Here is a 57,671-nt window from a genome sequence, read left to right as displayed (position 1 = left end):
AAAATATTTGATACCGCCAACAAGACCTTTGTAGCTAATGTTATCAGGATTTATTTTTATTTCCGTTGAAGGAATACCAAACAGAATGTCAACACCGTCTTTTGAAAACTGAGAAATTGCAAGATTACCACTCCAGACAAAACCAGTCTTGTTATCGTATGCAACGCGTAGCCAATTTGCTGCTCGTTCGCCAAGTTGAGTGACAGCGCCCGTCAGTTCTATAATTTTTAAACTTTTGTTATGTGAAACACTGTCGACAACTTTTGATGTCAAAGTTGGAAGCTCACGGATTTTGGTTTGGTCAACATAGACTTTAATCATTTCATTTTTTTGATGATTAAAAACCGAATTCGCATACAAGCCATTATCAACATAAGCGTAAGCGACGTCGCTTTGTGCGTTGACAAATCCAATCGTAAATAAAAAACTAAATATTAAATAACGTAACATAAATTAATTATTCAAAAAAAACCTGTAATTAGCAGGCTTTATATTGTTAAGTAAGTGGCTCTCCGACAGGTATTGCACAGTCATGATGTGGCTCTCCATGTGCCGGATTAAGTGCGGGTTTTGGTCCAATCGCTTGTGGTGTAGCTGGTTGTTGCGGTGCAACAGGCGTTATCTGCTGTACCGTTGGCGCTGGATTCATACCAACTGCAGGCGCCGGCGATGGTGCCGAGTTTAGCGGTTGTCCAACAGGAATGTCGCAACGGTGGTTAGGCATGCCATGTTCAGGATTTAGTCCAGCAGTTGTTGGTGCTGGAGTTGCAATTTGAACTTGATTTGGCTGCGCAACTTCAGTTTTAGCTTCTGTATTCGTGCTATCAATTTTTGCAACTTCAGTTGATTTGTTATCTGGTGTTGGAGAGATTTTATCATTCTTCCCACAAGAAATAACAGAAACGCAGATTATTGCTAGACTAAAAATTTGAGATTTCATAACTTATATTTTCTCAAAGATACAAAAGAATTAGTTTTTCACTAATAGTCGGAAACCTTCACCATGAACATTGATAATTTCTAAACCTTCGTCATCTTTAAGAAGTTTTCTCAGTTTAGCAATATATACGTCCATACTTCTTGCGGTAAAGTAATTTTCTTTTTTCCAGATTTTTCTAAGAGCTAAATCTCTAGGCATGAAGTCGTTACGATGTAAGCAAAGTAGCTTAAGAAGTTCATTCTCTTTTGGAGAAAGCTTGTATTCTTTTTCGCCAACACGCAGTTGTCTTAACATAGAATCGAAGAAAATATCACTAACCTTGAATTGCTCCTGATCTTCGTTTTCTAAAACTGCGCTTCTTTGCAGAATTGCTTTAATCTTATAAAGAAGAAGTTCTGTATCAAATGGTTTTGTGATATAATCGTCAGCACCAATTTGATAACCCTTCAAGATATCTTCTCTCATGTTACGAGCAGTTAAGAAGATAATCGGTGTATTTTTATCAATTTTTTTAACGTCCTCAGCAAGGCTAAAACCATCTTTTTTCGGCATCATTACGTCGAAAATACAGATGTCGAATTCTTTCTCTGTGAATTCCTTAAGACCCATTTCTCCGTCTGTCGCCAAAGTCACCTCGAAGTTGTTGATGCTAAGATAATCTTTAAGAACCGCACCAAAACTTTGATCGTCTTCTACTAATAATATTCTGTTGCTCATAGCCTTAATATTTTAATTGGTTAATCGGAATTGCTTCCTATTTTATTTAATTGTTTGATTTGTATTTTAACTCATAGGCAGTTTAACAACAAATGTGCTACCTTTTCCTTTTTGAGATTCTACCTGTATTTGTCCGTGGTGGATTTCTATGATTTTTTTAACATAAGAAAGTCCAAGTCCTTGACCTTTAACGTTATGGATGTTGCCAGTCTCTTCGCGGAAGAATTTTTCAAAAATCTTCGCTTTGTTCTCTGCGTCCATTCCCATGCCTTTGTCAGAAATTTCAATGACATACCAATTACCATCATTTCTGGTTTTAATAGTGATTTCTGGCGTGTCTGGCGAATATTTGTTAGCATTATCTAATAAGTTAACCAAAGCATTCGAAAAATGGAATTCATCTATTTTAAAATTATATTTCTCCGCTGTAAAGTTGGTTGTTAATATACCTTGACGTTCTTCAACAATTAATTTGAAAGACTCAGTAATCTTCTTAATCAACTCACGGACGTTGGTTTCTTTTAAAAATAGTTGCATCTCGTTACGTTCTAATTTTGACATATTAAGAACATTTTCGACTTGCTTTTTCATCCTTAGATTCTCTTGTTTTATTAGGCTCGAATAGTATTTGACCTTTTCTGGATCAGTTGCTATTTTATCGTTTGATAAAGAATCTGTCGCCACCGAAATCGTTGCCAAAGGCGTTTTGAATTCGTGTGACATATTGTTGATAAAGTCTGTTTTGACATCAGCAATTTTTTTCTGACGCATCATATAGTTGATCGAAATAATATAAATCCCCAAAATCGTCAACAATGATACAAAAGTCCCCACCAACATTGGTAAGTTGTGTCTCACCAACGAGTAATCTTTTCTCGGAAACACCAAAGCCAACGTGTATAATGTTTGGTCTTTACTGTTTGTAAAAAGAGGATACGTATAGTTGGTTTTATCTTTTTGATCCAAATAAGTGTTGTTGCTAATCGATGTTAACTTGTTGGTTTTATCGATCACGCCGAAACCTATTTTGGTGTCAATACCTTTTAATTTTAATTCTTTTGTTAAAACAGAATCAATCGTTTTATTGTCAACACGTTGTTCAATTGGAAGGTTGCTGGCATTTAGTTTTGCAAATTCTTTCAGTTGTAATGTGCTGTTGTCTAGGTCTTTACCGATTTGTGAAGTCAGTAGTTCTGGACTTTGTTTTTTAATCTTGTACAAACCTTCATCCTTGTATAATTTGGTGATATTAAGAGAGTCACCTTGCTTAGAAATTGGGATTTGTTGTTTTTCGATGATGCTTTTTTGAAACAAAATCGAGGTTCTGTTTGCAGAATCTTTAGTCTGCTGAATATAAGTCTGCGTCGGCTGATTGTTGCTTACAATTTCTGATTTTAAGTTTGTAAAATCTTTGTTGTAATATTTGTCAACTTCCAGTTCTTGTATTTTTTCCGAAGAAGTTTCTAAGGCAGAATAGACTTTATTAGAAAAATCTTGCTCCAGCGCGCCATATAATTCTTTAATCCAATATAACTGCAATGAGACGAACACAATGAGTGATATCGTCATAAAAACAGAGATAATCGGAATGAATTTATTGTTCATTGAATTGTTTTTGAAAAGTTAAAATTAAACGATTCTATATGCAGATAACAAATATTGTGCTAAAAAAATATATTTTGTTTCTTAAATCTTATTTTTTTAACATTTTTTCGTGAATCGTAAATGGTTTCGCTTAGAATGAGTTGAAATTCAAGCTAGTCCAAAGGGATTTCTTCATCCAAAAAGTATTGTACAATTGCTTTTCGCATCAAGATGCTTTGTTCATTTGGTTTTAGTTCTGGAAGATTATCCGTTTCATCATATTGCGGCCAACCATCAATATAATGTGAAAATTTGTAATAACCAAAAGGTTCCAAAAGTCTGCAAACCGCGATGTGGATGAGGTTAACCTTGTCGTCTTTGGTATATTTTTGTTTTCCACTGCCAAGCTCTTGCACGCCAATTAAGAAAAGCATGCTTTCGATGGGTGGATTTTTTTCGGTATCAAAATTATTTTCGAAAAAAGATTCTATCTTTTTCCAGATTTCTGCTTCATTCATATTAATTCTTATTTTCAATTTTTAAAAGGAAAGCATATTCCAAAGCGATTTCTTTTAAGCTTTCGAATCTGCCACTTGCGCCACCATGACCAGATGTCATATCGGTTTTAAAGATTAATATATTATCATCGGTTTTTAAATCTCTAAGTTTTGCTGTCCATTTTGCGGGTTCCCAATATTGAACTTGGGAATCGTGGAAGCCTGTCGTTATCAGTATATTTGGATAATCTTGCGCTACAATATTATCATACGGCGAATATGATTTCATGTACTGATAATATTCTTCCTCATTTGGATTTCCCCATTCGTCGTATTCTCCTGTCGTTAAAGGAATACTATCGTCCAACATTGTAGTAACAACGTCCACAAACGGAACTTGCGCCACAACACCTGTGAAAAGTTTGGGTTCCATATTAATAACGGCGCCCATCAAAAGTCCCCCAGCACTTCCGCCCATTGCATAAAGATGTTTTGGAGAAGTGTAATTGATTTCTGTTAAATATTTTCCAGCATCGATAAAGTCGGTAAAGGTATTTTTCTTTTGAAGCATTTTTCCGTCTTCGTACCATTCGCGACCAAGATATTCTCCTCCTCTGATGTGAGCGATTGCATAAATAAAACCTCGATCCAAAAGTGATAATCTAACATTCGAAAAAGTCGCATCAATCGTCACACCATAACTTCCATAACCATAAAGTAATAAAGGAGTGTCCGATTTCTTCGCAGTGTTTTTATGATAAACTAAAGAAATAGGAATTTTTTTACCATCGCGAGCTGTTGCCCAAATTCTTTCAGAGATATAATTGTCAGCGTCAAATTTTCCTCCTAAAACTTCTTGTTGTTTTAACAATGTTGAAGTTTGGGTTTCCATATCATATTCAAAAGTCGAATTTGGTTTGGTTAAAGACGTGTATCCGTAACGCAAAATTTTGGTATCAAATTCTAAATTGATGCCGATGTAGGCGGTATAAGTTGGATCTGAAAATTCTAAATAATGCGCATTTCCAGAGTCGTTGTTGATGATTTTAATTTGTAAAAGACCTTCAGTTCTTTCTTCAATGACAAAATAATTTTTAAAAATTTCAAAACCTTCCAACAACACCTCTTCACGATGCGGAATATGGTCTGTCCAGTTTTCTTTGCTTGGTTGCGAAACAGGTGTTGTTACGATTTTAAAATTAGTGGCATCATCAGTATTTGTAATAATATAGAACAAATCACCATAATGCTCGACAGAATATTCGAGGTCCTCAGTTCTCGGTTGGATAATTGTCCATTCGGCATTAACGTTATCTGCTGGGATAAAGCGTTGTTCGTCCTCGTTGGTGCTAGATGTTGCAATGAAAATATATTCCAAAGATTTAGTTTTGAACAAGCCAACATCAAAAGTGTCATCTTCTTCATGATAAACCAAAACATTTTCCGGCTCTCCTAATCTATGACTATAGACTTTATCAGCGCGCAGACTTTCATCTTTAGTAATATAGAATACATGCTCGTTGTCATTCGCCCAAACAATTTTTCCTGTATTATTTTCAATTTTATCAGTGTAAAGTTCTTTAGTTTCTAAATTTTTAAAATTGATTTGGTAAATTCTTCTTCCAATTTTATCGTAAGAAAATGCTAGGGTTTTGTTGTCAGGACTAACAGTCAAACTTCCAATTTCAAAATATTCTAAACCATCAGCTAATTGGTTAGCATCAAGTAAAATTTCTTCTTCTGCTTCTAGGGTTTCTTTTTTTCTTGTGAAAATAGGATAGTCTTTTCCGTCTTCATAACGCACGATATACCAATAGCCGTTAAAAAAATAGGGCAGTGATGCATCATCTTTTTTGTAGCGCGCTTTCATTTCTTCAAACAGTTCGGATTGCAAAGTTTCAGTATCCTGCATTACAAAATCCGCGAATTTGTTTTCATCTTCCAAATACTGCAAAACGTCAGGGCTTTCACGTTGGTTCATCCAGTAATATTGGTCGTTTCGCACGTCTTTGTGCTTTTCGATAATATGGTCGATTTTCTTTGCTTGAGGCGCTTTCATATAGAAAAACTAAAGTTCTAAATTAATAAAAAAACCACCTTCCATGTAGGACAAGTGGTTGTAAATTTATAGATGCGTTTGATTTTATTTGTTCAAACTTCTAACGTATTTTTCAATTGCCATTGTCATCGATGGCGATTCTTTTGTTGGAGCCATAACGTCAACTCTTAAGCCGTGTTCTTCTGCAGCAGCTTGAGTTGTTGGTCCAAATACAGCGATTTTTTTATCACCTTGCTCGTAGTTAGGGAAGTTTTGTTTCAAAGATTTGATCCCTTGTGGACTAAAGAACACCAACATATCATATTCGTTAATGTCAATATCTGTCAGGTCGCTACAAACGGTACGGTACATAATCGCACGTGTCCAATCTACACCAGCATTATCTAGCGTTCTTGGAATGTCATCGTTAAGAACGTCCGATGAAGGTAATAGATATTTCTCGGTATTGTGCTTTTTAAGAAGCGGTGTAAGATCCGAAAAGGTTTTTTCACCAAAACTAATTTTACGCTTTCTGTACACAATATGTTTTTGCATAAAGTTGGCAATCGCTTCGGACTGACAAATGTAACGCATTGTGTCTGGCACCGTAAAACGCATTTCTTGAGCTAAACGGAAGTAATTGTCAATAGCATTTTTACTCGTAAAAATTACACCTGCGTATTGAGAAAGGTCAATTTTTTGGGTTCTAAGATCTTTGGCATCCACACCTTCGATATGGATAAAAGGACGAAAATCAATTTTTATTTTCTCTTTTTTCGCAAGTTCCAAATATGGAGAAGACTCTTTGGGAGCTGGTTGCGAAACCAATATAGACTTAATTTTCATGTGTTTTTGAATGTCTTTTATTAATTAGCTAAAAAGAAATTTCCAAAGCACAAACAAGGGTGCTATTTGGAGGGTGCAAATATACAAAATTTTATAATACCATTCGTTTGGCATTGTTTGAGGTTTGTTAAACCAATAAAGAAATAGTTTTAAAATAAATAAGAATAATACCGAAATCATCGTAATGTAAAGGTATTTTAACTCATCTATTGGGAAGTAGAAAAAAGTAAAAGATGCAATAATTAACAAAATGCTACTCAAAAAATAGTACTTGTTTGCCAGTAGATAAAGGTTAATTAGCAGCTTGTTGTAGCCCAAACTTGTGAAGAAAAAGTAGGTCATTATTGTTTTAATTAAAAAAAATAAAACAATACTAATGAAGACAAAACCAAATTTGTTGAGAGTAAATCCACCGATTTGTAAATCTGTAATAAATTTTGGAACAACAGGTACAAATTGCGAAAAAGCGACTGTTGACATCACGCAAAATACAATGGACGTCAATATCCATGACAATACAACGTTGCTGCTCTCGTCTTTTTTTAGTAGTAAAAATTCTTTGATGGAAGCATCGCGATGAAGAAAAATAAAACTAAAAATGAAGATGAAAATACAACCTAAGATGCAAAAAATTACCCAATCATGTTGTTCGTAAAGTCTTACCACTTCAAAATTTTTGCAAAAATACGGAAATAATTAAAGCCAAATATCGATTGTCGAATTTTGATTGGTGAGATTATTGTATGCTTCGAAAATACTATCTTTGCACATTGATTTTTTTTAATGAAGAAACTGGTCATTATACCAACTTATAACGAGAAGGAAAATATAGCACGAATTATCGCTGCTGTTATGGCATTGGACGGAGATTTTGAGGTTTTGGTAGTAGACGATTCTTCACCAGATGGCACGGCGGATATTGTTAAATCTTTACAAGGACAATATCCCGAAAAGCTTCATCTTACAATCAGAAAAATTAAAGATGGACTAGGGAAAGCCTATATTCATGGATTTCGTTGGGCATTAGATAATGGCTACGATTATATCTTTGAAATGGATGCCGATTTTTCACATAATCCAAATGATCTTCCTAAATTATATGAAGCTTGTTTGGATGCTGATATGACAATTGGTTCGCGTTATAGTAAAGGCGTTAATGTTGTTAATTGGCCGATGTCTAGAGTATTGTTGTCCTATTTTGCTTCGAAGTATGTGCGTTTTATTTTAGGAATTCCTGTGCACGATACAACGGCGGGTTTTGTATGTTTTTCAAGAAAAGTTTTAGAAGGTATTGGACTTGATAATGTTAAACTTAAAGGTTATGGTTTTCAAGTTGAAATGAAATTCCGTGCTTTTAAAAAAGGATACAAAATAAAAGAAGTTCCAATTATTTTTACAGACAGAACAGAAGGCGAAAGCAAAATGAATGGCGGCATCATCAAAGAAGCGGTATTTGGCGTTTTGGATTTAAAACTGAAAAGTACTTTCGGTAAGTTATAGACTTATGAAAAAATGGTCTTTTTTAATATTATTTGTTTTGATGGCTTGTTCCAAATTAATGGATAAGCCCAAAAACTTAATTCCCGAAGATCAAATGGCAGAAATTATGGCAGATTTTGCAATCAATGATCAAAGCTATATTTTCAATCAAAAAGATAATAGAGAAGGAGCAACTAAGTTTCTTCTCAAAAAATATAAAATAACATCTAAAGATTTTAGTGAAAGTTATACCTATTATGTAGCAACAGATCAATTGGATGCTATTGTAGAAGAGTCGAAAGAGTATTTGTTTAAAAAAGAACCAAAACTCGAAGACTATATCAAAAAGAAAGAGCAAGCTAACTTGCCACCAGAAAAGACGAACTAGAAGAAATATAATGTCGAAGTTTTTTGAAATTGAAAAAACATCCCAAAGCAAAGCTAGAGCTGGGGTTTTACATACAGATCATGGCGATATTCAAACGCCAATTTTTATGCCGGTTGGCACCGTTGCAAGTGTTAAAACTGTGCACCAACGCGAGTTGAAAGACGATATCAACGCACAAATTATTTTAGGAAATACTTACCACTTGATGTTGCGTCCAGGTATGGATATTATGCAACAAGCAGGAGGTCTTCATAAATTTATGAATTGGGATCGTCCAATCTTAACAGATAGCGGTGGTTATCAAGTTTTTTCACTTTCTAAAAGTCGAAAAATGACGGAAGAAGGTGTTAAGTTTAAATCGCATATCGACGGAAGTTACCATTTTATTTCTCCTGAAAAATCAATGGAAATCCAACGTCAGATTGGCGCTGATATTTTTATGGCTTTTGATGAGTGTACGCCTTATCCTTGCGAATATAACCAAGCAAAATTGTCTATGGAATTGACACATCGTTGGTTAAAAAGATGTGTGGATTGGACTAAAGAAAATGAAGAATTGTTCGGGCACAAGCAACGTTTATTCCCGATTGTACAAGGTTCAACTTATTCGGACTTAAGAAAAATTTCTGCAGAAGTTATTTCTGAAGCTGGTGCCGAAGGTAATGCTATTGGTGGTCTTTCTGTTGGAGAACCTGAGGAGGAAATGTACAGAATTACCAATGAGGTAACTGATATTCTTCCAAAGGATAAACCTCGTTATTTGATGGGTGTTGGTACACCTTGGAATATCCTAGAAAGTATTGGGCTTGGCGTTGATATGATGGATTGTGTTATGCCGACAAGAAATGCGCGTAATGCGATGCTATTCACTTGGCAAGGTGTTATCAATATGAAAAACGAAAAGTGGAAAAACGATTTCTCAGCTTTGGATGAGTTTGGGACAAGTTTTGTGGATCGCGATTATAGCAAAGCCTATGTTCGTCACTTATTTGTTGCGAAAGAATATTTAGCAAAACAAATTGCATCGATCCATAATTTGGCGTTTTATCTAGATTTGGTGAAGGTTGCGAGAGAGCATATTGTTGCTGGTGATTTTTACGAATGGAAAAATTCTATTATTCCTCAACTTAAACAAAGACTTTAATTCTTCGTAGGTTATATGAAAATTATCGACGCATATATTATCAAAAAATATCTTGGCACCCTCTTTTTTATGTTGGCGCTTTTGTCGATAATTGTATTAATCATCGATGTCCAGAGTAAAACACCTCGTATTGAAAACAATGGTTTTTCGGTGACTTATTTCTTGGTGAATTTCTATCCGTTTTGGATCCTTAATTTGATTATCACTTTTATGTCGATTTTGGTTTTTATCTCGGTCATTTTCTTTACATCGAGGTTGGCTAATAATACCGAAATTGTTGCAATTATCAGTAGTGGCGCTAGTTTTCATCGTTTTGCAAAACCTTATTTAATTGCATCTTTAATTATTGCGGGCTTTGCTCTAGCGACCAATCATTTTATTTTGCCTTGGGCTAATATTAAAAAGAATAAATTAGAACCTTACACCTACAACCAAGTTAACAAAGACGAGTTGTTGGGTAACACCACAATTGCAACCAATCTTAACCCTTTCGAGTATATTTTTATTAATAATTATAACCGCGAACAGAAGAAAGGTTTCGGTTATCTTTATCAAAAATTTGACAAGGATAAAAAGTTAACATACCAGATTATCGCGAATGACGTTACTTGGGACGCGAAGTCAAAATCCTTTTTGCTAACAAGTTATATGGAGCGTTGGCCGCAAAAAGACGACTCCGAAAAGCTAGCTGATGGTGATCAAAAAAAGCAAGATTTCGGATTGCCACCAGAAGAGCTTTTCCCGGACAAATTAGTTGGTCAGAATAAAATTACACCTGATCTTATCAAGCTTATCGAACGAGAAAAAATAAAAGGAAATAACAACGTTAATACCTTTTATAATGAATTGCATCAACGCACCTCGATGCCTGTTTCTATTATAATTTTAACCTTTTTGGCTTTGTCGTTGTCCTCGCAAAAAAAGCGTGGCGGACTTGGGATTAATCTTGCTATTGGTATCGCATTAGCCTTCGTGTTTGTGTTTTCTTTCCAAGCCTTAAGCGTTGTTTCTGAAAACAAAAGTATGTCACCCCTTCTTGCAATGTGGCTCCCGAATATAATATTTGGTCCCATCGCATTTTATCTTTATTGGAAGAGGGCCAATCAATAAAGTAGCTCAACTTGTTTGTGAAAAACGCGTTGTAGACCATCGTTTTCAAAATCAACCCAAAGATAACCATCGGCATCGGCGTGTTTTATTATGCCATTTTGTCTTATGTCATCTTTTACGAATACCGAAATTTCGTTTTTTCTAAATAAATGACGGTTGAAATTATTTAGAATTTCCGCATCATCAGTTGTTTTTAAAATTTCATTTTTAAAATAATCATGAAAAGCTTCAGTAAAGTTTTTAATATTGAAAGCTTGACCAGTCGTGGTTAAAATGGAGCCTGCCTTTGGGAGGTTGTCGTAGTTTTCTTGCAAAATATTAATACCAATCCCGATTATAAAATAACTTTCGTGTGCTACTTTTTTCTTTTCGATTAAGATGCCGCAGATTTTTTTTTGGTTTAAAATTAAATCATTCGGCCATTTGATATTGACAGCACTTTTGGTCATTTTGGCTATAAAATCCCGTGTAATAAGCGCGGTACGATAATTGAAGCTGACATCGTCAAGATTTATGTTCTTCGTTTTTATAGCAAAGGTGTAGGCGAGGTTTTTGTCAATTTGGATATTCCATACATTTCCATATTGTCCACGGCCTTTAGTTTGGTTAAAACTGTACAGCGCCAAGTGTTCTGGAGTGTTAATTAATAGGTCAAGAATTTCTTCGTTTGTAGAAGTTACTTCAGATTTGTAAATTAGATCGGTCATTTAAGAAAACTTTAAGACATCCAAAGCTAAGAAGACAAAGCTTAAATAGATTAAAATCAATAAATTTGCAGATATATAATTTTTGAATGAGTAAAAATACAGAAAAACAACTATTAGTAGAGAAAATAATAGAAGCAATACAAGATACAAAAGGTGAGGACGTTTTAGTTTTTGATCTTTCGAATATTGAAAATGCAGTTGCAGAGACATTTATCATCTGTAGTGGTAATTCTAATACACAAGTGTCGTCGATCGCTGGTAATATCGAAAAGAAAGTGAGAAACGAACTTAAAGATCGTCCATGGCATGTAGAAGGTAACGAAAATGCCATGTGGGTGTTGTTGGATTATGTATCGGTCGTTGTCCATGTTTTCCAAAAACAAGTTAGAGAATATTATGATATCGAGACGCTTTGGGGAGATGCGAAAGTCACACGTATCGAAGACACACACCCCAACTTCTAACATATTATTTCCAAATATTTCAAAGTAAAAAATAATGAATAATAATAAAGGTTTTAATTGGTTTATTCCCATTATTATTTTGGTTATGGTACTGTTTTTAGTACCAGGATTTCTAGGAGATTCTAATACCAAAAATATCGGTGAGAATGACTTCTATAAGCTTGTCCAGTCTGGTAAGGTTGGAGAGGTTATGGTGTATAGAGATACACCAAAAGCAGAAATTTATCTTAACAAAGCTGCTAAAGCAGAACAAAAATCTGTCGCTAAAAAAGACGAAAATCCATTGTCGATGTTGGCAATGAAGCCAGGTCCCGATTACACCTTGACCTATGGTGATCTTCGTTATTTCCAAGAAAGATTTAACCAAATCAACTCGGAGGCACCAGCTGACAAAAAAGCAACCATGGAATTTGGGACTAGCAAAAGCCCGTTCTCTGAGTTGTTGTTTACAGCTCTGTTCTGGATCGGAATTATGGCATTGTTCTACTTTTTCTTGTTCAGAAAAATGGGCGGTGGTGGCGGTCCTGGCGGACAGATATTCTCGATCGGGAAGTCAAGAGCTAAACTTTTTGATGATAAAGAAAAAATTAATGTAACCTTCAAAGATGTTGCTGGTCTAGAAGGCGCAAAAGAAGAGGTTCAGGAGGTTGTAGATTTCCTTAAAAACTCAGAAAAATACACAAAATTAGGAGGTAAAATTCCTAAAGGTGTGCTTTTGGTTGGTCCTCCTGGTACTGGTAAAACTTTATTAGCAAAAGCTGTTGCTGGTGAGGCTAAAGTACCGTTTTTCTCTCTGTCTGGTTCAGACTTTGTAGAGATGTTTGTAGGTGTTGGGGCATCTAGAGTTCGTGATTTATTTGCTCAGGCTAAAGCAAAATCACCTGCTATTATTTTCATTGATGAGATTGATGCGATTGGTAGAGCAAGAGGTGGTAAAAACTTTAGCGGTGGTAACGACGAGCGCGAAAATACACTTAACCAGTTATTAACCGAGATGGATGGTTTTGGTACAGATACTAATGTTATCATTATGGCTGCAACCAACCGTGCTGATATTTTGGATAAAGCCTTGTTAAGAGCAGGACGTTTTGATAGATCAATTTATGTTGACCTTCCAGAACTTCATGAGAGAAGACAAATTTTCGATGTTCATTTAAAGAAAATTAAATTAGATCCAGAAGTTGATAGAGATTTCTTAGCAAAACAAACACCAGGATTTAGTGGTGCTGACATTGCAAATCTTTGTAACGAAGCTGCGCTAATTGCTGCTAGAAATAGCCATGAGGTTGTTACTAAACAAGATTTCTTAGATGCAGTTGATAGAATTATCGGCGGTCTTGAAAAGAAAAATAAAGCAATTAAACCTTCTGAAAAGAAAAGAATTGCTTTCCACGAAGCTGGTCATGCAACGGTGTCTTGGTTGACAGAACACGCTGCGCCTTTGTTAAAAGTTACGATTGTGCCAAGAGGACGTTCTTTAGGAGCAGCTTGGTATCTTCCAGAAGAAAGACAGATTACAACAACTGAACAAATGTTGGACGAAATGTGTTCTTTATTAGGTGGACGTGCCGCAGAGCAAGTTGCTTTGGGAGATTACTCTACTGGTGCGCAAAATGACTTAGAAAGAGCTTACAAACAAGCTAATGCAATGGTTACCATCTATGGATTGAGCGAGAAAGTTGGTCACGTATCTTACTATGATAGCTCTGGTCAAAATGATTATGCGTTTTCAAAACCATATTCTGAGAAAACTGCGGAGATTATCGATGACGAAATCCAAAGATTTGTACAAAGTCAGTATGAAAGAGCAATCCAAATTCTTACAAATAACCAAGATAAATTAACTGCTTTAGCTAACAAATTATTAGAGAAAGAAGTTATATTCCGAGAAGATCTAGAGGAGATTTTCGGAAAAAGAGCTTGGGATCCAGAGTTGACAGAGAAGCCAGTTTCTAACGCAGAAGTTCTTCCTACATCAGCAACGGACGCTAATGTTGAACAACAGAACGAAACGCCGCAAGCGGAACCCCCTTTAGAACATTAATATTGTTAATTTTCTAAAAAATAATATAAAAAATCCTGATTCTGCATCTCTTATATGTGGTAGTCGGGATTTTTGCTATATTTTTGATTTTTAAATTTTTAATATTACAGATATTTTATATTTTTGTAATTGTATCAAAATCTCTCATCCAAATTGAGTTTATTCAAAAAAATTGTAAATAAGATACTTAACCAACAAGAGGAGGAAGACGATCCTAATGTGACGAAGTTGGGCGACGAATTGCGTGACGCAGATTTGGACTACAAATTTGCCCAATTGTTTACGCATTCTGGTGGCTATTTTAACTATTGTGGCGATGACGCAGAGGCGTTACAGACGCTTAATCAGATTCTGAAAATAGAAGGCATTAACTCCGTTTTTTGTTGGGATAAGCAATTGCAGGATTTTCTTAATGTTACTAAAACTAAATACACTTCGCAATTAGAGGAAGAAAATGATGCTGCTTTTATCACGGCAGAATATCTTATCGCTTTTGATGGTAGAGTTATGTTATCGCATAACAATATTATGCATTATCATTCTTCTAGATTACCCGAAAAAATTATTATTATCGCAAATGTTTCACAAATTGTAACCAATCTTGGTGAAGCAATGATGAAGGTAAAACGTGCTGGTAATCTTAAAAATTTAACTTCAATTAGCGGAAGTCAATCAAAACTTGACACACCTAACAAAGACAGTTCAAAACTTTTCTTACTTTTGCTGGAAGATTAATTTTTAAACTCAAACTTTGGATAAAAATCTCATTCAGCGACTTATTTCGGGAGCGATTTACGGTTTAGTCATTATACTTTGTTGTACCCCTTTGGGTGGATCATGGCTTAGTTTTATTATTCCTGCTATCAAACAACAATATCTTTTTTACGGATTAATGACGTTCTTTATGCTTGTTGGCGTTTGGGAATGTATCCGAATTATGAAATTTGATAACGGCATTTACAAATGGCTGGTTTTGCCATTGGTAGCTTTTATTTATTATCAATTTTCAAAACGCTTTTTCTACCACGGATTTTTCTTTAATTTTAATTTGTCCGAAATACTTGCATTAGGTTTAATTGTAATTGCTTGTATTACACTTTTCAAATTTCCGAAAGAACTTTATTTTGAAAGTGGTAAATTTATTTTTACTGTTATATATACAGCTTTACCATTTAGTTTTGCGTTAGGCTTACCGAGTTTTAGCACATTAGATCCAGTTAACAAACCTTTTACTCTAGAAGTGATGATGTTGTTTATTCTTATTTGGAGTAGCGACAGTTTCGCTTATTTTACAGGAAAGTTTTTTGGCAAACATAAGATGGCGCCAACCATTAGCCCGAAAAAAACTTGGGAAGGTTTTGCAGGGGGTGTATTTTTCACCTTGATTCTTGGTTTCTTTGTTGAAAAATATTACCCAGAACTTCGAGGTAACTGGATGATGGTCGGATTTTTAGTGTCGGTTTTCGCGCCTTTAGGCGATTTGGTAGAAAGCCAATTAAAACGTTCTTTTGGTGTTAAAGACAGCGGAAACATCATTCCAGGACATGGTGGTGTGTTAGATAGATTAGACAGTTTCATAATTTGTGCGCCTGTTGTATATTTGTATTTTATTTTAGAAAAATTTGTATAGAATCTTAAAGGTTCGAAAATATAGACTATGAAGCTTCATAAAGAATCCAAAGGCACCTTAACGGTTGCGATTTTAGCCATTTTAATAATTGGAGGTATTTCTATTTACTTTCTAAAAATGTGGTCATTGTTAATCATCGTTCCATTATTGGTGATTTTAGGATTGGTATTTTGGTTTTTCCGTGTTCCGAACCGTCATATTTTGGAACATGTTGAGAATGTAATTGCACCAGTTGACGGTAAGGTTGTAATGATTAAAGAAGTAGTTGAAGATGAATTTTTAAAAGAAAAATGCATTCAGGTTTCTATCTTTATGTCGCCACTTAACGTTCATATTTGTCGTTATCCAGTTTCTGGAGATGTTGTTTATAAAAAATATCATCCAGGAAAGTATTTGGTGGCGTGGCACGAAAAATCTTCAACAGAAAATGAAAGAACTACAGTTGCCGTAAAAAGTGAAACCAATCATAATGTGGTGTTCCGTCAGATTGCAGGTTACGTTGCGAGACGTATTGTTTTCTATTGTAATATCGAGGACAAAGCGAAAGCTGGTCACGAGTTTGGATTTATTAAATTCGGCTCCAGAATGGACGTTTTCTTACCACTTGACACCGAAATCCTTTGCAAAATCGGAGACAAAACTAAAGGTGGTCTAGATGTCATCGCGAGATTAAGAGATTAATTTTACAATCAATAATATTAAAGAGACTTTTTTTGAAAGTCTCTTTTTTTTACCATTCAGTTTCCGAAAATTACCATTCAACATATTTTTTTTCGGTTTAAAATATTTGCGTTTTACTTTTGAAGCATAAATCAAAATCTATTATGAAAAACGCACTATTATTTACTTTTGTTCTCGTTTTATTTTCTCAGTTTTCAAAAGCTCAAATGGATGATAAATTTTATCAACCAAGTAAAATTTTGAAACCAATAGAATTTAAAAATTTTGAAAATATTTCTCTACCAGTTGAATCGGACACAATAACTGCCATTGTCTTAAGACCTGAAACTAAAAGTCTTAAAAAGACGATTTTGTTTTTTCATGGAGCAGGTGGCAATGTGACGAGTTATCAATTTATGGTAAAGCCTTTGGTGGAAGTCGGTTATCAAGTTGTGATGGTAGATTTGCGTGGTTATGGAAAATCTACTGGGACACCAACGCATCTTAATGTCGCTGCTGATGCACAAAAATTTTTTGATGCAATGCTTGTTCGTCCCGATATCAAAAACAATAAAATCTATATTTACGGTGCATCTTTAGGAACACAAGTGGCTACAAAAATTGCAAAAGACAATCAAAATAAAATATCAGGATTGATTATCGACGGAGGCATGTCATCTTTCACGGATATCGCAGCTCATTTTGCACCGCAATACAAAGATGTTATCGAAAAAATGTTGATTTCTCCGTATTCTGTAAAAGAAGACATTAAAGCATTAAAAGGTCTTCCAAAGCTTTTTATTTATGGTTCCGAAGACAAAACGGTTCCGTTTGAGCAAGGTAAAACTAATTTTGCTAATGCCGCCGAACCAAAACAATTTTTGGAATACAAAGGCGATCATCTTCTTGGCATCAAGGTTATCAAAGATGATATTATCAAAGCCATTTCTAATCTATAAAACCAAAAGAGAACCAATTAATTGGTTCTCTTTTTTTTCTTTTTGGAAGATTTCTTTTTCGGCATTTTTGACTTCACAAATTTTTCTCGATTTTCCAAAAACTCGATTATATCCATCCTTATTGTACGAAATTTTTTTCGCTTCCTTAATTGTTTTTAGAGCTTCCTCATAATCCTCATTGTTTAAAAGGCAAGAAACATAATATTTCGGAATCGTTACATTCCCGACATCACACGCAAGAGCTTCCTGAAAATAGGTTTTCGCCTGCTCATAATTTTTCAACTGCTCGCTATATATTCGTCCCATCAGGCAAAGAGCATCCGAATCTTCCGGATCGTAGGACAAAGCGTAATTCAAGGCTCCCAAGCAATCCGCCAAATTGTACGGATAGCAATCCAAAGCTTCAAAATAATATTTGTTTTTAGTTAAGCTCATTTTTTTTTACATTATTAAGTTTGTTTTTTAGGAGCTGTTTCCCGCTTTCCGCACTCGCTTTTGCAAACCTTTCAAAATCCATTGCATTTGCAAAGAGCTCAAACAATTGCTACAATCGGGGCTAAAAAAGTCTCCTTTCTTATAAAGTTTCGACTTTAAAAAGTCAATTTTGTTAACGTCCCTTCGAGTAAAAATCTGAAAGATTTTGTATCAAGAAGTCCATCAAAAAAAGTTCTCGATACGCTCGCTAATCGAACTGACGACCGTCTTTCTATTTGACGGGGTTTTGTCATAGCCCCGATTGATTCTGACTTATATATTTTTATAGTTGAATCATCGAAACTCGTTCCTCGTTTTGAAGCGGCATCCTTTTTTTGCTTGGGCTTGAAAAAAGCGTTGGCAAAAAAAGATACAGCGGAAAGCGGGAAACAGCTTCAAAAAATAACTGAACTGCTGTTCGACAAAGTCAAATAGCTTCTAATAAAAAATATTATCTGCTATTCGACGTAGTCAAACAGCTCCTAATAAAAATGATTTCGGGAAAAACTTAAGTTTGGCTTTTGCGCAAAGAAAAACCCGAAATCGCAAGATTTCGGGTTTTGATATTTCATTATACTGTTCTTCTAAGAATCTACCAAACCACGAAGCCTCGCCTTTATAAAAGGCAATCCTAATGTTGAAGGTTGATTGAATCTGAACATTTTTGCTTCGTTTTTTTGTTGGTTAAACTTGATTTTCAGGTGCAAATATAGAATAATTTTTTAAAGCGCAAATTTTATTGAATTTATTTTTGATCGGGAAGATTCTTCCAATATTGTAAACTTTTTTGCACATTGAAGTGATTGGCTTTGTTGGGTTGCGTTTCTAAATAAGTTTTAAATTCTTCTAATTCTGAGATAATCCAGTTTTGTTAAGGTTTCATTTCTCCGTCCCAACTGTAATGATAAATTTTTGACATATCAGTAGAAACGATAAATACAGCATCGCTTTCTTTGCTTTGATTAACATAGCCTTGAACAACGTAATAAGGAAAATATTTGCGAGGTTTCTCTGTGATTTCGAAATCGAGGAGATGGTCTTTTTTATCGCAATTATCACACGGTGCCAAATGTAGTATATCGTTGAGGATATCGAGATTTTCAAGACTATTCAAAATTTTTTGTTCTGTGCGGGTGTATGTAAAAGGATATGGATAATAAACGCCACCAATTTCATAATCTTTCGGATGTTTTTTTGTTTTGTAAGGCTCTACTTTTTCACCTTTTTTGTTGATGAGATAACTTTCTGATTTTTTGGAAGATGGCACAATAGACCAATGTTCGCCGCCTTTTTTATATTGTTTTTTCCAACCACCAACATAGACTTTCGCATAGCCATACTGAAAAGGTTCTGCAAAATCCCATTGCGCGGGAATTGTTAGATTTCCGTCTTTGTCTGCAAAACCAACTTTGTTGCCATCGACATAACGACGAAGACCTTCTTCGTAATAGTCGATTCCGTTGTCAAACCATTGCGGATAATAAAGTAATTTTCCGTGTCTATCGTAGACTTCGCCAGCAGGCATTAAAGGTAATTTTGATGAATAATCTTTAGCTTTTTCGGTTCCGATAAATTCTATTATGGCTTCCTCGATTGGTTTTTTGAAATCGTAATTTCCATAGTTGGAAAATTTTGCGGGTACAATGATTTTTCCTGATTCTGTTTTGGCACCTACTTTAGTGCTGTCCGCAGTTGAAAAGTAATATAGCTTTTCGTTGTTTTGTGCCAGCAAAAATGTGCTTTGAAGCAGTATCAAAGCGAAGATCAAACGTTTTAAAAGAATATTTTGAAAAATCATTTATGCCTTTTTGTTAATTTAGTTTTTTGGATTTTTAAGTTTTTTCACAATGAAAACAATGCAAAATACTAGAACGGAAATCAAAGCTAAAAGTTTTAGAGCCATGCCAACATAAAGATAAGCGTAGGGTGGATCTAGTCCGTAGAGTTTGGTTAAATATTCGCCAAGGGAAAATACTAAAATGCAGAGAATCAGAATTAAAAGAGACTTTTTTAAATTCATGTTTTAAATTGTTAGTCCTTGTTTAAAAGTAAGTAATTTTGTGCAATTTGATTTAATTAAATAAAAAAGTGCAACAATTATTTGCTGCACTCTTGTTGATATTCGATTTGAAAAATTATTTTAATTGCTCAAAACTTCGTTTGATAAAGTCTGTTAAATCCTTTCCTTTCAGTAGGTTTTGAGAAAGTTTTGCTAAGTCCAAAGCTTGTTGGATTTTTGCATTTTTAGTTTCTGAATTATCAGTTTTAAGAATGTCAGAAGCCAAGTCGCTATTTGCATTTACCACCAAATTGTACATCTCTGGGAAGTTACCAAACATCGAAGGCGCGCCCATCTGCTGCATGTCCTTCATACGACGCATAAACTCTGGTTGTGTAATGCTAAATGGTGCATCGTTGCTATCCAAATCTTCTAACTGAACCGTATAAGTTTGCGAGTTAATCGCTTCTTCAATAGATTTTTTAAGATTTTCTTTTTCGCCGTCGTTAAGTTTTGCAATAACAGGTTCATCTTTCTCAATCAATTTGTTGATGTTATCTGCGTCAACTCTTGCAAAAGTAACTTTGTCTTTTGTACTTTCCATTTTCTGAATAAGATGCGGCACCAAAGGCGAATCCATCAACAGAACTTCGTAGCCTTTAGCTTTCGCAGTTTGGATGTAGCTGTCTTGTAAGTCTGTATTGGAAGCATAAAGAATAACTGTTTTTCCGTTTTTGTCGGTTTGTTTGTCTTTAATGTTTTCGATTAATTCGTCCCAAAGAAGATACTTGCCATCGGTTGTTGGATAGAGCATGAATTTGTCCGACTTCTCGTAGAACTTGTCTTCCGTCACCATTCCGTACTCGATAACCACTTTGATGTCGTTCCATTTTTGTTCGTAATCTTCACGGTTGTTACGGATAAGTTCTACCATTTTGTCCGCCACTTTTTTCGTGATATAAGAAGAAATTTTCTTAACCGCGCCATCTGCTTGTAAGTACGATCTAGAAACATTTAGCGGAATATCTGGTGAGTCGATAACACCGCGTAGCAACATTAAGAAATCTGGAACAATACCTTTAACTTCGTCGGTTACAAACACTTGATTTTGATAAAGTTGGATTTTATCTTTTTCGATGTTTAAGCTGTTTGACAGTTTTGGGAAAAATAAAATCCCTGTCAAATTAAATGGATAATCAACGTTAAGATGAATGTGGAACAAAGGATCCTCAAATTGCATTGGGTACAACTCGCTGTAGAATTTTTTGTAATCTTCATCAGTTAAATCAGAAGGATTTTTTGTCCAAGCTGGATTTGGGTTGTTGATGATGTCATCCACTTCGATGGTTTCGGGTTTTGCATCTTCGGCAGCGCCTTCAGGTAAAGGCAGCGTTTCCGTTTTTGTTCCGAATTTAATAGGAATTTGGTTGAAGCGGTTGTATTTAAGAAGTAATTCTCGGATTTTGAAATCGTCTAAAAATTCGGTAGAATCTTCTGCAATGTGGAGTAGGACTTCGGTGCCGCGATCCGATTTGTCCGTTTCTTCCAAAGTGAATTCTGGACTTCCGTCGCAAATCCAGTGCACTGCAGGCTCGTCTTTATAAGATTTTGTGAAAATTTCTACCTTGTCTGCTACCATAAAAGCAGAGTAGAAGCCAAGACCAAAATGTCCGATAATGCCAGCATCTTTTGCAGAATCTTTATATTTTTCTAAAAACTCCTCGGCACCCGAAAATGCCACTTGGTTGATGTATTTTTCAACTTCTTCGGCCGTCATCCCAAGACCTTGGTCTTTGATGCTAATAGTTTTTGCATCCTTATCAATTTTAATTTCAATCTTTGGATTACCATATTCTACTTTGGCTTCACCAATGTTGATAAGGTGTTTTAGTTTGGTCGTAGCGTCCGTCGCGTTAGAAATAAGTTCTCGTAGAAATATTTCGTGGTCGCTGTAAAGAAATTTTTTAATTAGTGGGAAGATGTTTTCCACTGATACATTAATCTTTCCTGTAGACATAATTGTGTTTATTTTATGAGTTAATTTTCTTGAAATTGCAAAACAAAAAATTCTGAGTTGTGTCAAATGGCGTCGTGTGATCTTCGGTAAAACATTCGACTTTTTCGAAATGGTTTTTCAAAAGATTTTCCATGCTACTTTCGCTGTATTTTGTGATGCCGAGACCGCTGCATATAGTTGGTTCATTTGTTGAAAAGGTGCCATTATTCAAATCAGATTTGATTGTACCGAGCTGCCATCGCCACCTCCAACATCAATAATTTTTGAATTTTTATCGGCATTAAATGACTGAATAAGCTTAAGCGACATTAGGTATTCGTCTTGCGTCCAGCTTATTTGTTCTGGTGTTTTGTTTTCGTAGACGTTTTCCCAATCTTGTTGACTCATACTTTTTGTTTGTTTTTAAAATTCAAAAAAAATACCAGTCCCGACAAAGTGACAATTTGTCTTTTTGGTGGAAAATATTGCTAAGAATATGCGCCCCGACGGAGCCGAAACTCCTTTTGCGAGAGGCTATGCCGAGCAAAAGAGTGGGAGACGAAGGCGGAAATGGCGCCCAAGAAAAAAGGACTCTAAAAATCTTAGAATCCTTCTTTAATATAATCGTGAAAAATTTAATCTAATGCGAGGTTAACAACTTCACTCATTTGCGATACATAGTTAACTTTTAGATTTTTGAGATAGTTTTTGTTGATTTCTTCAACATCTTTTCGGTTGGCTTCGCAAAGGATGACTTCTTTAATACCCGCACGCGTAGCAGCCAGCAATTTCTCTTTGATACCTCCTACAGGTAGGACTTTACCACGAAGTGTGATCTCGCCGGTCATCGCCAAATGAGGTTTTACAGATTTGTTTTTGTAGCTCGACACCATCGACGTCAACATTGCGATACCAGCCGAAGGACCATCTTTTGGTGTGGCGCCTTCTGGTACATGGACGTGGATGTTTTTGCTTTCTAAATCTTCGGCGCTAATGCCTAATTCTTCATAATGTGCTTTGATGTATTCTAAAGCAATCGTCGCCGATTCTTTCATCACGTTGCCGAGGTTGCCCGTCATCGTTAAAGTACCCTTGCCTTTTGATAAAATACTCTCGATAAACAAGATATCGCCACCAACGCTAGTCCAAGCCAAACCTGTCACAACGCCAGGAACTTTGCTGACTTCGGATAACGTGCTAGGACGCGGAACACCTAATATTTCGTCGATTTTCTCAACGGAAATTTTTGGATCGTAGTCATTTTCCATGGCGATTTGTAAAGCTACCCAACGCGCGATGGAGGCAATACGTTTTTCTAAAGTTCGGACACCACTTTCTGAAGTGTGCGCATCGATGATATGTTTGATTTCAGGGTTTCCTAGCTTGAAAGCTTTTGCGTCTAAACCAGTTTCTGAAAGTTGTTTTTTGATAAGGTGACGTTTTGCGATTTCGATTTTTTCTTCCAGCGTATAACCAGCAATACTAATCAGTTCCATACGATCCAAAAGTGGTCGTTGGATTTCGTTAAGGTTGTTGGCTGTCGCAATGAACATCACTTTCGACAAATCGTAACCCGTTTCTAGGAAATTATCATAGAAATTGCTGTTTTGTTCTGGATCCAAAACTTCTAACATGGCTGAACTTGGATCGCCATGCATGCCTTTTCCTAATTTGTCGATTTCATCTAAAATAATTACAGGGTTTGACGTTCCTGATTTTTTGATAGATTGAAGAATTCGTCCCGCCATGGCGCCAATGTAGGTTTTTCTGTGACCGCGGATTTCGGATTCGTCATGGAGACCGCCAAGAGAAACACGAACGTATTTTCTTCCCAAAGCATCGGCGATTGACTTTCCTAGCGAGGTTTTACCAACGCCAGGAGGGCCAGACAGGCAAAGAATTGGGGATTTCATATCGCTTTTTAATTTTAAAACTGCGATGTGCTCTAGAATTCTTTTTTTGATATCTTCTAAACCGAAATGCTCTTTGTCCAAAATCTTTTCGGCTTTCTTTAAATCGAAAACGTCTGTAGAATATCTTTCCCAAGGTAAGTCCGTGAAGAAATCTAAATAATTACGTTGTACGTTATAATCTGGCGAATTAGGATGCTGGCGTTGCAAACGTTGCAATTCTTTTTGGAAATGCGTCTCAACATCTGCTGGCCATTTTAGTTTAGCCGCTTTATTTTTGAACTCGTCTACGTCAGAATCTGGACCGCCACCAAGTTCTTCTTGAATAGTTCTTATCTGTTGGTTCAGGAAATATTCGCGTTGTTGCTTGTCAAGATCTTTACTTGTTTTTTGATGAATTAGATTTTTTAATTCTAAAAGACGGAAATCCTCATGCATCATTTCGTAAAGCAATTCGGCACGTTTTGCTAAAGATTTTTCTTCTAAAAGACGTTGCTTTTTCTCAAATGTAAAGTTGCCATTCGCTGCAATAAAGTTGAGTAAATCCTCTGTTTCATTAATGTTTTTAATCGCGAAATTTGCGGCATTTGGGATGTTAGGATTGATTTCGATAATCTTCATCGCCAAGTCTTTGATGTTCTCTATCAAAGCTTCAAATTCTTCTTTGTTGCGAGAATTAGTGTCTTTTATAAGCGTTAATTTCGCTGTTAAATAAGGATCGCGTCCTTCAAAATTTTTGATTTTGAAACGTTTGATTCCTCGAGTTATCGCCGTGATATTGCCTTCAGGAAGTTTTATGATTTTTACAACTTTCGCTAAAGTTCCAATTGTGTAAAGATCTTTATCAGCAGGATTATCTTCATTCGGGTTTTTCTGAGTCAAAATCCCAACCAGTTGGTTAGATTGCATCGCATCTTCCAATAGTTTTTTTGATTTTTCGCGTCCTGCGGTAATTGGTGTTACAACTTTTGGGAACATCACCATATTGCGCACTGGCAAAATAGCGTACATCTCTTGGTCTAATTCTTTTTCAGTTGGTTCCGAAATATTAATTTCTTCAGCAACTAATCCGAATCCGTCTTCCAAAATAGCGTCAAAGTTGATATCTTCAAATTCTGTCATAATGTATGATGATGACAAATTGTCATTTCTTTAAGGTGATAACTTATTATCTTTCTATAAATTGCGGATAATAAGTCGATTATATATTGAGTCGTATAATTTCACAATTCCTATGCCACAACATTTTTTGTCATAGAAAGCAAAAATCCTCCGCAAGTTGGGAGGATTTTCAGATTATATTTTTTAGTTGTTAAGCTAACATTCGTTGCGCTTTTTTAACGCCTTCGACCAATCTGTCGATTTCTTCAAACGTATTGTAAACTGCGAAACTTGCTCTTACCGTTCCTGCGATATCAAAATACGCCATAATCGGTTGCGCACAGTGATGACCAGTTCTTACGGCAATTCCTTGTTTGTCGAGAATCATCCCTACATCCGACGAAATCCCAACGCCTTCTAGATTAAAAGAAATGGCGCCAGCACGATTGGCTTTTTCAGCATAAATTCTTAAGCCTTCGATTTCTAATAATTGTCTTTGCGCATATTCTAGTAAAGAATGTTCGTGTTGTTGGATATTTTCGAGACCTACAGATTCCATGAAGTCGATGGCTGCGCCAAGTGCGATATTGCCACCAACATTGGGTGTTCCGGCTTCAAAACGGAAAGGTAAATCAGCGTAAGTTGTCTTTTCAAAACTACAAGTTGCAATCATCTCGCCGCCACCGTGGAAAGGTTGAAGTTTATTTAATGAAGACTCTTTTCCGTACAAAATCCCGGTTCCCATTGGTGCGTACATTTTGTGTCCAGAAAAAACAAGGAAGTCGCAATCCATCTTCTGAACGTCCAATCGCAAATGTGGTGAAGATTGTGCTGCATCGATTAATACGAAAGCATTTGACAGTTTTCTAGTTTTTGTAATAACTTCTTCAACAGGATTGATAACGCCAAGCGCATTTGAAATTTGATTTAAAGAAACTATTTTCGTTTTTTCATTTAACCAAGAATCCAAAACATCGATTTGTAAAATGCCATTTTCGTCCATCGGAATAATGCGAAGTTTCGCACCAGTTCTCTCGCAAAGCATTTGCCACGGAACAATATTCGAATGGTGTTCTAGATACGAAATAATGATTTCGTCATCTTTTTTAATCAAATTCGTAATCGCATAAGCAATCAAATTGATGCCTTCGGTCGTACCTTTTGTGAAAATAACTTCGTATTCGTGCTTTGCATTAATGAATTTCTGAACCTTTTGTCTTGCCAACTCCATTTCGGTTGTTGCAAGTTGACTCAAGGTATGGATGCCGCGATGTACGTTGGCGTTAATCGTTGTATAGTATTTTTCCCAAGTCTCTAAAACCGAAATTGGCTTCTGAGAAGACGCACTGTTATCCAAGTAAACAAGAGGTTTTCCGTTGATTTCTTGGTCTAAAATTGGGAATTGGTTTCTTATATTTTGAATGTCTAACATGTTCTTTATTTAGAATGCTTCAAAGTTACGGCAAATATTATTAATGAAGTTTAAATTGGTTTTAAATCATAATTTTTAAATAGTCAAATAGAAAACTTACATTTGTTTGGAAAGCTATTTGATACATCAAAACTATGACAGATTCTGAAAAAAAAATACAACTTCGAAATTATAAGTTGCTAGCAACGGGATTATTCTTGTTGATGGCTATCACATTTATCATCATGAATATAATTCAAAAATCGACGCCATCGCATTGGGTAGGTTACATTCGTGCTTTCTCGGAAGCGGCGATGGTTGGTGCTTTGGCGGATTGGTTTGCAGTGACGGCTTTGTTTCATCATCCGATGGGACTCAAGATTCCGCACACTAATTTGATAGAAAATAGTAAAGCAAAAATCGGTGATAATCTAGGGAATTTTGTTGTTGATAATTTTTTAGCACCAGAAAATATTCGACCTTATATTCTAAAATTAAAAGTCTCAGGATTTGCGGGAGAATGGATTGGTAAAGAGAAAAATCAGGATTTGTTTGTGAATGAAGGTTCCAATATTTTGCTCGATATTTTATTAAAATTGGATGATAAAGAGGTTGTCAATTTTATTTCGAACAAGGTAAAAGACATGATGGCTTCTATTAAAGTTAATAAACTTCTTGGTAATGGTTTGGAATATCTTATTCAGAAAAATGATCATGAAACTTTGATTACAAATCTAAGTGGTCAGATTAAAACTTATATTCTTCAAAACCAACAAATGGTGGATGAACGTGTTGAAAAAGAAAGTTATTTTTTCGTTCCTAAATCTGTTGACCGAAAAATTTCGGAGAAGATTGTCTCGGGTTTAAGCCATTATTTTGAAGAAATTGAGAATGATCAACAACATCCTTTACGAAAAGAAATTACATCGAAACTTTTGGTTTTTGCGGACGAAATAAAAACGGAAGCGAAATGGGAAAATGAATTTGATGTTATTAAAAATGATTTTTTGAATGGTGAAAAACTCAATGAATATGCGTCTGATATTTGGTTGTCTATAAAAGATTCTTTGCGAACAGAATTAACTTCAGAAGCTTCAAGTTTAAAAACTTATATCAAAAAAAATCTTAGCGAGTTATCCAATAATCTTCAAAATGATGAAGTTCTACAAAAGAAAATTGACAGCTGGATTCGATTAACGGCTTACAAATACATTTTAAAAAACACCAAAGAAGCGGGAAACCTTATCAGTAATACCGTCGGAAACTGGGAAGGAAAAGAGCTTAGCCGAAAACTAGAATTAGAAGTAGGCAAAGATTTGCAATTTATCCGTATTAATGGGACAATTGTTGGCGGTTTGGTTGGACTTCTAATTTATACTGTGGCGCAGTTTCTATAATTACATTTCTTGATTTAAAACTAAAAGCGGATCAATATATTCGCGGTCGTTACTCAATCTTGGGACTTTATTTTGTCCTCCTAATTTGCCACGATTTGACATCCATTGGTAGAAAAGTTTCGGTTTCGCAATATGGACGACAGGACGTTTCAAAGTAATATTATTATAACGTTTTGCCTCGTAGTCGGAGTTTAAAGTTTTTAAAGTTTCATCAAAAATATTAATGAAGCTGTCCAAAGATTCCGGTTGAGAAGTGAATTCGAAAATCCATTCATGGGCGCCGCTTTCATTGCCTGTCATAAAAACTGGTGCGCCAGTAAAATCCGATACAAAAGCGTTGGTCTCGCGACAAGCTTTCGCAATGGCATATTCGACATTATCGATCATCAATTCTTCACCAAAAGCGTTGATGTAATGTTTGGTACGACCAGCGATTTTAATTCTGAAAGGACTTAATGAAGTGAATTTTACTGTATCGCCAATCATGTATCGCCAAAGTCCGCCGTTGGTTGTAATCACCATGGCGTAGTTTTTATGAAGTTCAACTTCCGAAAGAGGAATCGCTTTTTGTAAACTTGTGCCGAATGTATCCATCGGAATAAATTCGTAGAAAATGCCGTAATCCAACATTAATAACATTTCGTCACTATCAGATCTATCTTGAATGCCGAAAAATCCTTCCGAAGCATTGTAGATTTCGTAGTAACGAATAGGCTTTCCTGTAATTTGGTTGTATTGATCACGATAAGGTTTAAAACTAATTCCGCCGTGAAAAAATACTTCCAAGTTTGGCCAAAGATCCGTAATGTATTGTTGGTTAGAGTCGTGAAGAACTCGACGTAAAAGTACCATCATCCAACTCGGGACGCCTGTTAAACTGCCAACATCTTGTTTAACAACTTCGGAAATAATGGCTTTTAGCTTGCTTTCCCATTCGGACATTAATGATACTTTTTTGCTCGGTGTATTGATGATTTCTACCCAAAAAGGTAAGTTTTCAATAAGAATTGCAGAAAGGTCGCCAAATTTTGTATTGAAGTTTTGATACATTTCTGAACTTCCACCAAGTCTTAAATTTTTATGTTGGAATAAACCACTTTCTGGATGGTTGTTGACATAAATCGAAATTAAATCTTTCCCAGCTTTGTAATGACAATCCTCGAGACTTTCATCAGAAATAGGAATGAATTTGCTTTTGGCATTAGTTGTCCCAGAAGATTTTGCAAAATGTTTAATTTGTCCAGGCCAAATAATATCCTTCATGCCTTGGCGAGCTTTTTCGATATAAGGCTCGTAATCTTCGTAGGTTACAATTGGGACATTATTTTGAAAATCTCGATAATTCGAAATATCTTTAAAACCATATTTTTTCCCGTAAACAGTATCTTCGGCGTGAAACAATTGCGAGAATAAAACACCTTTTTGAGTTTCTATAGGATGATCTATAAAATTATTGATTTGGTCTATTCGTTGTCGAATAAACCAGTTAACTACGGTGTTAAACATTGCTTTGGTCGCCATATCAACAAATATAATAATTTTGAGCCTATTTTGTTAGTTGAAAATTAGATTTAACAAGATTTTTAAAACAAAAAAACCTGCAGCATTGCTACAGGTTTTATATTTAGAATAAAATTCTTTAAAAGAATATTAAGCTTCAGTAGATTTCTCTTCTGTTGTAGGTACATCAGGATTTTGATCCTTAGCTTCTGCAACTTCTTCTTCATCTTCTTCATCTTGAGAAGCAGCACCACCTTTCATTGCATTTCTAGACATCTTAACAGCTACGATAACCGCGTTGTCTGGATGCATGAAAGTGTATTGTTCGTTCTTGATAGAACCAACATAAAGTTTGTTACCAATTTTAAGAGGTGTAACGTCAACAACAACTTCGTCAGGTAAGTTAGCTGGGATAGCTTTAACTTTCAACTTACGGTAAGTTTGTCTTAACACACCACCAGAAACAACACCTTTTGCACGACCTGTAATTCTTACAGGAACTTCCATGATAACTGGCTTGTCAGCAGCTAATTGGTAGAAGTCAGCGTGTAAAATTTTGTCAGTAATTGGGTGGAACTGGATGTCCTGAAGTACAGCAGCGATCGTTTGACCATCAACCTCAATAGATACCGTGTGTGCTTCAGGAGTATATACTAATCCTTTGAAAGCTTTCTCTTCTGCAGAGAAGTTCAAATTTTCTGTACCTCCGTAAACAACACAAGGAACTAATTCAGCATCACGTAAAGCTTTAGTAGACTTTTTGCCCACGTTTTCTCTTTTTGTACCTTGAATTGTAATAGATTTCATTTTAAAAATGTTTAAATTTTAAGTCTGCAAATATACAGAATTTTCTGAAAATGCGAAATATTTATTTTTAGATGATAAATTTATCACTAATTGAATGATGCTCGTGTACGCTTTTCATAACATCTGCGAAAAGTGGTGCACAGCTCAATACTTTTATTTTTGATGATAAACCTTCTTTAATAGGAATAGAATCTGTCACAATAACTTCCGAAATTTGAGAATTCTGGATATTATCATAAGCTTTTCCAGATAAAACTGGATGCGTTGCAATAGCTCTTACAGATTTTGCACCTTTTTCCATTAGGATGTCAGCCGCTTTGCAAAGTGTACCAGCTGTGTCAATCATATCATCGATAAGGATAACGTTTTTGTTGGTTACGTCACCAATTAATAACATTTCTTCAACAACATTAGCTTTTTTTCTTTCTTTATAACAAATAACAACCTCAGCTCCTAAATGACTTGCGTAGTTTTTTGCTCTTTTTGCGCCACCCATATCCGGCGAAGCAATTGTTAAATCATCAAGATTAAGTGACTGGATGTAGTCTACAAAAATTGTAGAAGCATAAAGGTGATCAACAGGAATTTCGAAGAAACCTTGGATTTGATCAGCGTGTAGATCCATTGTCATGATTCTTGTAGCGCCTGCAGCGGTTAAAAGATTCGCTACTAGTTTTGCACCGATTGGTGCTCTTGGTTTGTCCTTTCTGTCTTGTCTTGCCAAACCGTAATATGGAAGTACGACAGTAATGTTTTTAGCAGAAGCTCTTTTAGCAGCGTCAATCATTAACAAAAGTTCTAAAAGATTGTCTGCTGGAGGAAAAGTAGAACCGATTAAAAATACACGTCCTCCTCTTACAGATTGTTCTAAAACAGGCTCGAACTCGCCATCGCTAAAGTCTTGAATAATGATGTGACCAAGTTCTTGACCGTAATTTTCTGCGATTTTTTCAGCTAAGACTCTACTTGTTCTTGTGGAAAATAGATAGCTGGGTTGTAGATCTGACATTTTACTTTTTATTTTTTGCAAATTTAATAAAAAATAAACCACTCGATAATCAAGTGGTTTATTTTTATAAAGAATAATTGGTGTCTTTTCGATTAAGGGAATTTCACGCCAGAATACTTGTTAACATCTACTAATGGTAATGTTGACTTGTATTGTTTGTTAATTGCGTTAACGAATTCGTTAGCAACGATTGCGTAGCCTCTACCTGTTAGGTGAACACCATCAAGGGAAAATGCTCCACCAGTCACAAATGTTGCAGTGTATTTAACACCATTCCATTGGATACCTGATTTTTGTGCCAACTCTTTCATTTTTGCATTAGCATCTACGAAGGCATAGCCATTAGCAGTTGCTGCAGCTTTAATTGTTTCGTTGTAACTAGCAATTGCAGTGTTAACCTCAGTAACTTCAGTTGATGTAAGGATGTATTTATCTGCAAAAGGATATGCAATACCTCTAGCACTTAAATCTGCTGGAACGCCTGCTTCTGCTGTTCCAATTGCATTTTTTGTAGCTAATGGAATTAAGTCACTTGCTTTGGCTTGTCTTGCTTGTCCATAAGTAGCACCAAGGTAAGTTGCTAATGCCGCTAAAACTGGGTTGCCAGAGTTAGCTGCTGCATATGTAATTGCTGGGCCTAGGTTATTTAAACTTTCGTCCTTTATTAAAAGAGGATTAGCTGCCGTTTTGCTTAGCATTTGTATTCTGTCGCCTCCACCAACAACTTTTAACAGTTGTACTAAAGGACCATAAAGGTTTGCGTTCAGTTTGTCGATTGTTGCTTCACCTACTGCAATATTTCCTCCACCTAGAACAGAAGATGTTAAAGGGTTGTACGGAACAGTTGTAAGATTAGGGATGGTTGTCACGTCAGGAATATTTGCAATAACACCTTTTGCTTTAGTAGACGCAATTTGTGCAATTAACATATTGTAATATGTTTTAAATTGATCAGCTGGTGTTAAAGTTTCTACAGAAGAGTCAGCCCCTGCTAGTGCGTATAGAAGTGCATCATTGTTCCCAATCCATAAAGAGAAAAATGTTGGTTTTTGAGCTAAGAAATCTGCTATGACAGATGTCTGAGCATTAGATGCAAATCTTGTAAAATATGGGTTAGCTGTTGCTGGATTAGATGCAAGTCCTGCAGGATTTCCGTAGCCAGGAGCTAATAGATGCGCTACTTTTGCGCCAGGAACTCCCATGTTTTGGTATGGTCCACCTGCTGAAATATTATCTAATGTTCCGCCAGGATTGCTTGCTACAGGAGCTAAGCTTCCATTAACAACTTGAAGATTTAGTTTCCCACCAAAGCCTGGAAGGTTTGAGAATCCTCCAATGTTATTTGGCATCATTGGTTGTTTGAATTCGCCGCCGCCGGCTAATTTCATTTGTTGTGCAATCATCGATGGATAAGATTCGTTTTGCCCATCAGAGTATAATGCATTATCTCTATAACCAGAAGTAAGTGAGTTACCTAATGCTACATATTTTGTAAAATCTGCATCGCCTTTAGTTACGACAACATCAGTAACGTCGGTGTCAAAATCTGTTTTACAACTTTGCGTTGCTAATAAAGCAGAAATGCTAAATAGTGAAAATAATATCTTTTTCATAATGATTTAAAATTTTAGAACGCGTTATAAGATAGACCAAGGCCGAAGTAGTAAGCTTTCGCTTTTGCTTGTCCAACGAAGTTATAATACGTGTTGTTAACTTGACGACTTTGTGGCATTGCGTATGCTCCAGCAATGTCTACACCCAATTTGTTGAATTTGAATCCAAGACCCGCAGTAATAACATATGAATTAAATGATGGCGTTTCTGGGATGAAGTTTTCATTAGAATAAGGCGATTCATCGTAATAAGCTCCCAATCTACCAGCAATCATGTCATTAAACATATATTGTGTACCAAGTCTGAAAGTTTTAGTGTTTTTAAATTTCTTAGGTGTTACCAAAACTGTTGGGTCGGTTGGTTGGTTACCAACTGGAGCATGTTCGAAATCAAGCGTTAGTCGCTCGTATCTTGACCAACCTGTGTAGTTGAAGTCAGCTGATACTAACCATTTAGGTGTAATTTTATAAGTTGCACCTAATGTATACTCGTCAACCAATGGAAGAGTTGCTTTAAATTTGTCTTGACCATTAGCGTCAATACCTAGATTTGGATATAAAGATTTTGGAACGTTGAATGTTGCGGTTCCGTTTTTAGCTTTCATATCGATTGGAGAGCGGTAAGCAACATTTAGATCTAACTTGTCGTTTGGTTGGAAATAAAAACCAAACCCGAAACCAGATCCAGATGCTTTTTCATCATTAATATTAAGACTTCCTCCGTAACCAGTAATTGCTTTGTCCCAATCTACTTTTCCTTTTGCGTAAATATAGCTAGCTCCGAATGAAGCCCAAGGCGCAAGTTTAAAAGAAACCATTGGTTGGAAAAAGAAACTCTTTAGCTCCATTTTTTGTACCATTTCAGCGCCTTCCCAAGTGCTTGGCCATTGGATGGTGCTACCAAATGGTGTTGCGAAGTTAAAACCTAATGACACATCATCTGTTACTTTATAGGCTACAGCCGCATATAAAGGTGTACCAATTGGGTTGTCAGTTTCTGCAGATTGTAGCGTAGAAAGATTTTGGAAAGTCACTTTATTTATGGCTCCGAAACCACCTGCAACAACGCTTAGTTTAGCTGGGATGAAAGACATACCTGCAGGGTTAAAGAAAGTCACACTCGCATCTTCGGCATGTGCACTTGTGTGTGCCATCGCAAGCTGCTTAACTCCTTGTAACGAAACTCGGAATCCACCTGCGTATGATAAAACACCTGCTGCTAAAGCCGTTGTTATAAGTAATTTTTTCATAGAAGTAATGTTATATTATGGTCAAATATAAAATTTATTTTTTTAAGAATGTTAAAATTTTATAAAATTAACTAAACAAGCATTTAGTTTTTATGTTTGTTTAAATTTTAAAATGATTAAAATACATCTTAAATATTGGTTTAATTAGGATTTTATTATGTTTAATTAATATTTTGTTTAATGTTAAACATTGCAATGCAAGCCATAACAAACCATGTTAAGTTTAAGTTTTGATGTGTTAATAAATTGAATATATCATTATTAAATATTGATTGTTTTTAATAAAAGTTTAGATGAAATATAAAACCAGGATTTCTAAAATCTGCAATACAACTTTAATCAAAAAAAGTTAACTTTGCGAGAATAATATATTTTAATATGAGTTGTGGATGTAAGACATCCGGCGATTCAGGACATTCATGTGGAACAAAATCCTCGAATGGATGTAGCAGTGTAGATACTTGTGGAAATAGCTATAAATTAAATGTTTTCGATTGGTTGTCTGATGTCAAAAACCCAGGCACTTCTTCTAACGAATATGTAGAAGTAAGATTTAAAAACGATCGAAAAAGTTTTTTCAAAAACACAAATAACTTGCCTCTTGCGGCAGGTAACACCGTTACGTTAGAAGCGAATCCCGGTCATGATATTGGCGTAGTTAGTTTAACTGGAGAACTAGTAAAAATCCAGATGAAAAAGAAGAAAACCTCTACAGAAGGACTTCTTAAAGTGTATCGACACGCTACACAAAAGGACATCGAAGTTTGGCAAGAACTTCGCAAAAAGGAAAACGATGTGAAAATTCAGGCTAGAAAAATTGCATATTCAATTGGTCTAGCGATGAAGATTACAGATGTAGAATACCAAGGTGATGGGTCCAAAATCACTTTTTATTACACCGCCGATTCTCGTGTAGATTTTCGTCAGTTGATTAAAGAATATGCAGGAGCTTTCCGTACAAAAATTGATATGAAGCAGATTGGCTTCCGTCAAGAGTCAGCGAAAGTTGGTGGTATTGGATCATGTGGTAGAGAGCTTTGTTGTTCGACTTGGCTGACAGATTTTAGATCTGTTAATACCAATGCAGCGCGTTATCAGCAATTAAGTATCAATCCTCAAAAATTAGCTGGTCAATGCGGAAAACTTAAATGTTGTCTTAACTACGAATTGGATAGTTATATGGACACGTTGCGCGATTTTCCGGCGACCAATACCGTTTTAAATACCGAAAAAGGAAAAGCTTTCTGTATTAAAATTGACGTTTTCAAAAGAAAAATGTGGTTTGCGTACGTAGAAAACTCTATGGCTTGGTATGATATTGATATTTCTGATGTGAAGATGATGATTTCTGTTAACCAAGAAGGAAAACCATCGCCGGCTTTGGAAGATTTCAAGGCTCAAAACGCGCCAGTTGCTAATGTGGATTTAATCCAAGAAAGTAGCCTAGATCGTTTTGAAAAGAAATCGCGTCCAAATAATAAAAAGAATCCTCGAAATCGTAATAAAGATCGTAGTTCTAATGATCAAAATAACAGTGATCGACCGAAGAATAATCGCGAAAGAAGAGAACGTAGCACCTCTGGACAAAACCAAAACCGAAACGCTTCTAAGCCTAACCAAAATGGTCAAAATAACCAAAATGGAAATGCTCAAAAAGAAGTGAGAAAAGAGGTGAAGAAAGTTGAAGTTTCTGCGGAAGCTAACAACAATTTGGAGACGCCAAAGGCTAAAAAACCTTTTAACAATAAAAAGAAGTTTCATAAAAAACCAAATTCTAATCCTAATTCCAATAATGGGAACAATGTGTAAGTTTTTAGGAGTCTTTGTTTTGGGACTATTTTGTATTAGTTGTAATGATGCCAATGAGGTTGTTAGTATGCAATCTTTGGCTGGTTCTTGGAATAAAAATAAAATCCAAGAATTAACTTTTGAGGTGAAAGATCATCAAAATCCGAAAAATATTATATTTGTTGTTAGAAACAATGACAACTATCCTTATAGTAATCTGCGATTAATTGGTACAATTCTAGATGACAAGAAAAAAGTTTTGTCGAAAGATACGCTCAATTATGTCCTTTCAAAACCTAATGGTCAATGGCTTGGAAGCGGATTTGGAGATACTAAAGAGATATTGTTTCAGTACAAATCAGATTTCAAATTCCCGAAAGATGGTCAATTTAGCATTGGCGTAATACAAGCGATGCGAAAAGATAATCTGCCAGGGATTGAAGATTTGGGCGTTAAAATTGTAAATGTAAAGCCATAAATAATATATGGAAGACAATAAAAAATCAAAACCTGCCAGTGGATTTCCATTACCACCAAAGAAGAAAAAAACATCTTCTGGTATTAAAAGATGGATTAAATTTATTTGGCTAGGATTAATAGCAGTAATTCTTGGGATTTCGGGATTGTTTTTTGCTGTTTCACAAGGATTTGTCGGCGATATGCCAGATGTTAAGGATTTGGACAATCCAGATATCTATGTTGCATCGGAGATTTATTCTTCTGACAATCAGCTTCTTGGTAAGTTCGAAAAAGAAAAAACTATTCCGGTTACTTACAAACAGTTACCGCCTTATTTGGTGTACGCGTTACAAGCAAAAGAGGATGAACGTTTTAAGGAGCACTCTGGTATTGACTTAAAGTCGATTGCGAGAGCTGTTTATTTCGGTGGCGATAGAGGTGGAGGTTCTACGATTTCTCAACAGTTAGCGAAGTTGTTATTCACTGGTCAAGCTTCTCAAAATAAGTTTCAACGTGCGTTCCAAAAGTTGAAAGAATGGTGTGTTGCAGTAAGTTTAGAAAAACGATATACCAAGGAAGAAATCATCACTTTGTATTTTAACAAGTTTGATTTTTTGTTTAATGCAAAAGGTGTTGAAATGGCTTCTAAGGTTTATTTCAATAAATCAACTAAAGATTTAACGCTTCCAGAAGCTGCAACATTTGTGGCAATGTTGGAAAATCCACGTAAAAATAATCCTTACCGTAAGCCAGAAAGAGCTAAAGAAAGACGTAATGTTGTACTTAAGCAAATGTTGGACACTGGTTATCTTGATCAACAGACTTATGATAAAGCTATTGATGAGCCAGTAACTGTAACTTTTTCTCCTGTTGAAAAGGTTGAAGAAGATTACTCTGCTTACTATAAATTTTATTTAAGAAAAGAGATTCAACAATATCTTACAGAATACGAAAAGCAAACTGGTAAAGAACTTAACCTTTATAAAAACGGTTTAAAAATTTATGTTACTCTAGATTCTAAAATGCAAAAATATGCCGAGGAAGCTATTAAAGAACACTTGACTTCTCTGCAGAAGAATTTCGATAACGAGATGAAATACAACTCTAATCGTCCTTATTATAATTTGAGTAAGAAACAGATTGATGAATTGATGATGTCCGCCGTTAGAAGAACTGGTCGTTACAAGCAAATGAAAGCTGAAGGCATGCCAGAAGATTCTATTATGATGGATTTCAAAACGCCAACTAAAATGACGCGTTTCACTTGGAATGGTGAAGAAGAAGTTGAGATGACGCCATGGGATTCTATCCGTTATCATAAACAAATTGCACAAGCTGGATTGATGTCGATGGATCCGCAAACAGGTGATATCAAAGCGTGGGTAGGTGGTATCAATTGGCAACATTTCCAATATGATCACGTTAAACAAGGTAAACGTCAAGTAGGTTCGACCTTTAAACCCTTCGTTTATGCAACGGCGATTATGCATCTTGGGATGACGCCATGTTCTCAAGTATCGAACGGTACATTTACAAAGGGAAATTGGTCTGTACCTGGCTCTGGAGGTATGTTAACACTTAAAAATGCAATTGCTTATTCTAAGAACCCTGTGGCAATTCGTCTTGCTGAGATGGTAGGAACAAAGAATGTTATCCAAACAGCTAGAGATCTCGGAGTTACAGATCCTATTGATACAAGTTTACCAATGGCATTAGGTACTTCGGATATTACGATTTACGAAATGTTGGGAGCTTATAGTACATTCGCAAACTTCGGTAACTATACCAAGCCAGAGATGATTTGGCGTATTGAAGATGCCAACGGACGCGTGATTAAAGAAGTAAAACCTCTCGTTAAAGAAGTCATGAACGAGATGTATGCTTATACGATGATTGACTTAATGAAAGGTGTAACCGAATTTGGTACGGCTTCGGGAGAGCTTAAACGTCGAGGTGTACAAGCTGCTGAAATTGCTGGTAAAACTGGTACAACTCAGAAAAACTCCGATGGTTGGTTTATGGGGATTGCTCCTAAATTAGCGACTGGTGTTTGGGTGGGCTGGGAAGACCGTGCAACGCACTTTAGAAGTACTGGCGAAGGTCAAGGTGCGAAAATGGCATTACCGATCTGGGCAATTTTTATGAAAAAAGTATACGCAGATAAAACATTAAATATCTCACCAGAAGATAAATTTATAAAACCAAGCGATTGGACAGGAAGCTGTTCTGACCTTAGCGGACTTGGTGGTGGTTATGGTGACGAAGGCGGATTAAGGACAATGGATGAAATCAAAAATCCAACACCACCGCCAACTAATCATACTAATTCTGGACCTAAAAAGGAAGAGAATATTAATGAAAAAGTTAATAAGACTGACGATATAGATTTTAATAAATAAATTCCGAAGCCCACAATTTGTGGGCTTTTTTTGACAATGAATATTAAAAATATTACACATAATTTTGTTGACTCTTTTCCAGGAGATTTTTCTGGAGATCTACATCAAAGACAAACACCAGGATTTATTTTCGCAAAAGTGCTTCCTGCCGAATTTAATAAAATTGAACTCATTGCTTTTAATGAAGAGTTAAGTCAAGAAATTGGTCTTGGCAATCTAAATCAAGATTTAGATTTTTTGGCGGCGCAAAGTTTACCCGAAACTATCGAAACTTATGCAACTGCTTATGCAGGTCATCAGTTTGGGAATTGGGCGGGACAATTGGGCGATGGACGTGCAATTTTTGCTGGTGAAATCAAGAATGAAAATAATCAAAGTTTCGAATTACAATGGAAAGGTGTTGGTGCAACTCCATATTCGCGTTTTGCTGATGGACGTGCCGTTTTGCGGTCGTCGGTTCGAGAGTTTTTAATGAGTGAAGCGATGTTTCATCTTGGTGTTCCAACAACCAGAGCTTTAAGTTTGGTTAAAACCGGCGAGTTGGTAACGCGAGATATTGCTTATGATGGCCATTCCAAACAAGAGCAAGGCGCTGCAGTGCTTCGCGTTGCAGAGTCTTTTTTAAGATTTGGGCACTTCGAATTGTTGGCTGCGCGCAAAGAATTTGACACGTTGCAAAAACTAATTGACTTTGCAATCGAAAACTATTTTGATGAGGTTGATAGCCACTCCGAAACAAAAAACTTAGATTTCTTTAAAGCCATTGCCGATCGTACTGCCAAAATGATTATCGAATGGTATCGTGTTGGTTTTGTGCATGGTGTGATGAATACCGATAATATGTCGATTCTGGGTTTAACAATCGATTACGGTCCATATTCAATGATGGACGAATACGATTTGGAGTTTACACCAAATACAACCGATTTGCCTGGGAAACGTTATGCTTTTGGAAAGCAAGCCCAAATTGCACATTGGAATCTCTTACAATTGACCAATTCTTTATTTCCTGTGATTAAAGATGAAAAAGCTTTGCAAACGATTTTGGAAGATTATGCTTCTAATTTCTGGAAACTTCATGACGAGATGCTTTGTAAGAAATTCGGTTTCGATGCTTTATTAAAAAATGATGATCAATTTTTTACGACTTGGCAACAAATGATGCAAGATCTTAAGTTAGATTACACTTTATTTTTTAATGTTTTGACTGATAATATTTTGGAAGAAAATCTTGATGCTCAGAAGTTTATTTCAACGTTTTATTCCGTTACAAAAACAGAAGATTTAGAAAGGATTAATTTGTTTTTACAATCTTATCAAGAGCGTCTATCGCAAAATAAATTTTCAAAAGCAGAAGCACAGCAATTGATGTTAAAAAATAATCCGCAATTTATATTAAGAAATTATTTGTTGTACGAAGCGATTCAGGATTTGGAAAACGACGACCAAACTAAATTTGATATACTTTTAAAAGTTTTAAAAAATCCTTATCAAAAAGTTGACAAAAGCCTTAACCAAAAACGTCCCCAAAAGTATAATATGATCTACGGCTGTTCGCAATTGTCGTGTAGTTCGTAGAATTTTTAAATATGTGAGGACTTTCAAAGCTCAAAATTCTGAAAGGCTTTTGATATTTAATCGCTTTGTTTTGCTACGATTCTTATTTTTGCAAAAATTTTTCAATTGAAGATTAAGACTTATTTTATCAATATTCTGAAACTTGTTTTTCCATCCAAAAAATGGGAGTGGATTGTTTTCGCAGCTGCATTAACATGTTATTCGAGTTTTGCATATTTTATTGCTAAGAATTTCAGGATTGTTTTTGATGATCGTATTCCGTGGGATGCTTATTTTAGTTTTGATAATCGCGCAATTGTCATGACTGGCGGCGGCTTTGAGAGACATCCGCTTTCCAATTATTTTTTTAATTGGATCCGCGAATTTGCACTTTGGATTACTGATGGAAAAATGAATGCTGATTTCCGAATTGTCTTAGCACTTTGTTCAAGTTTTATTGTGAGTTTATCTATCGTTCAGGTTTTTAAGTATTTACAAAACATTATTAAACTTCCACTTTGGTTAAGTCTTTTAATTGTTACCTTTTTTGGACTTTTTACGACTAATATTTTATTGTCCTTCACGCCCGAGAATTATACTTACACATTATTTTTGCTTTGTTTGTTTAATTATTATGTAGCAAAACAATATCAAGCTGACAAGACTTTATCTTTTGGAGCTGTTACATTTTTTGGTGTTACAGTTGGTGGATTAACGATTACGAATATTGTTAAAGTTTATTTACCAATGCTTTTTCAACCCAAATTATATTGGAACTGGAAAAAAATCGGTCTCGAAATTTCTAAAGTATTAGTTTCTATAAGCGTTTTTGCTTTATTATTTTTAAACAGAATTAATTTTAACATTCAGAATTTCTTTATTAAAACTGAAGAACAATATGATAAGTTTTCGAATCCGAAGGTGACGCCGCTTTGGGATATGATTTATTCTTGGTTTTTTGGAGGTAATATGTTGTTCCCGTCTTTCGTTTTGCGAGATTATCACAACAAAAAAGGCTTCGAATATAAAGCCATTTTTATGGATGTTTATTCCAGTTTTTGGTCTTATCTGGTTGTTGGTTTGATTGTGGCGTTTGTGATTTGGAGTTTTGTTAAAAATTTTAAAAATCGATTGGTACAGATTTTATTTTGGTCATTGTTTATCGATGTTGTGATACACTGTGTTCTGAAATTTGGTCTACATACATCTTACATCTACGGTGGACATTTTGTGTTCGTTTTTCCATTACTTATTGGTTGGTTATTTTTTGCATACCGTAAAAACTCGATTTTAATAAGTAGTTTAACAACAAGTTTAGTATTGATAACAGTTTATCTTGGCATTAATAATTTCGTTAGACTCGATGAGTTTATTGAATTTTTAAATGTTTATTACAAATAAAAAAGTCCGAAGTTTTTGTTTCGGACTTTTATTTTATATTAAGTTAATTTTTACTTTGCTTCGACACAGAAGATTCTGTATTGAACGGTTGTTGCAGATCCGTAAGTAGCTTTAACACGTTTTAAATCGCTAGAAGCACTTTGCTTATTAAAATAACTTCCAGCTAATATTTTATAGTTTGGACGAAGAGAAGCATCAATTTCAACTTTTAAAGAAGGGAAATTTTTTCTGAAATCCGCGCCAATTGTTCGAGCTTCTTCATTGCTTTTAACAACCGCCACTTGGATTTTGTAACCCATAATTTTTGGATTTTGGCGACATATCTCGGCTTGCGTTAACTCTCTACTTGGTACCAAAATTTTTGTTGGTTGCTTTATCATTTCGGAATCGGAAGAGTATGATCCACCTTTTGGACGTGCACAAGACTCTTCTTGTTTGCTGATAAGATTGTCAATTCTTGAATCCATAGTCATGCTTACAGGTGTTCCAGAAATGGTGTCGGTTTTAACAACGAGTTGAGCAGTAGCCTTATATGAAATTACAAAGATGAAAATAAGTAGTGCTTTCGAAAGGATTTTCATTTATTTTATTTTTAGCAAATTTAATATAAATAAAAAAAATGCCAAACTTTCTTATTTAGAAGTATTATAAATTATTAACAAGTGAGAAAAAGCAGATATAAGATTCTCATAAATTTATGTTAAAGTCTTATTTTTGCCTAATTGAATGTATAATCAATATATTTTACTAACCCAAGATTAATTAAATGATTAGTTGGAGAAAGCATTATAAAAAGAGTTTGATAGCAATAGGTTTGTTGCTATCGACTAGCGCTTCTATTCATGCACAAGGAGATCCAAAGAAAGGCCAAGATCTTTTCAAAGCCAATTGTACGGCTTGTCATGCCTTGGACAAGCAGATGATTGGACCTGCTTTGGGCGGTGTCGTTGACAGGATTAAAAAGGAGCAAGGTTTGGAAACGGACTGGTTGCACAAGTGGATTAAGGATAATAAGGCGCTTAGAGCATCGGGCGATAAGTATGCTAACAAGATCTACGAAGATTTCAACAAGGTGGAAATGTTGCAATTCCCGAATTTGTCAGATCAGGATATCGACGATATCCTAGCTTATACGACAGATCCGCCAAAAGAAGAACCTAAAGCTGATGCTGCTGCAACTGCAACAGATGCTTCTGCTAACGTTCAACAATCAAAAGATAGTCAACTTAATTCTCAAGCGATTTTAGCAGCATTTGTTGTTATTGCTGGTTTATTACTTTGGTTATTAGTGAAAATCAGACAATTAGTTAAATTGCAACAAACGCCTGAGTTAACAGATCTTAATTCTACTAGAGTTAATAGTTTCTCAGAACTTTATAAGAAATACAGCTTCGTAGGTAAAGGTGTTATCGCTATTCTTGCGGTATTAGCATTGTACGGTGTTTGGAATTCATTAATGTGGATTGGGGTTTACAAAGGTTATAAACCTGAGCAACCTATCCATTTTTCTCACAAGATCCACGCTGGAGAAAATAAAATCGACTGTCAGCTTTGTCACTCAGGCGCGAAGTATGGTAAGGTTTCTGAAATTCCTTCAGTTAATGTATGTATGAACTGTCACAGATCTATTTCTGAGTACAACGGTAACTACATGGAATCAGGAAAAGATAAAGCATTCTACGATGGAGAAATCCAAAAGATTTATGCTGCTGCTGGTTGGGATCCTGCTAAACAACAGTATACAGGAAAGACTTCTCCAATCGAATGGACAAGAATCCACAATATGCCAGATTTCGTGTACTTCAACCACTCACAACACGTTGTAGCTGGTGAGAAGGCGATTATTTCGTCATTCAACAAGAAAAATCCTAACAATCAAATTGATGTTGTTTGTAAAGCTTGTCACGGTAAAGTTGATACTATGAATGTGGTACAAATGGCTAACGACTTTACAATGGGATGGTGTATAGAATGTCACAGAACAACAGAAGTTGACATGACTAACGGTTACAACCAAGAGTATTTCAAGAATCTTCACGACAAGTTGAAAAAACAATACGGCGAAGGTGCTAAAATTACTGTAGATGCTATCGGAGGTCTAGAGTGTGGTAAATGTCATTATTAATAACAAAAATTAGAAGTATCAATGGCTTCAAATAAAATACAATTCAGAAGTATTCACGAACTAAAAGACCAATCGCTTAATGCGAAGTTGGCTCAGAAAGAATTTCAGAACGAAATTCCAGTAGATGAATTCTTGGGAGATGCGGAAAAAATGAATAATTCTGGGACTTCCAGAAGAGACTTCCTAAAGCTTTTAGGTTTCTCAACGGCTGCTGTAACACTTGCAGCTTGTGAAGCTCCAGTTATTAAGACAATTCCTTATGTGGTTAAGCCGCATGACATCATTCCTGGTATTCCTAATTATTATGCGTCGTCATATTTTGATGGTTTCGATTTCGCTAGCGTTTTAGTAAAAACTAGAGAAGGTCGTCCTATCAAAATTGAACCAAATCCAACTGCTGGAAGTTTAGGTAAAACAAATGCAAGAGCACAAGCGAGCGTTTTGTCTTTATATGATAATGACAAACTAAAACAACCTAAACTAAATAGTGCTGATGAGTCTTTTGATAAAGTAGATGACTATGTTATCAAAGGTCTTAACGAAGCGCAAGCGGCTGGTAAAAAAATAGTCTTATTATCGCACACTTTGCCAAGTCCAACTTTCAAAAAGTTGTTCGGAGAGTTTAAAGCAAAGTATCCATCTGCGGAGTTAGTAACTTATGAGGCTTATCCTCATGCAGCTGCTTTGGATGCAGCTGTGGAAGTGTTCGGACAAAGAGCTTTACCAGTTTATGATTTGTCAAAATCAGAATTAGTAGTTTCTTTCCGTGCAGATTTCTTAGCTGATTACAACGCAGGAAGTTTAGAAACTTCTTATGCTGAAGCTCGCAAGCCAGGTGCTAATATGTTAAGACATATCCAAGTGGAGTCTAACATGTCTTTGACTGGTGCTAACGCGGATTCAAGAATTAGATTAAAACCAAGTGCTGTTAACAAAACTTTGGTTGAAGTCTATAACGGTCTTAATGGTGGAACTAATGATAAAGTTGCACAAGAAATCGTTAAAGAACTTCAAGCTAAAGGATCAAAAGCAGTTGTATTTGCTGATGGTTCTAAAGCGGCTTATGTTTTAGCACATTTAATCAACCAAAAATTGGGTTCTATAGCTTTTACTGGAAAAGCTAACATGCTTAAAGATTTTGATGGTGCTAAATTCAATGAGTTAGTAGCTTCGATGAATGCAGGTCAGGTTGGTGTATTAATTACAAACAATGTTAACCCAATTTCTACAAGCGCTAACGGTGAAGCCTTCAAAACTGCAATGTCAAAAGTAACTTGCACAGTTGCTGTTGTGGACAAGAAAAATGAAGTGTTCAAAGCTTCAAAAGCTATTATTCCTGTTGCACATTGGTTAGAATCTTGGGGGGATATCGCTCCAGAAACTGGTTCTTACTCATTAATGCAACCAACAATTCAAAAGATATACAAGTCAAGACAGATTGAAGAATCTCTATTGGTTTGGATCAATGGAAAAGGAAGTCCTGCTAACGATTTTTATACTTATCTTAAAGCAAGTGCGGCTTCACTTCTAGGTGGAACTTCATTTAATAAAGCTTTATATAACGGCTTTACTGCTGCGGCTGTAGGATCTTCTTTGTCTTACGTTGGTGGTAACGCTGCACAAGCTATTTCTGAATTAAATGCTTTCAAAGCTTCAGATTTAGAACTTCAATTATACCTTAGCACAGCTGTCGGTGATGGTACACAAGCTAACAATCCTTGGTTACAAGAGTTACCAGATCCAATTACGAGATTATCTTGGGATAATTACTTAACGATTTCTCCAAAAGATGCGGAGCGTTTAAAAATTGAAAACGAACTTAACGGAAGAATGCAGTTAGACGGTTCTGTTGTTGACTTAACAGTTAACGGTAAAGAACTTAAAAACGTACCAGTGTTCATCCAGCCAGGTCAAGCTGAAGGATCTTTAGGTTTAGCTTTGGGTTATGGTAAAAAAGATTCTGGTAAAGTAGCAGAAACGGGTGTTAATGCTTATCCTTTATTTGATGGATCTAATACAGTACTTTCTAACGTAAGTATTAAGATAACTGGCGATAAGCATGAGTTTGCAGGAATGCAGCTTCAGAATACCCTAATGGGACGTTATGAAATTGCTAAAGAAGCTACAATTACAGAATTCTTAGGTGATGTTAACGAGTGGAACAAACCATTAGAAATGCATACTATCGGAGGTGCTTTACCAATTGGTAAAATTGACCTTTGGGATTCTTTCGATGATACTGATGGACCACACTTTAACCTTTCTGTAGACCTTAACTCTTGTACTGGTTGTGGTGCTTGTGTTATTGCTTGTCAAGCAGAAAACAACGTACCAGTTGTTGGTAAAGAAGAAGTAAGAATGTCTCGTGATATGTATTGGTTAAGAATTGACCGTTACTACACTTCGAAACTTCCTAAAGAATTCGATACTGTTAAACAAGATGGTAAGTTATCTCAACAAGAAGCTGTTGATGGTGGACTAGACGTACCAGGAATGTATAGCATGTTGATCGAGCCTAGCGAAAATCCAGATGTGATCTTCCAACCGGTAATGTGTCAACATTGTAACCATGCACCTTGTGAAACTGTTTGTCCAGTTGCGGCAACATCACACGGTAAGCAAGGTCAAAACCAAATGGCTTACAACAGATGTATTGGTACCAGATATTGTGCTAACAACTGTCCTTATAAAGTAAGACGTTTCAACTGGTTTACATATAACCTTAATGATAAATTTGATTTTAATCAAAATAATGATTTAGGTAGAATGGTTCTTAACCCAGACGTTGTTGTAAGAACAAGAGGGGTTATGGAAAAATGTTCTATGTGTATCCAAATGACGCAGAATGTTATTCTTGAAGCTAAAAAAGAAGGAAGAAAAGTTGTTGACGGAGAATTCCAAACAGCTTGTTCTAAAGCTTGTTCTACAGGAGCAATGAAGTTCGGTGATATGAACGATGTTAACTCTGAGGTTAGAGCATTATTCGGCGACAAGAGAAAATATACTTTGCTAGAAGAGATTGGTACTAAACCAAATGTATTCTACCATGCAAAAATTAGAAATAGAAAAGAAAACAACGTTTAAATAATAAATAGGTAAAAAATGTCAGGACATTACGAAGCTCCGATAAGGGAACCTTTAATTATTGGTCATAAGACTTATCACGATATTACAGAAGATATCGCAAGACCTATCGAGGAACGTGCTGGTAAATTATGGTGGGCATCACTATACGCAGCATTAGTACTTTTCATCTACGGATTCGGTTGTATCGCATATACAATTGGGACTGGTATTGGTGCATGGGGATTGAATAGAACTATTAACTGGGGTTGGGATATTACCAACTTCGTATGGTGGGTGGGTATTGGTCACGCCGGTACACTAATCTCTGCCGTACTATTATTATTTAGACAAAGATGGAGAATGTCGGTTAACCGTTCTGCAGAAGCGATGACAATTTTCGCGGTATGTCAGGCAGCGATTTTCCCGGTTATCCACATGGGTCGTGTATGGGTAGGTTATTGGGTTTTCCCTTTGCCAAACCAATTCGGATCTCTTTGGACTAACTTTAATTCACCTCTACTTTGGGACGTATTTGCAATCTCGACATATTTCTCAGTATCAGTAGTGTTCTGGTTCATGGGACTTATTCCTGACTTTGCAATGATTAGAGATAGAGCTAAAACACCCTTCAACAAGAAGATGTATACAATTCTTGCTTTCGGATGGGGTGGTAAAGCAAAACACTGGCAAAGATTTGAAGAACTTTCTTTGGTTCTTGCAGGTTTAGCAACGCCTCTTGTATTCTCTGTACATACCACGGTATCTTTTGACTTTGCAACTTCGGTTATCAAAGGTTGGCACTCGACAATCTATCCGCCGTACTTCGTTGCAGGGGCTATTTTCTCAGGGTTTGCGATGGTACAGACCTTATTATTAGTAGCGAGAAAAGTTTGTCACCTAGAAGATTATATTACAATGTATCATATCGAGATTATGAACATCGTAATCATCTTAACTGGTGGTATGGTAACTGTAGCTTACGCTTGTGAATATTTTATCGCTTGGTATTCAGGATCAAGATTCGAAGATTTCGTATATCTATCTCCTGGTGCTGCAACTGGTCCTTACTGGTGGGCATTTTGGGCATTGATTATTTGTAACTTGGTAGTTCCTGCAGCATTCTGGTTCAAGAGAGTTAGAACTAACATTTTTGCAACATTTATCATTGCATTAATCATTAACATCGGTATGTGGTTTGAGCGTTTTGATATCATTGTTATCAACTTATCAAGAGACTACTTACCATCATCTTGGACGATGTTTATGCCAACAATTATTGACGTAGGTGTGTACCTTGGTACAATAGGATTCTTCTCAGTATTGTTCTTATTATATGCTAGAACATTCCCTGTAATTGCACAGGCTGAATTGAAGAGTATTTTGAAAATTTCAGGTGAAACTTATAAAGCAAAAGAAGGAGATGAGCACCACTAAAATTATTTACGGACTTTACGGCGACGACGATGATTTAATGCACGGCGTTAAAGCCTTCAACGATAAAGGTATCAAGATTAACGAAGTATATACACCTTTTCCTGTACATGGACTAGATAAAGCTTTGGGGCTTAAGAAAACTAGAATTTCGGATGCTGCTTTTTTCTACGGTGTTTATGGTGTTTCAATTGGAGCTTTAGTGACATACTATACGATGATCCACGATTGGCCTCAAAATATTGGTGGTAAACCATCATTCGATTGGGGACATAATATGCCAGCATTTGTGGTACCTATGTTCGAATTAATGGTATTCTGTGCAGCGCACTTGATGTCATTAACTTACTTAGTTAGAAATAAAATGTATCCTGGGGCAAAACCTCAGAATCCAGATCCAAGAACAACAGATGATAAATTCCTTATGGAGTTTGTATCTGACGATGTTGAAACAATCAAACAGATTCTTGTAGACACTGGTGTTGAAGAAATAACAGTTAAAGATGCTTAAGATGAACAAGAATATTATTAAAATTACAGCTGTTTTAGGCTTTGCAAGTGTTCTTTTAACTTCTTGTAGTAAAGAGAATCCACCTTTGGTTTATTTCCCGGATATGTACTTTCCAGTAGCTTATGATCCGTTGATGAAAGCTGAGGATGCTTATTCTAAACACGAAAACGAAATTCCTTTGTTTGTAGCTAATGCAGGAGCAACAGGATTATCGCCAGTAGATGGTACAGTTTCTCAAAACAAAGACGGCGTTATTGACGAAGAAGGAAGTCCTAAAAACGTTGACGAATACAATGCTGGTTATGATAAGTCTAAGACTTTAACAGCATCTCCACTTAACCCAAAAAATCTTGAAAAAGATTTAGAAAGAGGTAAAATTTTATTCGATCATACTTGTGCTGCTTGTCATGGTACAGGTGGTGATGGTCAGGGACCAATTGTACAAAGTGGTGCTTACTCTGGTGTACCAAATTATAAGGATCGAGAAATTACTGTAGGATCTGTACATTATGTTCTATCACATGGTAGAAATGCGATGGGATCTTATGCAGGACAACTTAATCCTGGAGACCGTTGGAGAGTAGCAATGTATGTGATGAACGCTTTTAAAGCTGGTGCAGTACCAGCGGCAGCACCGACATCGGATGCGGCACCTAAAGCTGATGACATAACAACTACAAAAGAGAATAATACTAACACTAAAAAATAGAAGTAAGAAATGTATAGTTTTTCACCTAAGTTAAGATTATATTCCATTATACTGATTGTTGTAGGATTAGTGTTATTTGCTGCAGGTTTTGCTTTGAATAAAGGAATTGACGATACTACTATTACCCACTGGATGGAAGCTGTTCATTCAGGAGGTCACAATAACCCGTCTCACTCTAGCGAGTTGGTAGGTCCTCAAGATCATGCTGCACATTTAGAACATGCAAAAATGCAAGTTGGTAACCAACCTTTAGCTGCTTTACACGTTGCTGCTGTGTTTTTGTTTGGTGTTAGTTGTGCTGCTTTATTCTTCTATAGTATTCAGCATGCTGCACACGCAGGTTGGTCAATTATTGTAACAAGAGTTATGGAAGCTGTTGCTTCTTTCATTCCTTATGGAGGCGCAATTCTTTTAATCATTGTATTATTAAATGCTTTTCACATGGGACATTTGTTTCACTGGATGGATCCATCTTTAACAGATCCTAAAGACCCTAACTTTGACGTAATTATTTACGAAAAAAGTAAATTCTTGAATGTGCCTTTCTATGTTGTAAGAACATTTATTTATGTTATTGGTGCTAGTTTCTTCGCTTGGAAGCTTAAGCAAGTTTCTAAGAAAGTGGATGATACTAATGGAGATAGAAAAGTATATGCTAGTTTGTATAACTGGAGTGTTGGTTATATCGCATTCTTCGGTTTTGCTTCTGCAGCATGGGCTTGGGATTGGTTAATGTCTATTGACCCACACTGGTACTCGACACTGTATATTTGGTATTCTATGGTGAGTTGTTTATCAACTGCTGTAGCGTCAATTATCTTAGTGGCAGTTTTTTTAAAGAAAAAAGGATTTTATCCTCAATTTAACGATAACCACTTACATGATTTAGGTAAGTTTTTATTTGCTACAAGTATGCTTTGGACGTACTTATGGTTCTGTCAATTCATGCTTTATTGGTATGCTAACGTACCAGAAGAGGTTAACTACTTCTTTGGTAGATTCGAGTATTACGCACCAACATTCTTACCAATGTTGATCGTTAACTTCCTACTTCCTTTGCTAATCTTAGTAAGTAGTAGTATCAAACGTAACTATAAAGTAGTTACTACGATGGCTGTTGTTGTAATTTTCGGACACTGGTTAGACTATTTCAACATGGTAATGCCAGGAACAGTTGGACCTTACTGGAATAACCTTCCGACATTATTACTAACAGTAGGATCGTTTGCGGCAGTAGTAGGTTTATTTGTTTTCGTAGTGTTTACTGCATTAACTAAATTAAAACTAATGCCAACTGGTAACCCTTTCTTCCACGAATCAGAGATTTACGAATATCCTTTCTAAGAGATATTGTTATTTAGAATTTGAAACCCGACTATTTTGTTGGGTTTCTTTTTTTATTTAAATTAGAAGTAAATTCACAATCATGATTAAAAATATACCTATTGAAAAGATAATGTTTCTTGATATTGAGACAGTTCCTCAGTCTGAAGCTTGGGCGGAACTAGATGAGCAAACGCAATATCTTTGGGATAAGAAAACCAAATCCCAACGGAAAGAAGATATTAGTGCTGATATTTTCTTTGAAGATAGAGCTGGTATTATGGCTGAATTTGGAAAGATAGTATGTATCTCAATTGGGATGATAGATGGTCATGATCAACTTAAGATTAAATCCTTTTATGGTGATGGTGAAAAGGATATACTTTTAGAATTTTGTGAAATTTTCAACAGTCCAAGATTGCGGGATGTTATTCTTTGTGCTCATAACGGCAAAGAATTTGACTTTCCCTACATTGCGCGGCGTCTTTTAGTAAACGGAATTAATCCGCCTTATGTTTTCCAGATGTTTGGTAAAAAACCATGGGAAATTCCGCATCTTGACACTATGGAGCTTTGGAAATTCGGAGATTGGAAGTCTTATGTATCATTAGAATTGTTGGCACATATTTTCAAAATTCCTACGCCAAAAGACGATATTGATGGTTCTCAAGTAGCTCAAGTTTACTACCAAGACAAAGACTTATTAAGAATAGTTAAATATTGTGAAAAAGATGTCTTAACTTTGTGCAATATTTTTAGACGTATGCGTCAGGAAGATATTGTAAAACGTTTAGAATAAAATGAAATATACAGACGATCAAATTGCAGACATTGGCGATAATATCATTAGAGAATTAAAAACGATTTTCGATCCCGAAATTCCGGTTGATATTTATGAATTAGGATTGGTGTATGATGTGCAGATATCGGATGATGGAGATGTTGTTGTGGTAATGACGTTGACTTCTCCCAATTGTCCAGTTGCAGAGTCTTTGCCCATGGAAGTCGAAGAGAAGGTTAAGTCGGTGGAAGGGGTTAATTCTGCCAAAATTAACCTTACTTTCGAACCTACATGGACAAAGGATATGATGAGCGAAGAAGCACGCTTCGAGCTCGGAATGTTGTAATTAGTCTTGATATTCAAACAGCATTATCACCTTAATATCTGGGTTTAGACTCAGATATACGGGAGAATTATATGCTGTATCTTCTATAAATTGTTTTTCTTCTGCGGTATAAGTATGCGGAAATTTGAAAACACAGAAGATTTCACCAATTCTTCTTGGTTGGAAGTACATTGTCTTTTTCAATTCGCAAGTAGCTCCCGAAATATCGATGTTTCTATCTTTTCCTAAAACACTAATGGCAGCAAAAATACTTTGTGCTAAAGATGTTGCAAATAGATCAGTAGGCGAGAAGTTTTCTCTTTTATTAAAGGCATCTTGTGGGATTACAATATGCATCGTATTGCCAGAATCTTCATGTAAAGATTCCATCTTGTTGTCTCCTAAATAAGTAGTTTTTGAAGTCATAGTTTTCGATTTTTATCTTTATAAATTTAATAAAATATCTTTAAATTAAATAATAATATTGGCTGATATTTTCCAGAATTATTAAAAATGAAATATATCTTTTGCTTTATTGTAAGCACTTTCGAAATTCAGCATGTTTTGATTAATGTCGATCTTTTCAACTGCCATAAAGTTAAAAACCTGCTCTGTAGGCATATTTCCTACCAGATCATCTTTCGCCATTGGACAACCACCAATTCCTTTAATAGCACTATCAAATCGAGTACAACCTTGGTCGTAAGCGGCTTTTAGTTTTTTATAAGAATCTTCGTAACGATTATGTAGATGCGCTCCAAAGTTAATATTTGGATATTTTAAAGGGATTTTGTTAAATAATAAACTTATCCTGTCAACATCGCCAACACCTGTGGTATCAGATAAAAGAATCTCTTTAATCCCTACTTCGTCAAAACGTTTTGCCCAAAAATCTACATCTTCCCACGACCAGTTTTCACCATACGGATTACCAAAAGCCATCGAAAAATATAAGTTAAGTTGGCGACCTTCTTTTTTTGTCAATTCAAAAATTTGAAGAATTTCTTCGAAAGCATCCTCTCTACTTTTATTGGTGTTACGATGTTGAAAGGTCTCCGAAATTGAAAACGGAAATCCTAAGATGTCAATACTATCATGTTCTAATGCTTTTTCGGCACCACGCAGATTAGCAACGATAACCGAAAGTTTTGTATTTGATAATGATTTATCGATTTCATCAACCACGATTCCAGAATCCGCCATCTGTGGCATCGTGCGCGCATTAACAAAGCTGGCACAATCTAATACATCGAAGCCAACTTCCATTAAAGAATTAATGTAATTTATTTTTTTTTCGGTAGGGATAAACTCGCCCCAGCCCTGCATAGCGTCTCTTGGACATTCTGTTAAAAACAGTTTTTTCACAATAAGGATTTTTAATCAACCAAATTCTTAGATGGCAATATATTTTTTGCCTTTTAAATCAGAAATTCTATAGAGAATCTCTATTTAGAAAAGCCTGTTTGCATTTGCCATTCCATGCATAAATATATAACTTTGCTTTAATATACCCAAAAAGGATGATAGCAATAGATTTTACATCAGATTGGCGCAAAAAATTGGTCGATCGATTTATTACATACGTTAAGATATTTTCAACAAGTGATCCAGAAAGTGATACGACGCCGTCAACACCACAACAATGGGACATGGCGAAATATCTATTTAACGAGTTGCAAGAGCTAGGTTTGGAAGATGTTAGCATGGATGAGCATGGTTATGTTTTCGGATTTATTCCTTCAAATATTGATGTGACAGTTCCGCAAGTTGGTTTCATTGCGCATTATGACAGTACGCCAGACTTTAATGGCGTTGATGTTAAACCTCAAATTTGGGAAAACTATGACGGAAAAGATTTGTTATTAAATAAAGAAACAGGTTTTGTTTTATCACCTGAAAAATTTACAGATCTTAAAAAATATATTGGTCAAACAATTATTACAACAGACGGTACGACTTTATTAAGTGCTGATGATAAAGCTGGTATTGCAGAAATTGTTACTGCTGCTGAGTATCTTATGGCGCATCCAGAAGTTAAGCATGGTCGCATCTCGGTAGGATTTAATCCAGATGAAGAAATCGGTCGTGGCGCGCACAAATTTAATGTAGAAAAATTTGGTGCCGAATGGGCTTACACAATGGATGGTGGTGAAATTGGCGAGTTGGAGTACGAGAACTTTAATGCAGCAGGAGCTGTTATTAAATTTACAGGTGTTTCTGTGCATCCAGGTTATTCTTTCGGAAAAATGCTAAATGCGGGTTTGGTGGCTTCGGAGTTTATTCAATCACTTCCAGCTAACGAAACGCCGGCAACGACTAAAGGTTTTGATGGTTTTTTCCATTTAACAGATTTTACAGGTGATGTAGCTGAAGCCAAATTGCAATATATTATTCGTGATCATGATGATGCAAAGTTTGAAGCGCGTAAACAATTAATGGCTGATAAAGTAGCTGAAATTAATGCTAAATATGGCGCGAATACAGCAACTTTGGAAATTAAGCCTCAATACCTTAACATGAAAAAGCAGTTCGAGGGCAAAATGTACATCATCGATATTGCAGAACAAGCGATGAAAGATGCGGGTGTTGCACCAAAAATTAAGGCTATTCGCGGTGGTACAGATGGTGCACAATTGTCGTATATGGGATTGCCTTGTCCAAATATTTTTGCAGGTGGGCATTACTTCCATGGACCTTATGAGTTTGTTCCGGTAGAGAATATGGAAGCTGCTGTTAAAGTGATTGTTAATATTGCGCAGTCTATCAAATAATTTTTGAAAATGACTATTAAAGAAAAACAACAAGAATTGGTGGATGAGTTCGCTTTTTTAAGCGACTGGGAGGAAAAGTATGAATATATTATAGACCTTGGAAAATCTTTGAAACCAATTTCTGAAGATAAAAAAACAGAGGAAAACCTTATCAAAGGTTGTCAGTCAAAAGTGTGGATCGATGCTCGTTTTGAAGATGGAAAACTATATTTCGATGCAGATTCTGACGGGATTCTTCCCAAGGGTATTGTCTCGATGTTGGTGAGCATCTACAGCGGACATTCAACTCAAGAAATAATGGATTCTGATTTTGATTTTATTTCTGAAATCGGTCTTCAAGAATTTTTGTCACCTTCTAGAGCTAATGGCTTGATGGCGATGACCAAACAAATTAAATTTTACGCAGTCGCTTATCAACTCAAAAAGTGAAAAGAATCCTAGCATATCGATTCTCGGCATTCGGTGATGTGGCGATGACTGTTCCTGTTTTTAGAGAATTTCTAGAGCAGAATAAAGATGTGGAAGTCATTTTCGTTAGCCGTAAAAACTTTGCTGATTTATTTGATGATGTCCCGAATCTTAAATTTCATGGGGTTGATTTTGACCAATATAAAGGACTTATCGGGATTCGTAGGTTGGGACGTGAAATTTTAAAACTTTACAAGCCCGATTACGTCGCAGATTTTCATGATGTTATTAGAACTAAATTAATTGATTCAATCGCAAAACGTCATGGTTACAAGGTTTTTAAAATTGATAAAGGAAAAGAAGAAAAGGAACATTTAACCGATGTTTGGAATCTTGATAAAATCCAACTCAAAAGAACCGTTGAGCGCTACGCTGATATTCTCAGAAGTATGGGCTATCAACTGGAGTTGTCTCAGGAGTTACGTAGTCGAGTGTCAAATAGACAAGGTATTGGGTTTGCGCCTTTTGCACAACACAAAGGGAAAATGCTGCCAATTGAAAAATCTTACGAACTTGTCAAGCATCTTGCAAAGCGCGATAAAGTTTATTTTTTTGGAGGAGGAAAAGAGGAATCCGAAATTCTACTACGCTGGGAAACAGAAATCCCGAACACGCAAAGTCTTGCGGGTAAATTGCCTTTAAAAGAAGAATTGGACCTTATTGCTAGGCTGAAACTTATGATTTGTATGGATTCTGCCAACATGCATTTGGCGAGTCTTATGGGGACGCGCTGCGTTTCTATTTGGGGGGCAACTCATCATTATGCTGGATTTTTAGGTTATGGACAATCTTTGGATGATGTTGTTCAGGTTAAAGATTTGACGTGTCGACCATGCTCTGTTTTTGGAGATAAAGAATGTTATCGAGGTGATTACGCTTGTTTGGAAGAACTTCATGTTCAACAGATTTTGGATAAAATATGAAGCTTTCGATTTGTATACCGATCTATAATTTTGATGTTAATGCTTTAGTTTCGTCACTTAAAAATGAGATTGAAACCAAGAATCTTGATGCTGAAATTTTGCTGTTAGATGATGCATCCGCTGTTGAATTTCAAAAGATAAATTCAAAAGCTAATTCGAGTGTAGATCAATTTAATATTCTTGAAAATAATATTGGGCGATCTGCTATTAGAAATTCGTTTTTAGATTTGGCGAAAGGTGATTATCTTCTGTTCTTAGATTGCGATGGTAAAATAATTTCCCCAAATTTTATCAGTGATTATCTTGAAGATATAAATGCAAATCATTCTGATGTTATTTACGGTGGGCGAGTGGTAGATTCTCATATTCCTGAAAAAAAATATCAACTTCGCTGGAATTACGCGCAAAAAAGAGAAAATTTAAGTTTAAAAAAACGACGTCACAAACCTTATCTAGGATTTCAAACCAATAATTTTGTTATTAAAAAATCAGTATTTAAAGATTTTAGATTTGATGAAAAACTAAAAAATTATGGCTACGAAGATCTGCTTTTTGCAATGGAATTAAAAGCCGCTGGTGTCAAAATTCAACATATCGATAATCCTATTTTTAATAACGATATCGAAACTAATCAGGTTTTTACAGGAAAAGCGTCAGAAGCTGCAGAAAGTCTAGCTTTAATTCTGAAAGATGTCAAAACTAAAGATAAAGTTTCGGATCTTAAACTGACAAAAGCTTATAAAAAGGTTCGAGATTATAGATTGCAAGGAATTTTTAATCTAAGCTTTTATCTTTTGGAACCTTTTTTAAAAACACGATTAAATATGGGAAATGCTCACCTTCGTATTTTAGATTTTTACAAATTGGGTGTTTTATCACGCACAATGTCTAAGAACTAAGCGTATTCCATCGTAGATTCTCTTTCGAACATCCAATCTTCATAGAAGTATTTTACCAAACTGTAAAATAAGTAACCAAGTATCATCCCAACAGTATTCAGGAAAAGATCATCAATATCGGCTGTTCCTCGATGTGACCAGTATTGTGTTAATTCGATTATTGAAATAGCAATAGGAAAACCAATTAGAAGTTTTGGAAACGAAAAAAATTTTTGTGATAATAAACCTAACCACCCAAATGGCATGAAAACCACAATGTTTCCTATGATATTTACTGCAAAATGTTGGGCAGCAACGTTAGACGAAAAAAACATATTTATCGTTCGGAATGGATGTAATTGTAGGTAACCAACGGGTCCTGGTAGGCGACCACATCCATAAAACATCATATATAATAAAAATACGGTATAAAAACCAAGCAAAGGGCCATAATATCTCTTCATAATCTCTCTTTTTTGCAGTCTTTATATCGACTTTAAATTCTCGGGTAGATTTTTTATTTGTTTGCGTGTTAATTTGAACGCAAAAACGATTCCTTTGTTTAGTTTTGAAGATAAAAAATCTTGTTTTTAAGATTTTTTAATATTATGATAAATAAAAAGGCCTCGATAGATTCGAGGCTAAACAATATATATTAGTTATGGTGTTATTTTTTAATTAGCTGATTAACAGATATCTTATTGTTGCTGTTAATTTTGATTAAATAAGCTCCTGCTGGTTGATTCGAAATGGCGTATTTTTCTAAAGATGTGTTAAATTTTTGAACCAAACGTCCATCAATACTATATATTTCTATACCATCTATTTTTGATTTTAAACCTTTTGGTAATATCTCACTAACTGTGTAAGTTAAAAAGTTATTTCCGAAAATTTTTTTGAGCCCTCAAAGCTCAAAAAAATTTTCGGAAACCTAAGGAAGTGGTTCGGCGAAGCCAAATAATTTTTTACTATTTTTAAACATTATACAGTTGTGATCGACAAAGAAGAATTATTAAACAGCAAGGATTTCTACAAATCCTTTAAGAATGGAGAAGATTTAACCTCGTTCTTCAAACAAATGC

Annotated in this window: 53 protein-coding genes (1 of these 53 running past the window's edge); 28 read left to right on the top strand and 25 right to left on the bottom strand. The window is 35.6% G+C overall.

All coding sequences use genetic code 11. The features are described from left to right. The 8 genes from AC23MB_RS00265 to AC23MB_RS00230 all read right to left on the bottom strand — a co-directional run. Nucleotides 1–450 carry the 5' portion of an SH3 domain-containing protein gene (locus AC23MB_RS00265; RefSeq protein ID WP_487786241.1) on the bottom strand. The gene continues 426 nt to the left of window position 1, outside the view, so only the first 450 of its 876 coding nucleotides appear in the window; its start codon is at nt 448–450; its stop codon lies beyond the left edge, outside the window. A gap of 46 nt (nt 451–496) precedes the next feature. Continuing rightward, the gene (locus AC23MB_RS00260) at nt 497–940 is read right to left on the bottom strand and encodes a hypothetical protein (protein ID WP_312321632.1); all 444 of its coding nucleotides are present in this window, start codon (nt 938–940) and stop codon (nt 497–499) included. 30 nt (nt 941–970) lie between these two features. Then, nucleotides 971–1,657, bottom strand: a complete 687-nt coding sequence (locus tag AC23MB_RS00255) for a response regulator transcription factor (RefSeq protein ID WP_312321631.1) — start codon at nt 1,655–1,657, stop codon at nt 971–973. Between the two features lie 66 nt (nt 1,658–1,723). Beyond that, nucleotides 1,724–3,262: a sensor histidine kinase gene (locus tag AC23MB_RS00250; protein WP_313028532.1), complete on the bottom strand. Its 1,539-nt coding sequence runs from the start codon at nt 3,260–3,262 to the stop codon at nt 1,724–1,726. Nucleotides 3,263–3,414: 152 nt separating this feature from the next. After that, nucleotides 3,415–3,759, bottom strand: a complete 345-nt coding sequence (locus AC23MB_RS00245; protein WP_313028548.1) for a hypothetical protein — start codon at nt 3,757–3,759, stop codon at nt 3,415–3,417. A gap of 1 nt (nt 3,760) precedes the next feature. Continuing rightward, nucleotides 3,761–5,797 carry a S9 family peptidase gene (locus AC23MB_RS00240; protein WP_487786240.1) on the bottom strand — a complete coding sequence of 679 codons (2,037 nt, stop codon included), beginning with the start codon at nt 5,795–5,797 and terminating at the stop codon, nt 3,761–3,763. An 84-nt stretch (nt 5,798–5,881) separates the two neighbouring features. Then, entirely contained in the window at nt 5,882–6,622 is a 741-nt protein-coding gene (locus AC23MB_RS00235) for a uroporphyrinogen-III synthase (RefSeq protein WP_312321628.1), read from the bottom strand. A 24-nt stretch (nt 6,623–6,646) separates the two neighbouring features. Beyond that, on the bottom strand, nt 6,647–7,288 hold the full coding sequence (locus AC23MB_RS00230) for a DUF4271 domain-containing protein (RefSeq protein ID WP_487786239.1): 642 nt from the start codon (nt 7,286–7,288) through the stop codon (nt 6,647–6,649). Between the two features lie 117 nt (nt 7,289–7,405). On the opposite strand from AC23MB_RS00230, the gene AC23MB_RS00225 reads away from it, so the two are divergent. From AC23MB_RS00225 to AC23MB_RS00210, 4 genes are read left to right on the top strand one after another with little or no spacing between them, the layout of a single operon-like run. Further along, nucleotides 7,406–8,122, top strand: coding sequence for a polyprenol monophosphomannose synthase (locus AC23MB_RS00225; RefSeq protein WP_487786238.1), 717 nt, complete (start codon nt 7,406–7,408; stop codon nt 8,120–8,122). Between the two features lie 58 nt (nt 8,123–8,180). After that, complete coding sequence (locus tag AC23MB_RS00220; RefSeq protein WP_487786237.1) at nt 8,181–8,489, top strand: DUF4296 domain-containing protein; 309 nt, start codon at nt 8,181–8,183, stop codon at nt 8,487–8,489. A 10-nt stretch (nt 8,490–8,499) separates the two neighbouring features. Next, entirely contained in the window at nt 8,500–9,633 is a 1,134-nt protein-coding gene (tgt, locus tag AC23MB_RS00215; RefSeq protein WP_487786236.1) for a tRNA guanosine(34) transglycosylase Tgt, read from the top strand. 15 nt (nt 9,634–9,648) lie between these two features. After that, nucleotides 9,649–10,743: an LptF/LptG family permease gene (locus AC23MB_RS00210; RefSeq protein ID WP_419308976.1), complete on the top strand. Its 1,095-nt coding sequence runs from the start codon at nt 9,649–9,651 to the stop codon at nt 10,741–10,743. On the opposite strand, the gene AC23MB_RS00205 is transcribed toward AC23MB_RS00210, so the two are convergent. Further along, complete coding sequence (locus AC23MB_RS00205) at nt 10,737–11,450, bottom strand: biotin--[acetyl-CoA-carboxylase] ligase (RefSeq protein WP_487786235.1); 714 nt, start codon at nt 11,448–11,450, stop codon at nt 10,737–10,739. The two genes, AC23MB_RS00210 and AC23MB_RS00205, sit on opposite strands and share 7 nt — an antisense overlap. An 86-nt stretch (nt 11,451–11,536) precedes the next feature. On the opposite strand from AC23MB_RS00205, the gene rsfS reads away from it, so the two are divergent. From rsfS to AC23MB_RS00175, 6 genes are all read left to right on the top strand, one after another. Then, nucleotides 11,537–11,914 (top strand): ribosome silencing factor, encoded by a 378-nt coding sequence (rsfS, locus tag AC23MB_RS00200; protein ID WP_313215902.1) that lies wholly within the window; start codon nt 11,537–11,539, stop codon nt 11,912–11,914. 34 nt (nt 11,915–11,948) lie between these two features. Next, the gene (gene ftsH / locus AC23MB_RS00195) at nt 11,949–13,958 is read left to right on the top strand and encodes an ATP-dependent zinc metalloprotease FtsH (protein ID WP_487786234.1); all 2,010 of its coding nucleotides are present in this window, start codon (nt 11,949–11,951) and stop codon (nt 13,956–13,958) included. A gap of 153 nt (nt 13,959–14,111) precedes the next feature. Beyond that, the gene (locus tag AC23MB_RS00190) at nt 14,112–14,693 is read left to right on the top strand and encodes an LUD domain-containing protein (RefSeq protein ID WP_313214309.1); all 582 of its coding nucleotides are present in this window, start codon (nt 14,112–14,114) and stop codon (nt 14,691–14,693) included. A gap of 16 nt (nt 14,694–14,709) precedes the next feature. Further along, nucleotides 14,710–15,588, top strand: a complete 879-nt coding sequence (locus AC23MB_RS00185; protein ID WP_487786233.1) for a phosphatidate cytidylyltransferase — start codon at nt 14,710–14,712, stop codon at nt 15,586–15,588. A 27-nt stretch (nt 15,589–15,615) separates the two neighbouring features. Continuing rightward, on the top strand, nt 15,616–16,269 hold the full coding sequence (locus tag AC23MB_RS00180) for a phosphatidylserine decarboxylase family protein (protein WP_313028545.1): 654 nt from the start codon (nt 15,616–15,618) through the stop codon (nt 16,267–16,269). Nucleotides 16,270–16,412: 143 nt separating this feature from the next. After that, on the top strand, nt 16,413–17,207 hold the full coding sequence (locus tag AC23MB_RS00175) for an alpha/beta hydrolase (RefSeq protein WP_487786232.1): 795 nt from the start codon (nt 16,413–16,415) through the stop codon (nt 17,205–17,207). On the opposite strand, the gene AC23MB_RS00170 is transcribed toward AC23MB_RS00175, so the two are convergent. The 6 genes from AC23MB_RS00170 to AC23MB_RS00145 form a co-directional block, all read right to left on the bottom strand. Next, complete coding sequence (locus tag AC23MB_RS00170) at nt 17,202–17,642, bottom strand: tetratricopeptide repeat protein (RefSeq protein ID WP_487786231.1); 441 nt, start codon at nt 17,640–17,642, stop codon at nt 17,202–17,204. The genes AC23MB_RS00175 and AC23MB_RS00170 overlap by 6 nt on opposite strands. Nucleotides 17,643–18,552: 910 nt before the next feature. Continuing rightward, nucleotides 18,553–19,479, bottom strand: coding sequence for a WG repeat-containing protein (locus AC23MB_RS00165; protein WP_487786230.1), 927 nt, complete (start codon nt 19,477–19,479; stop codon nt 18,553–18,555). Nucleotides 19,480–19,816: 337 nt separating this feature from the next. Next, complete coding sequence (gene htpG / locus AC23MB_RS00160) at nt 19,817–21,697, bottom strand: molecular chaperone HtpG (RefSeq protein ID WP_487786229.1); 1,881 nt, start codon at nt 21,695–21,697, stop codon at nt 19,817–19,819. 207 nt (nt 21,698–21,904) lie between these two features. Next, a complete protein-coding gene (locus tag AC23MB_RS00155; RefSeq protein WP_487786228.1) occupies nt 21,905–22,084 on the bottom strand; it encodes a hypothetical protein in 180 nt (59 codons plus the stop codon). Between the two features lie 227 nt (nt 22,085–22,311). After that, complete coding sequence (gene lon / locus AC23MB_RS00150; protein WP_487786227.1) at nt 22,312–24,708, bottom strand: endopeptidase La; 2,397 nt, start codon at nt 24,706–24,708, stop codon at nt 22,312–22,314. A gap of 190 nt (nt 24,709–24,898) precedes the next feature. Continuing rightward, nucleotides 24,899–26,119 (bottom strand): aminotransferase class V-fold PLP-dependent enzyme, encoded by a 1,221-nt coding sequence (locus AC23MB_RS00145; RefSeq protein ID WP_374330354.1) that lies wholly within the window; start codon nt 26,117–26,119, stop codon nt 24,899–24,901. 134 nt (nt 26,120–26,253) lie between these two features. Here AC23MB_RS00145 and AC23MB_RS00140 point away from each other — a divergent pair, with 134 nt between their 5' ends. After that, complete coding sequence (locus AC23MB_RS00140; RefSeq protein WP_487786226.1) at nt 26,254–27,495, top strand: DUF445 domain-containing protein; 1,242 nt, start codon at nt 26,254–26,256, stop codon at nt 27,493–27,495. Here AC23MB_RS00140 and AC23MB_RS00135 read toward each other — a convergent pair whose 3' ends face one another. The 5 genes from AC23MB_RS00135 to AC23MB_RS00115 form a co-directional block, all read right to left on the bottom strand. Then, nucleotides 27,496–29,016: a GH3 auxin-responsive promoter family protein gene (locus tag AC23MB_RS00135; RefSeq protein WP_487786225.1), complete on the bottom strand. Its 1,521-nt coding sequence runs from the start codon at nt 29,014–29,016 to the stop codon at nt 27,496–27,498. 129 nt (nt 29,017–29,145) lie between these two features. Then, nucleotides 29,146–29,802, bottom strand: a complete 657-nt coding sequence (locus AC23MB_RS00130; protein ID WP_487786224.1) for a 50S ribosomal protein L25/general stress protein Ctc — start codon at nt 29,800–29,802, stop codon at nt 29,146–29,148. 67 nt (nt 29,803–29,869) lie between these two features. Next, entirely contained in the window at nt 29,870–30,811 is a 942-nt protein-coding gene (locus AC23MB_RS00125; RefSeq protein ID WP_079666470.1) for a ribose-phosphate pyrophosphokinase, read from the bottom strand. A 92-nt stretch (nt 30,812–30,903) separates the two neighbouring features. Continuing rightward, complete coding sequence (locus AC23MB_RS00120) at nt 30,904–32,424, bottom strand: SGNH/GDSL hydrolase family protein (RefSeq protein ID WP_487786223.1); 1,521 nt, start codon at nt 32,422–32,424, stop codon at nt 30,904–30,906. A 14-nt stretch (nt 32,425–32,438) separates the two neighbouring features. After that, nucleotides 32,439–33,674, bottom strand: a complete 1,236-nt coding sequence (locus AC23MB_RS00115; protein ID WP_374330365.1) for an OmpP1/FadL family transporter — start codon at nt 33,672–33,674, stop codon at nt 32,439–32,441. A gap of 378 nt (nt 33,675–34,052) precedes the next feature. Between AC23MB_RS00115 and AC23MB_RS00110 the strand changes: the two genes are divergently transcribed. The 5 genes from AC23MB_RS00110 (at nt 34,053) to AC23MB_RS00090 (ending at nt 41,278) form a co-directional block, all read left to right on the top strand. Further along, complete coding sequence (locus AC23MB_RS00110; RefSeq protein ID WP_487786222.1) at nt 34,053–35,483, top strand: PSP1 domain-containing protein; 1,431 nt, start codon at nt 34,053–34,055, stop codon at nt 35,481–35,483. Continuing rightward, nucleotides 35,476–35,940, top strand: a complete 465-nt coding sequence (locus AC23MB_RS00105) for a gliding motility lipoprotein GldH (RefSeq protein ID WP_313215898.1) — start codon at nt 35,476–35,478, stop codon at nt 35,938–35,940. Before AC23MB_RS00110 ends, AC23MB_RS00105 begins: the two co-directional genes overlap by 8 nt. Nucleotides 35,941–35,947: 7 nt before the next feature. Continuing rightward, the gene (locus tag AC23MB_RS00100; protein WP_312321850.1) at nt 35,948–38,320 is read left to right on the top strand and encodes a penicillin-binding protein 1A; all 2,373 of its coding nucleotides are present in this window, start codon (nt 35,948–35,950) and stop codon (nt 38,318–38,320) included. Nucleotides 38,321–38,356: 36 nt separating this feature from the next. Then, on the top strand, nt 38,357–39,898 hold the full coding sequence (locus tag AC23MB_RS00095; RefSeq protein WP_487786221.1) for a protein adenylyltransferase SelO: 1,542 nt from the start codon (nt 38,357–38,359) through the stop codon (nt 39,896–39,898). A gap of 105 nt (nt 39,899–40,003) precedes the next feature. Beyond that, nucleotides 40,004–41,278 carry a DUF6080 domain-containing protein gene (locus tag AC23MB_RS00090; RefSeq protein WP_487786220.1) on the top strand — a complete coding sequence of 425 codons (1,275 nt, stop codon included), beginning with the start codon at nt 40,004–40,006 and terminating at the stop codon, nt 41,276–41,278. A gap of 50 nt (nt 41,279–41,328) precedes the next feature. Here AC23MB_RS00090 and AC23MB_RS00085 read toward each other — a convergent pair whose 3' ends face one another. After that, a complete protein-coding gene (locus tag AC23MB_RS00085; protein ID WP_313030915.1) occupies nt 41,329–41,859 on the bottom strand; it encodes an SPOR domain-containing protein in 531 nt (176 codons plus the stop codon). A 185-nt stretch (nt 41,860–42,044) separates the two neighbouring features. Between AC23MB_RS00085 and AC23MB_RS00080 the strand changes: the two genes are divergently transcribed. From AC23MB_RS00080 to AC23MB_RS00045, 8 genes are all read left to right on the top strand, one after another. Next, nucleotides 42,045–43,403 (top strand): c-type cytochrome, encoded by a 1,359-nt coding sequence (locus AC23MB_RS00080; protein ID WP_487786219.1) that lies wholly within the window; start codon nt 42,045–42,047, stop codon nt 43,401–43,403. Nucleotides 43,404–43,424: 21 nt separating this feature from the next. Continuing rightward, nucleotides 43,425–46,487, top strand: a complete 3,063-nt coding sequence (locus tag AC23MB_RS00075) for a TAT-variant-translocated molybdopterin oxidoreductase (protein WP_487786218.1) — start codon at nt 43,425–43,427, stop codon at nt 46,485–46,487. 18 nt (nt 46,488–46,505) lie between these two features. Further along, a complete protein-coding gene (nrfD, locus tag AC23MB_RS00070; protein WP_313214829.1) occupies nt 46,506–47,903 on the top strand; it encodes an NrfD/PsrC family molybdoenzyme membrane anchor subunit in 1,398 nt (465 codons plus the stop codon). Continuing rightward, nucleotides 47,890–48,411, top strand: a complete 522-nt coding sequence (locus AC23MB_RS00065; RefSeq protein ID WP_079666480.1) for a DUF3341 domain-containing protein — start codon at nt 47,890–47,892, stop codon at nt 48,409–48,411. Before nrfD ends, AC23MB_RS00065 begins: the two co-directional genes overlap by 14 nt. Next, nucleotides 48,404–49,120, top strand: a complete 717-nt coding sequence (locus AC23MB_RS00060) for a c-type cytochrome (RefSeq protein WP_487786217.1) — start codon at nt 48,404–48,406, stop codon at nt 49,118–49,120. The genes AC23MB_RS00065 and AC23MB_RS00060 overlap by 8 nt, the downstream gene beginning before the upstream one ends. Nucleotides 49,121–49,129: 9 nt before the next feature. Continuing rightward, nucleotides 49,130–50,464 (top strand): quinol:cytochrome C oxidoreductase, encoded by a 1,335-nt coding sequence (locus tag AC23MB_RS00055; RefSeq protein WP_487786216.1) that lies wholly within the window; start codon nt 49,130–49,132, stop codon nt 50,462–50,464. Nucleotides 50,465–50,546: 82 nt separating this feature from the next. Then, on the top strand, nt 50,547–51,242 hold the full coding sequence (locus AC23MB_RS00050) for a 3'-5' exonuclease (protein WP_487786215.1): 696 nt from the start codon (nt 50,547–50,549) through the stop codon (nt 51,240–51,242). Between the two features lies 1 nt (nt 51,243). Beyond that, complete coding sequence (locus AC23MB_RS00045) at nt 51,244–51,570, top strand: SUF system Fe-S cluster assembly protein (RefSeq protein ID WP_409507193.1); 327 nt, start codon at nt 51,244–51,246, stop codon at nt 51,568–51,570. On the opposite strand, the gene AC23MB_RS00040 is transcribed toward AC23MB_RS00045, so the two are convergent. Together AC23MB_RS00040 and AC23MB_RS00035 are read right to left on the bottom strand one after the other, a co-directional pair. Further along, nucleotides 51,571–51,975: an OsmC family protein gene (locus tag AC23MB_RS00040; RefSeq protein ID WP_487786214.1), complete on the bottom strand. Its 405-nt coding sequence runs from the start codon at nt 51,973–51,975 to the stop codon at nt 51,571–51,573. A gap of 81 nt (nt 51,976–52,056) precedes the next feature. Continuing rightward, entirely contained in the window at nt 52,057–52,905 is an 849-nt protein-coding gene (locus tag AC23MB_RS00035) for a beta/alpha barrel domain-containing protein (RefSeq protein WP_487786499.1), read from the bottom strand. 164 nt (nt 52,906–53,069) lie between these two features. Here AC23MB_RS00035 and pepT point away from each other — a divergent pair, with 164 nt between their 5' ends. Genes pepT through AC23MB_RS00015 form a run of 4 tightly spaced genes read left to right on the top strand, consistent with a single transcriptional unit; the run spans nt 53,070 to nt 56,610 of the window. After that, nucleotides 53,070–54,320 carry a peptidase T gene (gene pepT / locus AC23MB_RS00030; protein ID WP_487786213.1) on the top strand — a complete coding sequence of 417 codons (1,251 nt, stop codon included), beginning with the start codon at nt 53,070–53,072 and terminating at the stop codon, nt 54,318–54,320. 9 nt (nt 54,321–54,329) lie between these two features. Beyond that, a complete protein-coding gene (locus tag AC23MB_RS00025; RefSeq protein WP_487786212.1) occupies nt 54,330–54,749 on the top strand; it encodes a SufE family protein in 420 nt (139 codons plus the stop codon). Further along, the gene (locus AC23MB_RS00020) at nt 54,746–55,711 is read left to right on the top strand and encodes a glycosyltransferase family 9 protein (protein WP_313030887.1); all 966 of its coding nucleotides are present in this window, start codon (nt 54,746–54,748) and stop codon (nt 55,709–55,711) included. Before AC23MB_RS00025 ends, AC23MB_RS00020 begins: the two co-directional genes overlap by 4 nt. Beyond that, a complete protein-coding gene (locus AC23MB_RS00015) occupies nt 55,708–56,610 on the top strand; it encodes a glycosyltransferase family 2 protein (RefSeq protein WP_487786211.1) in 903 nt (300 codons plus the stop codon). Before AC23MB_RS00020 ends, AC23MB_RS00015 begins: the two co-directional genes overlap by 4 nt. On the opposite strand, the gene AC23MB_RS00010 is transcribed toward AC23MB_RS00015, so the two are convergent. Both AC23MB_RS00010 and AC23MB_RS00005 read right to left on the bottom strand, forming a co-directional pair. Continuing rightward, nucleotides 56,607–57,053: a VanZ family protein gene (locus AC23MB_RS00010; RefSeq protein ID WP_487786210.1), complete on the bottom strand. Its 447-nt coding sequence runs from the start codon at nt 57,051–57,053 to the stop codon at nt 56,607–56,609. The genes AC23MB_RS00015 and AC23MB_RS00010 overlap by 4 nt on opposite strands. Before the next feature lie 203 nt (nt 57,054–57,256). Next, nucleotides 57,257–57,442, bottom strand: a complete 186-nt coding sequence (locus AC23MB_RS00005; RefSeq protein WP_487786498.1) for a T9SS type A sorting domain-containing protein — start codon at nt 57,440–57,442, stop codon at nt 57,257–57,259. Nucleotides 57,443–57,671 lie beyond the last annotated feature (229 nt).

This window comes from Soonwooa sp. T0.1_25 (assembly GCF_057652215.1).
This window is presented reverse-complemented; position numbering and strand designations above follow the sequence as displayed.

Excerpts from the sequence above, each read along its gene's own strand:
- AC23MB_RS00065 (WP_079666480.1), top strand. The coding sequence starts at position 47,890 with ATGAGCACCACTAAAATTATTTACGGACTTTACGGCGACGACGATGAT.
- AC23MB_RS00260 (WP_312321632.1), bottom strand. The coding sequence starts at position 940 with ATGAAATCTCAAATTTTTAGTCTAGCAATAATCTGCGTTTCTGTTATT.
- AC23MB_RS00110 (WP_487786222.1), top strand. The coding sequence starts at position 34,053 with ATGAGTTGTGGATGTAAGACATCCGGCGATTCAGGACATTCATGTGGA.
- AC23MB_RS00135 (WP_487786225.1), bottom strand. The coding sequence starts at position 29,016 with ATGGCGACCAAAGCAATGTTTAACACCGTAGTTAACTGGTTTATTCGA.
- AC23MB_RS00140 (WP_487786226.1), top strand. The coding sequence starts at position 26,254 with ATGACAGATTCTGAAAAAAAAATACAACTTCGAAATTATAAGTTGCTA.
- AC23MB_RS00125 (WP_079666470.1), bottom strand. The coding sequence starts at position 30,811 with ATGTCAGATCTACAACCCAGCTATCTATTTTCCACAAGAACAAGTAGA.
- AC23MB_RS00045 (WP_409507193.1), top strand. The coding sequence starts at position 51,244 with ATGAAATATACAGACGATCAAATTGCAGACATTGGCGATAATATCATT.
- AC23MB_RS00050 (WP_487786215.1), top strand. The coding sequence starts at position 50,547 with ATGATTAAAAATATACCTATTGAAAAGATAATGTTTCTTGATATTGAG.
- htpG (WP_487786229.1), bottom strand. The coding sequence starts at position 21,697 with ATGTCTACAGGAAAGATTAATGTATCAGTGGAAAACATCTTCCCACTA.
- AC23MB_RS00155 (WP_487786228.1), bottom strand. The coding sequence starts at position 22,084 with ATGAGTCAACAAGATTGGGAAAACGTCTACGAAAACAAAACACCAGAA.
- AC23MB_RS00080 (WP_487786219.1), top strand. The coding sequence starts at position 42,045 with ATGATTAGTTGGAGAAAGCATTATAAAAAGAGTTTGATAGCAATAGGT.
- tgt (WP_487786236.1), top strand. The coding sequence starts at position 8,500 with ATGTCGAAGTTTTTTGAAATTGAAAAAACATCCCAAAGCAAAGCTAGA.
- AC23MB_RS00055 (WP_487786216.1), top strand. The coding sequence starts at position 49,130 with ATGTATAGTTTTTCACCTAAGTTAAGATTATATTCCATTATACTGATT.
- AC23MB_RS00060 (WP_487786217.1), top strand. The coding sequence starts at position 48,404 with ATGCTTAAGATGAACAAGAATATTATTAAAATTACAGCTGTTTTAGGC.
- AC23MB_RS00170 (WP_487786231.1), bottom strand. The coding sequence starts at position 17,642 with ATGAGCTTAACTAAAAACAAATATTATTTTGAAGCTTTGGATTGCTAT.
- AC23MB_RS00010 (WP_487786210.1), bottom strand. The coding sequence starts at position 57,053 with ATGAAGAGATATTATGGCCCTTTGCTTGGTTTTTATACCGTATTTTTA.
- AC23MB_RS00220 (WP_487786237.1), top strand. The coding sequence starts at position 8,181 with ATGGATAAGCCCAAAAACTTAATTCCCGAAGATCAAATGGCAGAAATT.
- AC23MB_RS00240 (WP_487786240.1), bottom strand. The coding sequence starts at position 5,797 with ATGAAAGCGCCTCAAGCAAAGAAAATCGACCATATTATCGAAAAGCAC.
- AC23MB_RS00085 (WP_313030915.1), bottom strand. The coding sequence starts at position 41,859 with ATGAAAATCCTTTCGAAAGCACTACTTATTTTCATCTTTGTAATTTCA.
- lon (WP_487786227.1), bottom strand. The coding sequence starts at position 24,708 with ATGACAGAATTTGAAGATATCAACTTTGACGCTATTTTGGAAGACGGA.
- AC23MB_RS00245 (WP_313028548.1), bottom strand. The coding sequence starts at position 3,759 with ATGAATGAAGCAGAAATCTGGAAAAAGATAGAATCTTTTTTCGAAAAT.
- AC23MB_RS00105 (WP_313215898.1), top strand. The coding sequence starts at position 35,476 with ATGTGTAAGTTTTTAGGAGTCTTTGTTTTGGGACTATTTTGTATTAGT.
- AC23MB_RS00165 (WP_487786230.1), bottom strand. The coding sequence starts at position 19,479 with ATGATTTTTCAAAATATTCTTTTAAAACGTTTGATCTTCGCTTTGATA.
- AC23MB_RS00255 (WP_312321631.1), bottom strand. The coding sequence starts at position 1,657 with ATGAGCAACAGAATATTATTAGTAGAAGACGATCAAAGTTTTGGTGCG.
- AC23MB_RS00205 (WP_487786235.1), bottom strand. The coding sequence starts at position 11,450 with ATGACCGATCTAATTTACAAATCTGAAGTAACTTCTACAAACGAAGAA.
- AC23MB_RS00040 (WP_487786214.1), bottom strand. The coding sequence starts at position 51,975 with ATGACTTCAAAAACTACTTATTTAGGAGACAACAAGATGGAATCTTTA.
- ftsH (WP_487786234.1), top strand. The coding sequence starts at position 11,949 with ATGAATAATAATAAAGGTTTTAATTGGTTTATTCCCATTATTATTTTG.
- AC23MB_RS00120 (WP_487786223.1), bottom strand. The coding sequence starts at position 32,424 with ATGAAAAAGATATTATTTTCACTATTTAGCATTTCTGCTTTATTAGCA.
- AC23MB_RS00250 (WP_313028532.1), bottom strand. The coding sequence starts at position 3,262 with ATGAACAATAAATTCATTCCGATTATCTCTGTTTTTATGACGATATCA.
- AC23MB_RS00025 (WP_487786212.1), top strand. The coding sequence starts at position 54,330 with ATGACTATTAAAGAAAAACAACAAGAATTGGTGGATGAGTTCGCTTTT.
- AC23MB_RS00075 (WP_487786218.1), top strand. The coding sequence starts at position 43,425 with ATGGCTTCAAATAAAATACAATTCAGAAGTATTCACGAACTAAAAGAC.
- AC23MB_RS00015 (WP_487786211.1), top strand. The coding sequence starts at position 55,708 with ATGAAGCTTTCGATTTGTATACCGATCTATAATTTTGATGTTAATGCT.
- AC23MB_RS00115 (WP_374330365.1), bottom strand. The coding sequence starts at position 33,674 with ATGAAAAAATTACTTATAACAACGGCTTTAGCAGCAGGTGTTTTATCA.
- AC23MB_RS00180 (WP_313028545.1), top strand. The coding sequence starts at position 15,616 with ATGAAGCTTCATAAAGAATCCAAAGGCACCTTAACGGTTGCGATTTTA.
- AC23MB_RS00100 (WP_312321850.1), top strand. The coding sequence starts at position 35,948 with ATGGAAGACAATAAAAAATCAAAACCTGCCAGTGGATTTCCATTACCA.
- rsfS (WP_313215902.1), top strand. The coding sequence starts at position 11,537 with ATGAGTAAAAATACAGAAAAACAACTATTAGTAGAGAAAATAATAGAA.
- AC23MB_RS00145 (WP_374330354.1), bottom strand. The coding sequence starts at position 26,119 with ATGTTAGACATTCAAAATATAAGAAACCAATTCCCAATTTTAGACCAA.
- AC23MB_RS00235 (WP_312321628.1), bottom strand. The coding sequence starts at position 6,622 with ATGAAAATTAAGTCTATATTGGTTTCGCAACCAGCTCCCAAAGAGTCT.
- AC23MB_RS00210 (WP_419308976.1), top strand. The coding sequence starts at position 9,649 with ATGAAAATTATCGACGCATATATTATCAAAAAATATCTTGGCACCCTC.
- AC23MB_RS00225 (WP_487786238.1), top strand. The coding sequence starts at position 7,406 with ATGAAGAAACTGGTCATTATACCAACTTATAACGAGAAGGAAAATATA.
- nrfD (WP_313214829.1), top strand. The coding sequence starts at position 46,506 with ATGTCAGGACATTACGAAGCTCCGATAAGGGAACCTTTAATTATTGGT.
- AC23MB_RS00130 (WP_487786224.1), bottom strand. The coding sequence starts at position 29,802 with ATGAAATCTATTACAATTCAAGGTACAAAAAGAGAAAACGTGGGCAAA.
- pepT (WP_487786213.1), top strand. The coding sequence starts at position 53,070 with ATGATAGCAATAGATTTTACATCAGATTGGCGCAAAAAATTGGTCGAT.
- AC23MB_RS00095 (WP_487786221.1), top strand. The coding sequence starts at position 38,357 with ATGAATATTAAAAATATTACACATAATTTTGTTGACTCTTTTCCAGGA.
- AC23MB_RS00175 (WP_487786232.1), top strand. The coding sequence starts at position 16,413 with ATGAAAAACGCACTATTATTTACTTTTGTTCTCGTTTTATTTTCTCAG.